The organism is Lelliottia nimipressuralis, assembly GCF_041464075.1.
Taxonomy (GTDB): domain Bacteria; phylum Pseudomonadota; class Gammaproteobacteria; order Enterobacterales; family Enterobacteriaceae; genus Enterobacter; species Enterobacter nimipressuralis.
Genome location: NZ_CP167172.1, coordinates 1,841,013 through 1,896,798 on the forward strand (window position 1 = coordinate 1,841,013; position 55,786 = coordinate 1,896,798).

At 52.1% G+C, this 55,786-nt stretch carries 61 protein-coding genes and 1 other annotated feature (2 of these 62 only partly in view); of the genes, 41 read left to right on the forward strand and 20 right to left on the reverse strand.

What is annotated here, in order from left to right; all coding sequences use genetic code 11:
• Together spy and ves are read left to right on the forward strand one after the other, a co-directional pair.
• Positions 1–469: the 3' portion of an ATP-independent periplasmic protein-refolding chaperone Spy gene (spy, locus tag ACB496_RS08585; protein WP_123429060.1), read on the forward strand. The gene continues 20 nt to the left of window position 1, outside the view; the window shows 469 of its 489 coding nt (coding positions 21–489); the start codon falls outside the window, past its left edge; the stop codon is at positions 467–469.
• A gap of 297 nt (positions 470–766) precedes the next feature.
• Positions 767–1,324: an environmental stress-induced protein Ves gene (ves, locus tag ACB496_RS08590; RefSeq protein ID WP_102103501.1), complete on the forward strand. Its 558-nt coding sequence runs from the start codon at positions 767–769 to the stop codon at positions 1,322–1,324.
• Here the strand turns inward: ves and cho are convergent.
• Positions 1,302–2,180 (reverse strand): excinuclease Cho, encoded by an 879-nt coding sequence (cho, locus tag ACB496_RS08595; protein WP_198520741.1) that lies wholly within the window; start codon positions 2,178–2,180, stop codon positions 1,302–1,304. The genes ves and cho overlap by 23 nt on opposite strands.
• Positions 2,181–2,341: 161 nt before the next feature.
• Positions 2,342–3,169 (reverse strand): ammonia-dependent NAD(+) synthetase, encoded by an 828-nt coding sequence (gene nadE, locus ACB496_RS08600; RefSeq protein ID WP_100780499.1) that lies wholly within the window; start codon positions 3,167–3,169, stop codon positions 2,342–2,344.
• Between the two features lie 231 nt (positions 3,170–3,400).
• Between nadE and osmE the strand changes: the two genes are divergently transcribed.
• The 7 genes from osmE to chbG all read left to right on the forward strand — a co-directional run bounded on the left by osmE (position 3,401) and on the right by chbG (position 9,237).
• Positions 3,401–3,745, forward strand: coding sequence for an osmotically-inducible lipoprotein OsmE (gene osmE, locus ACB496_RS08605; protein ID WP_100780498.1), 345 nt, complete (start codon positions 3,401–3,403; stop codon positions 3,743–3,745).
• Positions 3,746–4,004: 259 nt separating this feature from the next.
• Positions 4,005–4,325: a PTS N,N'-diacetylchitobiose transporter subunit IIB gene (gene chbB, locus ACB496_RS08610; protein ID WP_100780497.1), complete on the forward strand. Its 321-nt coding sequence runs from the start codon at positions 4,005–4,007 to the stop codon at positions 4,323–4,325.
• A 79-nt stretch (positions 4,326–4,404) separates the two neighbouring features.
• The gene (gene chbC, locus ACB496_RS08615; RefSeq protein ID WP_100780496.1) at positions 4,405–5,763 is read left to right on the forward strand and encodes a PTS N,N'-diacetylchitobiose transporter subunit IIC; all 1,359 of its coding nucleotides are present in this window, start codon (positions 4,405–4,407) and stop codon (positions 5,761–5,763) included.
• Between the two features lie 45 nt (positions 5,764–5,808).
• On the forward strand, positions 5,809–6,156 hold the full coding sequence (chbA, locus tag ACB496_RS08620; protein WP_100780495.1) for a PTS N,N'-diacetylchitobiose transporter subunit IIA: 348 nt from the start codon (positions 5,809–5,811) through the stop codon (positions 6,154–6,156).
• A gap of 24 nt (positions 6,157–6,180) precedes the next feature.
• Entirely contained in the window at positions 6,181–7,002 is an 822-nt protein-coding gene (gene chbR / locus ACB496_RS08625) for a transcriptional regulator ChbR (RefSeq protein ID WP_100780494.1), read from the forward strand.
• 115 nt (positions 7,003–7,117) lie between these two features.
• On the forward strand, positions 7,118–8,467 hold the full coding sequence (locus ACB496_RS08630) for a 6-phospho-beta-glucosidase (RefSeq protein WP_371974978.1): 1,350 nt from the start codon (positions 7,118–7,120) through the stop codon (positions 8,465–8,467).
• 11 nt (positions 8,468–8,478) lie between these two features.
• Positions 8,479–9,237, forward strand: coding sequence for a chitin disaccharide deacetylase (gene chbG / locus ACB496_RS08635; RefSeq protein ID WP_129034414.1), 759 nt, complete (start codon positions 8,479–8,481; stop codon positions 9,235–9,237).
• Between the two features lie 37 nt (positions 9,238–9,274).
• Here the strand turns inward: chbG and katE are convergent, their stop codons facing one another.
• Entirely contained in the window at positions 9,275–11,536 is a 2,262-nt protein-coding gene (gene katE / locus ACB496_RS08640) for a catalase HPII (protein WP_371974979.1), read from the reverse strand.
• A gap of 221 nt (positions 11,537–11,757) precedes the next feature.
• Here katE and cedA point away from each other — a divergent pair, with 221 nt between their 5' ends.
• Positions 11,758–11,994, forward strand: coding sequence for a cell division activator CedA (cedA, locus tag ACB496_RS08645; RefSeq protein WP_123429053.1), 237 nt, complete (start codon positions 11,758–11,760; stop codon positions 11,992–11,994).
• A gap of 57 nt (positions 11,995–12,051) precedes the next feature.
• Here the strand turns inward: cedA and ACB496_RS08650 are convergent, their stop codons facing one another.
• From ACB496_RS08650 to hxpB, 4 genes are all read right to left on the reverse strand, one after another.
• Entirely contained in the window at positions 12,052–13,443 is a 1,392-nt protein-coding gene (locus tag ACB496_RS08650; protein ID WP_314519925.1) for an L-cystine transporter, read from the reverse strand.
• Positions 13,444–13,570: 127 nt separating this feature from the next.
• Positions 13,571–14,161 carry a metal-dependent hydrolase gene (locus ACB496_RS08655; RefSeq protein ID WP_100780488.1) on the reverse strand — a complete coding sequence of 197 codons (591 nt, stop codon included), beginning with the start codon at positions 14,159–14,161 and terminating at the stop codon, positions 13,571–13,573.
• 94 nt (positions 14,162–14,255) lie between these two features.
• Positions 14,256–15,017 (reverse strand): 2-dehydro-3-deoxy-D-gluconate 5-dehydrogenase KduD, encoded by a 762-nt coding sequence (gene kduD, locus ACB496_RS08660; RefSeq protein WP_371974980.1) that lies wholly within the window; start codon positions 15,015–15,017, stop codon positions 14,256–14,258.
• Positions 15,018–15,164: 147 nt separating this feature from the next.
• Positions 15,165–15,833 (reverse strand): hexitol phosphatase HxpB, encoded by a 669-nt coding sequence (gene hxpB / locus ACB496_RS08665; RefSeq protein ID WP_102103507.1) that lies wholly within the window; start codon positions 15,831–15,833, stop codon positions 15,165–15,167.
• A 147-nt stretch (positions 15,834–15,980) separates the two neighbouring features.
• Between hxpB and ACB496_RS08670 the strand changes: the two genes are divergently transcribed.
• A complete protein-coding gene (locus ACB496_RS08670; RefSeq protein WP_371974981.1) occupies positions 15,981–16,517 on the forward strand; it encodes a YniB family protein in 537 nt (178 codons plus the stop codon).
• Positions 16,518–16,553: 36 nt separating this feature from the next.
• Here the strand turns inward: ACB496_RS08670 and ACB496_RS08675 are convergent, their stop codons facing one another.
• From ACB496_RS08675 to pfkB, 3 genes are all read right to left on the reverse strand, one after another.
• On the reverse strand, positions 16,554–17,414 hold the full coding sequence (locus tag ACB496_RS08675) for a fructosamine kinase family protein (RefSeq protein WP_107703791.1): 861 nt from the start codon (positions 17,412–17,414) through the stop codon (positions 16,554–16,556).
• A 105-nt stretch (positions 17,415–17,519) separates the two neighbouring features.
• Positions 17,520–17,810 (reverse strand): type V toxin-antitoxin system endoribonuclease antitoxin GhoS, encoded by a 291-nt coding sequence (gene ghoS / locus ACB496_RS08680; protein ID WP_100780483.1) that lies wholly within the window; start codon positions 17,808–17,810, stop codon positions 17,520–17,522.
• Positions 17,811–17,909: 99 nt separating this feature from the next.
• Positions 17,910–18,842, reverse strand: coding sequence for a 6-phosphofructokinase II (gene pfkB, locus ACB496_RS08685; protein ID WP_129034417.1), 933 nt, complete (start codon positions 18,840–18,842; stop codon positions 17,910–17,912).
• Positions 18,843–19,135: 293 nt separating this feature from the next.
• Here pfkB and ACB496_RS08690 point away from each other — a divergent pair, with 293 nt between their 5' ends.
• Both ACB496_RS08690 and ACB496_RS08695 read left to right on the forward strand, forming a co-directional pair.
• Positions 19,136–19,894, forward strand: coding sequence for a YdiY family protein (locus ACB496_RS08690; RefSeq protein WP_100780481.1), 759 nt, complete (start codon positions 19,136–19,138; stop codon positions 19,892–19,894).
• A 266-nt stretch (positions 19,895–20,160) separates the two neighbouring features.
• The gene (locus ACB496_RS08695) at positions 20,161–20,394 is read left to right on the forward strand and encodes a hypothetical protein (RefSeq protein ID WP_100780480.1); all 234 of its coding nucleotides are present in this window, start codon (positions 20,161–20,163) and stop codon (positions 20,392–20,394) included.
• Between the two features lie 197 nt (positions 20,395–20,591).
• On the opposite strand, the gene yniD is transcribed toward ACB496_RS08695, so the two are convergent.
• Positions 20,592–20,702 (reverse strand): small membrane protein YniD, encoded by a 111-nt coding sequence (gene yniD, locus ACB496_RS08700; protein WP_100780479.1) that lies wholly within the window; start codon positions 20,700–20,702, stop codon positions 20,592–20,594.
• A 68-nt stretch (positions 20,703–20,770) separates the two neighbouring features.
• The gene (gene yncL, locus ACB496_RS08705) at positions 20,771–20,863 is read right to left on the reverse strand and encodes a stress response membrane protein YncL (RefSeq protein ID WP_102103511.1); all 93 of its coding nucleotides are present in this window, start codon (positions 20,861–20,863) and stop codon (positions 20,771–20,773) included.
• A gap of 314 nt (positions 20,864–21,177) precedes the next feature.
• On the opposite strand from yncL, the gene thrS reads away from it, so the two are divergent.
• The 9 genes from thrS (at position 21,178) to btuC (ending at position 29,369) form a co-directional block, all read left to right on the forward strand.
• On the forward strand, positions 21,178–23,106 hold the full coding sequence (gene thrS / locus ACB496_RS08710) for a threonine--tRNA ligase (protein ID WP_100780477.1): 1,929 nt from the start codon (positions 21,178–21,180) through the stop codon (positions 23,104–23,106).
• Between the two features lie 3 nt (positions 23,107–23,109).
• Positions 23,110–23,652, forward strand: a complete 543-nt coding sequence (gene infC, locus ACB496_RS08715) for a translation initiation factor IF-3 (RefSeq protein ID WP_071818735.1) — start codon at positions 23,110–23,112, stop codon at positions 23,650–23,652.
• A 96-nt stretch (positions 23,653–23,748) separates the two neighbouring features.
• On the forward strand, positions 23,749–23,946 hold the full coding sequence (gene rpmI / locus ACB496_RS08720; protein ID WP_001124225.1) for a 50S ribosomal protein L35: 198 nt from the start codon (positions 23,749–23,751) through the stop codon (positions 23,944–23,946).
• Between the two features lie 54 nt (positions 23,947–24,000).
• Positions 24,001–24,357 (forward strand): 50S ribosomal protein L20, encoded by a 357-nt coding sequence (gene rplT, locus ACB496_RS08725; RefSeq protein WP_012017122.1) that lies wholly within the window; start codon positions 24,001–24,003, stop codon positions 24,355–24,357.
• A gap of 75 nt (positions 24,358–24,432) precedes the next feature.
• Positions 24,433–24,556 (forward strand) — a sequence feature (Phe leader region).
• Positions 24,438–24,482 (forward strand): pheST operon leader peptide PheM, encoded by a 45-nt coding sequence (pheM, locus tag ACB496_RS08730; protein ID WP_001386830.1) that lies wholly within the window; start codon positions 24,438–24,440, stop codon positions 24,480–24,482. (Overlaps the previous feature by 45 nt.)
• Positions 24,557–24,596: 40 nt before the next feature.
• Positions 24,597–25,580 carry a phenylalanine--tRNA ligase subunit alpha gene (gene pheS, locus ACB496_RS08735; protein WP_100780476.1) on the forward strand — a complete coding sequence of 328 codons (984 nt, stop codon included), beginning with the start codon at positions 24,597–24,599 and terminating at the stop codon, positions 25,578–25,580.
• A 15-nt stretch (positions 25,581–25,595) separates the two neighbouring features.
• Complete coding sequence (gene pheT, locus ACB496_RS08740) at positions 25,596–27,983, forward strand: phenylalanine--tRNA ligase subunit beta (protein ID WP_371974982.1); 2,388 nt, start codon at positions 25,596–25,598, stop codon at positions 27,981–27,983.
• A 4-nt stretch (positions 27,984–27,987) separates the two neighbouring features.
• Entirely contained in the window at positions 27,988–28,287 is a 300-nt protein-coding gene (ihfA, locus tag ACB496_RS08745) for an integration host factor subunit alpha (protein ID WP_003857805.1), read from the forward strand.
• A 101-nt stretch (positions 28,288–28,388) separates the two neighbouring features.
• Complete coding sequence (gene btuC, locus ACB496_RS08750) at positions 28,389–29,369, forward strand: vitamin B12 ABC transporter permease BtuC (protein ID WP_371974983.1); 981 nt, start codon at positions 28,389–28,391, stop codon at positions 29,367–29,369.
• A gap of 66 nt (positions 29,370–29,435) precedes the next feature.
• Here btuC and ACB496_RS08755 read toward each other — a convergent pair whose 3' ends face one another.
• The gene (locus ACB496_RS08755; protein WP_371974984.1) at positions 29,436–30,158 is read right to left on the reverse strand and encodes a site-specific integrase; all 723 of its coding nucleotides are present in this window, start codon (positions 30,156–30,158) and stop codon (positions 29,436–29,438) included.
• Between the two features lie 89 nt (positions 30,159–30,247).
• Here ACB496_RS08755 and ACB496_RS08760 point away from each other — a divergent pair, with 89 nt between their 5' ends.
• From ACB496_RS08760 to ACB496_RS08770, 3 genes are read left to right on the forward strand one after another with little or no spacing between them, the layout of a single operon-like run.
• Positions 30,248–30,421, forward strand: a complete 174-nt coding sequence (locus ACB496_RS08760; protein WP_371974985.1) for a hypothetical protein — start codon at positions 30,248–30,250, stop codon at positions 30,419–30,421.
• On the forward strand, positions 30,418–31,173 hold the full coding sequence (locus ACB496_RS08765; protein WP_371974986.1) for a phage minor tail protein L: 756 nt from the start codon (positions 30,418–30,420) through the stop codon (positions 31,171–31,173). The genes ACB496_RS08760 and ACB496_RS08765 overlap by 4 nt, the downstream gene beginning before the upstream one ends.
• 2 nt (positions 31,174–31,175) lie before the next feature.
• Positions 31,176–31,886 carry a C40 family peptidase gene (locus tag ACB496_RS08770; protein WP_371974987.1) on the forward strand — a complete coding sequence of 237 codons (711 nt, stop codon included), beginning with the start codon at positions 31,176–31,178 and terminating at the stop codon, positions 31,884–31,886.
• Between the two features lie 17 nt (positions 31,887–31,903).
• Here ACB496_RS08770 and ACB496_RS08775 read toward each other — a convergent pair whose 3' ends face one another.
• On the reverse strand, positions 31,904–32,092 hold the full coding sequence (locus ACB496_RS08775; protein ID WP_064326452.1) for a hypothetical protein: 189 nt from the start codon (positions 32,090–32,092) through the stop codon (positions 31,904–31,906).
• 117 nt (positions 32,093–32,209) lie between these two features.
• Here ACB496_RS08775 and ACB496_RS08780 point away from each other — a divergent pair, with 117 nt between their 5' ends.
• The 7 genes from ACB496_RS08780 (at position 32,210) to cui (ending at position 39,868) form a co-directional block, all read left to right on the forward strand.
• Positions 32,210–32,821, forward strand: coding sequence for a tail assembly protein (locus tag ACB496_RS08780; protein WP_371974988.1), 612 nt, complete (start codon positions 32,210–32,212; stop codon positions 32,819–32,821).
• A gap of 53 nt (positions 32,822–32,874) precedes the next feature.
• Positions 32,875–36,327: a host specificity protein J gene (locus ACB496_RS08785; protein WP_371974989.1), complete on the forward strand. Its 3,453-nt coding sequence runs from the start codon at positions 32,875–32,877 to the stop codon at positions 36,325–36,327.
• On the forward strand, positions 36,327–36,629 hold the full coding sequence (locus tag ACB496_RS08790; RefSeq protein ID WP_371974990.1) for a hypothetical protein: 303 nt from the start codon (positions 36,327–36,329) through the stop codon (positions 36,627–36,629). Before ACB496_RS08785 ends, ACB496_RS08790 begins: the two co-directional genes overlap by 1 nt.
• Positions 36,629–37,303 (forward strand): hypothetical protein, encoded by a 675-nt coding sequence (locus tag ACB496_RS08795; RefSeq protein WP_371974991.1) that lies wholly within the window; start codon positions 36,629–36,631, stop codon positions 37,301–37,303. The genes ACB496_RS08790 and ACB496_RS08795 overlap by 1 nt, the downstream gene beginning before the upstream one ends.
• 110 nt (positions 37,304–37,413) lie before the next feature.
• Complete coding sequence (locus tag ACB496_RS08800; protein ID WP_371974992.1) at positions 37,414–37,647, forward strand: cor protein; 234 nt, start codon at positions 37,414–37,416, stop codon at positions 37,645–37,647.
• A 58-nt stretch (positions 37,648–37,705) separates the two neighbouring features.
• Positions 37,706–39,001, forward strand: coding sequence for a phage tail protein (locus ACB496_RS08805; protein ID WP_371974993.1), 1,296 nt, complete (start codon positions 37,706–37,708; stop codon positions 38,999–39,001).
• Between the two features lie 507 nt (positions 39,002–39,508).
• The gene (gene cui / locus ACB496_RS08810; RefSeq protein ID WP_371975219.1) at positions 39,509–39,868 is read left to right on the forward strand and encodes a colicin immunity protein Cui; all 360 of its coding nucleotides are present in this window, start codon (positions 39,509–39,511) and stop codon (positions 39,866–39,868) included.
• Positions 39,869–39,895: 27 nt separating this feature from the next.
• Here cui and ACB496_RS08815 read toward each other — a convergent pair whose 3' ends face one another.
• A complete protein-coding gene (locus tag ACB496_RS08815) occupies positions 39,896–41,179 on the reverse strand; it encodes a colicin-like pore-forming protein (RefSeq protein WP_371974994.1) in 1,284 nt (427 codons plus the stop codon).
• Between the two features lie 570 nt (positions 41,180–41,749).
• Between ACB496_RS08815 and ACB496_RS08820 the strand changes: the two genes are divergently transcribed.
• The 4 genes from ACB496_RS08820 to ACB496_RS08835 all read left to right on the forward strand — a co-directional run bounded on the left by ACB496_RS08820 (position 41,750) and on the right by ACB496_RS08835 (position 47,705).
• Complete coding sequence (locus ACB496_RS08820; RefSeq protein ID WP_107703741.1) at positions 41,750–42,169, forward strand: translesion error-prone DNA polymerase V autoproteolytic subunit; 420 nt, start codon at positions 41,750–41,752, stop codon at positions 42,167–42,169.
• 2 nt (positions 42,170–42,171) lie between these two features.
• Positions 42,172–43,440, forward strand: coding sequence for a Y-family DNA polymerase (locus tag ACB496_RS08825; RefSeq protein ID WP_371974995.1), 1,269 nt, complete (start codon positions 42,172–42,174; stop codon positions 43,438–43,440).
• A gap of 276 nt (positions 43,441–43,716) precedes the next feature.
• Complete coding sequence (locus tag ACB496_RS08830; RefSeq protein WP_371974996.1) at positions 43,717–46,815, forward strand: hypothetical protein; 3,099 nt, start codon at positions 43,717–43,719, stop codon at positions 46,813–46,815.
• Between the two features lie 500 nt (positions 46,816–47,315).
• Positions 47,316–47,705 (forward strand): TonB family protein, encoded by a 390-nt coding sequence (locus ACB496_RS08835; protein ID WP_371974997.1) that lies wholly within the window; start codon positions 47,316–47,318, stop codon positions 47,703–47,705.
• 251 nt (positions 47,706–47,956) lie between these two features.
• On the opposite strand, the gene ACB496_RS08840 is transcribed toward ACB496_RS08835, so the two are convergent.
• On the reverse strand, positions 47,957–48,298 hold the full coding sequence (locus ACB496_RS08840; protein WP_371974998.1) for a hypothetical protein: 342 nt from the start codon (positions 48,296–48,298) through the stop codon (positions 47,957–47,959).
• Between the two features lie 137 nt (positions 48,299–48,435).
• Complete coding sequence (locus ACB496_RS08845; RefSeq protein ID WP_371974999.1) at positions 48,436–49,107, reverse strand: SOS response-associated peptidase; 672 nt, start codon at positions 49,105–49,107, stop codon at positions 48,436–48,438.
• Between the two features lie 294 nt (positions 49,108–49,401).
• Between ACB496_RS08845 and ACB496_RS08850 the strand changes: the two genes are divergently transcribed.
• From ACB496_RS08850 to selO, 5 genes are all read left to right on the forward strand, one after another.
• A complete protein-coding gene (locus tag ACB496_RS08850) occupies positions 49,402–49,953 on the forward strand; it encodes a glutathione peroxidase (RefSeq protein ID WP_107703737.1) in 552 nt (183 codons plus the stop codon).
• The gene (gene btuD / locus ACB496_RS08855; RefSeq protein ID WP_248860055.1) at positions 49,953–50,708 is read left to right on the forward strand and encodes a vitamin B12 ABC transporter ATP-binding protein BtuD; all 756 of its coding nucleotides are present in this window, start codon (positions 49,953–49,955) and stop codon (positions 50,706–50,708) included. The genes ACB496_RS08850 and btuD overlap by 1 nt, the downstream gene beginning before the upstream one ends.
• Positions 50,709–50,782: 74 nt before the next feature.
• Positions 50,783–51,247, forward strand: a complete 465-nt coding sequence (locus ACB496_RS08860; protein WP_100780471.1) for a C40 family peptidase — start codon at positions 50,783–50,785, stop codon at positions 51,245–51,247.
• 285 nt (positions 51,248–51,532) lie between these two features.
• Entirely contained in the window at positions 51,533–52,246 is a 714-nt protein-coding gene (locus tag ACB496_RS08865; RefSeq protein ID WP_100780470.1) for an EAL domain-containing protein, read from the forward strand.
• A gap of 61 nt (positions 52,247–52,307) precedes the next feature.
• A complete protein-coding gene (selO, locus tag ACB496_RS08870) occupies positions 52,308–53,750 on the forward strand; it encodes a protein adenylyltransferase SelO (RefSeq protein ID WP_371975000.1) in 1,443 nt (480 codons plus the stop codon).
• Here the strand turns inward: selO and ACB496_RS08875 are convergent.
• The 3 genes in view from ACB496_RS08875 to ACB496_RS08885 are tightly spaced (each overlapping or abutting the next) and all read right to left on the reverse strand, a layout consistent with a single transcriptional unit that may run on beyond the window.
• Positions 53,747–54,526, reverse strand: a complete 780-nt coding sequence (locus ACB496_RS08875) for a heme ABC transporter ATP-binding protein (RefSeq protein ID WP_100780468.1) — start codon at positions 54,524–54,526, stop codon at positions 53,747–53,749. The genes selO and ACB496_RS08875 overlap by 4 nt on opposite strands.
• On the reverse strand, positions 54,519–55,511 hold the full coding sequence (locus tag ACB496_RS08880) for an iron ABC transporter permease (RefSeq protein WP_107703732.1): 993 nt from the start codon (positions 55,509–55,511) through the stop codon (positions 54,519–54,521). The genes ACB496_RS08875 and ACB496_RS08880 overlap by 8 nt, the downstream gene beginning before the upstream one ends.
• On the reverse strand, positions 55,511–55,786 hold the 3' portion of the coding sequence (locus tag ACB496_RS08885) for a hemin ABC transporter substrate-binding protein (protein WP_107703731.1). Its footprint extends 546 nt past the window's final position; the window shows 276 of its 822 coding nt (coding positions 547–822); its start codon lies beyond the right edge, outside the window; it ends in the stop codon at positions 55,511–55,513. The genes ACB496_RS08880 and ACB496_RS08885 overlap by 1 nt, the downstream gene beginning before the upstream one ends.

The following is a 55,786-nucleotide window of genomic DNA, read 5'->3' on the forward strand; positions in this document are numbered from 1 at the left end:
GTTTGTTGCTTCTACCCTGGCTCTGGGCGCTACCAGCATGGCGTTCGCTGCGGATACCGCGACCACGACCGCAGCACCTGCTGAAGGCAAGATGATGCATCACAAAGGCAAGCCGGGTATGCATCACGACATGATGTTTAAAGACCTGAACCTGACGGATGCACAGAAACAGCAGGTGCGTGACATCATGAAAAGCCAGCGCGACCAGATGAAACGTCCACCGCTGGAAGAACGCCGCGCAATGCATGACATCATTGCCAGCGACAGCTTCGATAAAGCGAAAGCCGAAGCGCAGATCGACAAAATGGCCGAGCAGCACAAAGCCGGTATGCTGGCCCGCATGGAAACTCAGAATAAGATCTACAACATTCTGACCCCGGAACAGAAAAAGCAATTTAATGCCAATTTTGAGAAGCGTCTGACAGAACGTCCGGCGCCAGAAGGTAAAATGGCTCCGCCTGCTGAATAACAGCACAACATATTAAGACCGCCGGAAACCTGTTCACAAAAGCGCATTCGCTGTGGACAGGTCCGGCGGTTTTTTCTTTCACACCCTCTTGTCTCGCGCTGCCATCACGGTATGCTCCTGTAGTCGGTTCAGAGAATGCTTAACAGAGTCAGGGCGTTAGAGTTTTTTTCACCATGAGCCTAAGGCCCCTTTGCATTGCTGCCGATAATACGTCTGTGATTACCTAACGATAACAATCAAGACAGCGACGCTATTGATATTGTCGCTCTGGTGCGATTGCGCCTTTCAGGAGTGGTGATGGAGTTTTTTGATATCCGCAAAATGCCGGTGAATCTCTGGCGTAATGGCGCGGGTGAAACCCGTGAGATTTGTTGCTTTCCCACTGCGACCCGTGATTTTCACTGGCGCGCCAGTATTGCTTCTATTGCCAGCAACGGCGAATTCTCTCTCTTTCCCGGCGTCGATCGGGTGATTACCCTGATTGAGGGCGGCGAAGTGACCCTCGATGCGGGCCAGACCTTTTGCCATACCCTGAAGCGTCATCAGCCATTCAGTTTTGCGGGCGACCATCCGGTGAAGGCGAAGCTCACGGAAGGGCAGATGTCGATGGATTTCAATATCATGACGAAGCGCGATCGCTGCAAGGCCAACGTGCGGGTGGCGGATCGCACCTTTACCACCTTCGCCTCGCGCGGTGGCGTGGTATTCGTTCTGAGCGGGGCCTGGCAGTTGGGTGACAAATTCCTTACCGCCGATCAGGGCGCCAGCTGGCAGGATGGCATACACACCCTGCGCTTACTGGAATCAGAAGGAACGCTGCTGTTCAGTGAGATTACGTGGCTGCCGGGTCACTAAGTTCAATGATTTCATACTGCCCGGAGAGCAGCGGCTTACAGAGAATTTTGTAGCCGTCCTGATCAAAACCGGCAGGTGTGCGCAGCAGGGCCGCGGCGTCGTTTAACGTGTCGACGGCCCCCAGCCACAGCCAGTTGTGAATAATGTGGTAGTGGGTGATGGCGTTGCTGGTCTCTTTCAGCGCAATGGCGCCTTGCCACGGCCAGCAGGTCACGCTGATCGCCGCCAGCCCGGCCTTTAATCTCATCTGATGATCTTCCACACTCTCCTTGCCGCAGCATGCCCCGGCGCAGCGCTTCAGCGCGGAACGAAAACAGGCGCGCCCGCGCGTAAGCGACTCCAGACCTAATAACCCGTAGCAAAGTTTCTCTGCATCAGCGAGAGATTGCAGCGCCTGCAACGCCGCGCGGCGGTTGGCAAACAGGCCGTATAAATTCGGCGCGTGGGAGAAATCAATCTCACGGGCGTAAACCACCTGCGGTTTGCCGTCGGTGATTTGCAGCGAGCACAGCTGGCGGTTGCGGCGCAGACGTTTATTGAACAGCGGTTGCTGTTCTTTGATCAACCGGGCTTCGAGCAGCAGCGCGCCCAGCTCCCCGGCGGTTTGCGTCCAGGTGATGCGCCGCGACTGGCGCAGCATCGCGGCCTCGTCGGGCGTGCGTAAATGCGATAACACCCGGCTGCGGATATTGACGCTTTTACCGATATAGAGCGGCATCGCTTCGCTTTCGCCATGAAAGAAATAGACGCCAGGCTGTTTCGGCAGAGCCTCCAGCCAGGGGCGAAGATGTTCGGGATATTCGTAGATAGCCCCCGCTTCAAATTCAAGACGCGGGGCAGATTGACGCCTGCTCACAAAAGACTCCTGATACTGTTCAGACATACAGTGTAGCAAAGAGTGAGTGGTTAAAAAAGAGGCGGCTTCGTCTGGCGGGCTGTGTGCGTAGGGGTTGCAGTCATCGCAGGGATAAAAACAGCCGGGTAAGCGTAGCGCCACCCGGCAATGCGCTCTGGGAATCAGCGTTTCCAGAAGTCGTCGAAGATGGTAATCGGCGTGCGTCGCTTGTGCTCGGTTTTCAGATACCAGCCTTCAATAGTGCGGGCGATACTCTCATCGAGCGTTTTGCCTTCCAGATAATCGTCGATATTGTCGTACGTCACTCCCAGCGCCGCTTCATCCGGCAGGGAAGGGCGATCGTCTTCCAGATCGGCGGTCGGCGCTTTCTTATAGAGGTGCTCCGGGCAGCCCAGCGCGGCAAGAAGTTGCTTACCCTGGCGTTTATTGAGGCGGAAAATCGGGTTGATATCGGTACCGCCGTCGCCGTATTTGGTGAAGAAACCAGTAACCGCTTCCGCAGCATGATCGGTGCCGACCACCACGCCTTTGGTCATTCCGGCGATGCTGTACTGGGCTTTCATGCGCTCGCGGGCTTTTTCGTTGCCGCGAATGAAATCGCTCAGCTCAATGCCGGCCTCGCGCAACGCCTGTTCGCTGGCTAATACCGCGCCTTTGATGTTCACAGTGAGCACGCGATCGGGCTGGATAAAGGAGATTGCATCCTGGCAATCCTGCTCGTCGGCCTGAACGCCATAAGGCAGGCGCACGGCGATAAACTGCAGCGCGTCGTCACCCGTTTCCTGACGTAATTCTGAGATCGCCTGCTGGCACAGTTTGCCGGTCAGGGTAGAGTCCTGACCGCCGCTGATGCCAAGAACCAGTGACTTCAGGAACGGATACGTTTTCAGATAGGATTTCAAAAAATCGACGCTGCGGCGGATTTCTTGATGAGCATCTATCGCAGGCGTTACGCCAAGCGCATGAATAATCTCTTGTTGCAGAGCCATTACGCCCTCCATTAGCAAAAACGAAGCAGAATGAGTATCCGTTAAAACTAACCCTTTGGGCGTAAAACGACAAGGATCACAGTTTCGAGTGCGGCAAATTGCGACGATTTAGCAGGTTATCGTTGTTTTATTAGAATTTTCCGAAAAACATCCCGCTTCGCAGACAAAGTTGAAGAATCGAATTTTTTATCCCATGCTTAGATAACACGCTGATAAACAAGAGGACGGAAAATGAACAAGAATGTAGCGGGAATTTTAAGTGCAGCGGCGGTATTGACTATGCTGGCGGGCTGTACAGCTTACGATCGTACAACCGATCAGTTCACACAGCCGGTAGTTAAAGATGTGAAGAAAGGGATGAGCCGTGCGCAGGTAGCGCAGGTGGCTGGCAAACCTTCTTCCGAAGTCACTATGATCCACGCACGTGGGACCTGCCAGACTTATATTCTGGGTCAACGTGATGGTAAAGCAGAGACCTACTTTGTGGCTCTGGACGATACAGGACACGTGATCAACTCAGGTTATCAGACCTGTGCTGAGTACGACACTGACCCACAGGCACCTAAGGCGCAATAACCTGCTTGCCTGAACGATGTAACAAACCGGCCAATGTGCCGGTTTTTTTATGCCTGCAATAATCTTATTTCTTTGCGCGAATTATTTGCCTAAACTGTGAGGGCAGTCAAAACGACAGGTCAAGGAGAGACAATTGTGACTCGTGCTGAATTATCCGCTCCCTATGCCTTGCCGTATACTCCATTCAATGACAAACAAAAGTAACACTCATCAGCGGGCTGAAGGGCGATGGTGAGGGTCATACAAGAGGGAAGTTGCTATGGAAAAGAAACATATCTACCTGTTCTGCTCTGCGGGCATGTCAACGTCACTACTGGTTTCCAAGATGCGTGCGCAGGCAGAAAAGTATGAAGTTCCTGTCGTTATCGAAGCGTTTCCCGAAACGCTGGCAGGCGAAAAAGGTCAGGCCGCGGACGTGATTTTACTGGGCCCACAGATTGCGTATATGTTGCCAGAAATCCAGCGTTTATTACCGAACAAACCTGTAGAAGTGATCGATTCTGTGCTGTACGGCAAAATTGATGGTTTAGGTGTACTTAAAGCTGCAGTTGCCTCAATTAAAAAAGCTGCCGCTAATTAAAATTTAAATTTTTCCCGTCAAAGAGTTATTTCACACACTTACGCCGCAATATTTGTTGCGGCATTTAAGGGTAATTTCTATGAGTCAAGTTATTAGCTCTCTTGAAAAGGTACTCCTTCCTTTTGCTGTTAAAATAGGAAAGCAGCCCCACATTAATGCGATTAAAAATGGCTTTATTAAATTAATGCCGTTGACCCTGGCCGGTGCCATGTTCGTATTAATTAATAACGTCTTTTTAAGTTTTGGCGAAGGCTCGTTTTTCTATTCTATGGGGATTCGGTTAGACGCTTCCACCATTGAAACCCTGAATGGCTTTAAAGCCATCGGCGGCAACGTGTACAACGGTACGTTGGGCATTATGTCGCTGATGGCGCCTTTTTTCATTGGTTCAGCGTTAGCGGAAGAGCGTAAAGTCGACCCAATGGCAGCCGGTCTGCTGGCGGTGGCGGCCTTTATGACCGTGACACCTTACAGCGTTGGTGAAGCCTATGCCGTCGGTGCAAACTGGCTGGGCGGTCAGAATATTATTTCCGGGATGGTGATTGGCCTGATCGTGGCGGAAATGTTCACCTTCGTGATTCGTCGCAACTGGGTCATTACCCTGCCAGATAGCGTGCCGTCTTCCGTGTCGCGCTCTTTCTCGGCGTTAATCCCAGGCTTCCTGATCCTGTCCATTTTCGGTGTGCTCTCCTGGCTGCTGGCCAACCACGGCAGCAACTTCCACCAGATCATCATGGACTCTATCTCCACGCCGCTGGCATCAATGGGCAGCGTAGTGGGCTGGGCTTACGTTATCTTTAACTCCCTGCTGTGGTTCTTCGGTGTGCACGGCTCACTGGCTCTCACCGCGCTGGATAACGGCATCATGACCCCATGGGCACTGGAAAACATCGCACTATATAACCAGTACGGTTCCGTAGAAGCGGCGATTGCTGCCGGTAAAGAGTTCCACTTCTGGGCGAAACCGATGCTGGATTCCTACATCCTGCTGGGTGGTTCAGGGGCGACGCTCGGTCTGATTATCGCCATCTTCATCGGCTCACGCCGTGCGGATCATCGTCAGGTAGCGAAACTGGCACTGCCATCAGGTATCTTCCAGATTAACGAACCGATTCTGTTTGGTTTGCCAATCATCATGAACCCGGTGATGTTTATCCCGTTCGTGCTGATTCAGCCGATTCTGGCCGCCATTACGCTGGCTGCTTACTCGATGGGTATTATCCCGCCGGTAACGAACCTGGCACCGTGGACGATGCCAACCGGTCTTGGCGCCTTCTTCAACAGCAACGGCAGTATCGCCGCACTCTGCGTGGCACTGTTCAACCTGGGTGTATCGACGCTGGTTTACCTGCCATTCGTGGCGGTGTCGAACAAGGCTCAGGCGGTCATTGATGAGCAGGAAAGCGAAGAAGACATCGCTAACGCACTGAAATTCTAAGAGGTCCGGCGCGGGGAAACCCGCGCCTGTAAAAGGAGAGAAATGATGTTTGATTTGGATACTATCGTGGCAGACGAGGCCGTTGAGAACGATCTTGAAGAAGTAGTGATGGGGCTTATCATTAACTCCGGACAGGCACGCAGCCTGGCGTACGGCGCACTCAAACAAGCCAAGCAGGGCGATTTCGCCGCAGCGAAACGCATGATGGATCAGTCACGCACGGCGCTGAACGAAGCTCACCTGGTACAAACTAAGCTGATTGAAGGCGACCAGGGAGAAGGTAAAATGAAGGTGAGTCTGGTGCTGGTTCACGCCCAGGATCATTTGATGACCTCAATGCTGGCTCGCGAGCTGGTTGCTGAGCTCATTGAGCTTCACGAGAAGATGCAATAAGTCAGGCCGCCGGAGGTAAACACGATGGAAATTAAAACCGCACTTGAGCAGCAACTGTTTAACGGCAAGAATTTTCACGTGGTTATCTATAACAAAACGGAAAGCGTGAGCGGTCTGCATCAGCATGACTACTACGAGTTCACGATTGTTCTGACCGGGCGCTACTACCAGGAGATCAACGGCAAGCGCGTGCTGCTGGAGCGCGGCGACTTTGTCTTTCTGCCGATGGGGTCGTATCACCAGAGCTTTTATGAATTCGGGGCGACGCGCATTCTGAACGTCGGTGTGAGCAGACGTTTCTTCGAGAAACACTACTTACCCCTGGTGCCATTCTGCTTCGTGGCATCGCAGGTGTATCGCATTAAAAACGAGTTTATGACCTGGATCGAAACGGTTATCGCCTCGCTGAACTTCCGGGACAGCGAATTCGATGAGTTTATTGAAACGGTCACGTTTTATGTGATGAACCGCCTGCGCCACCATCGCGATGAGCAGCAGGTGATCGATGATATTCCGCAGTGGCTGCGGACTACCGTAGAGTTAATGCACGACAAACATCAGTTTGGCGATAATGCGCTGGAGAACATGATTGCCCTGTCGGGTAAATCGCAGGAATATCTCACCCGCGCTACCCAGCGTTATTACCAAAAAACACCGGTGCAAATCATTAACGGTATTCGTATTAATTTCGCCAAAAAGCAGCTGGAAATAACCAATTATTCGGTCACCGATATTGCTTATGAATCGGGTTACAGTAGCCCGAGCCTGTTTATTAAAACCTTTAAGAAATTCACTTCATTCACGCCTAACAGCTACCGTAAAAATTTAACGGTAATGAATAATTAATTGACTCACGGCGAAGTAACTCGCCAGGAATATTGACTTAAACGCTTGCCCAAAATAGCGGGAATGCCACGCTATACTTTGCAGGCGGTTAACCTGATACGCTAAGGGAGATATTATGCAAAAGAAATTGAAAGTCGTAACCATCGGCGGCGGCAGCAGTTATACCCCGGAATTGCTCGAAGGTTTTCTGAAACGTTATCATGAACTGCCGGTCAGCGAATTATGGCTGGTGGATGTGGAAGAAGGGCAGGAGAAGCTCGATATTATTTTCGAGCTGTGCCAGCGCATGGTGCAGAAAGCCGGTGTCCCGTTAACCGTACACAAAACGTTAGATCGTCGTCATGCACTGAAAGATGCCGACTTCGTGACCACCCAGCTGCGCGTTGGCCAGCTGAAAGCCCGTGAACTGGATGAGCGTATTCCGCTGAGCCACGGCTATCTGGGGCAGGAAACCAACGGTGCGGGCGGTCTGTTTAAAGGCCTGCGCACCATTCCGGTGATTTTTGACATCATCAAAGACGTGGAAGAGATCTGCCCGCAGGCGTGGGTGATCAACTTCACCAACCCGGCCGGGATGGTCACGGAAGCGGTTTATCGCCACACCGGATTCAAACGGTTCATCGGCGTGTGCAACATTCCGATTGGCATGAAAATGTTTATCCGCGATGTGCTGAAATTGACCGACAGCGACGATCTCTCCATCGATCTGTTCGGCCTGAACCACATGGTCTTTATCAAAGATGTGATCGTCAACGGAGAGTCACGTTTTGCCGAACTGCTTGACGGCGTGGCCTCGGGCCGACTGACCGCCGGCTCGGTGAAAAACATCTTCGATCTGCCATTCAGCGAAGGGCTGATTCGCTCCCTGAATTTGCTGCCGTGCTCGTATCTGCTCTACTACTTCAAGCAGAAAGAGATGCTGGCCATCGAAATGGGCGAGTATTATAAAGGCGGGGCTCGCGCGCAGGTCGTGCAGAAAGTCGAAAAACAGCTCTTTGATTTGTATAAAGATCCTAATCTTAACGTCAAACCGAAAGAGCTTGAGCAGCGCGGCGGGGCGTATTACTCCGATGCGGCCTGTGAAGTCATTAACGCCATCTACAATGACAAACAGGCTGAGCATTACGTGAACGTGCCGCACCACGGGCATATCGACAACATCCCGGCAGACTGGGCGGTTGAAATGACCTGTATTCTTGGGCGCGACGGGGCGAAACCGCACTCTCGCATCACCCATTTCGACGACAAAGTGATGGGCCTGATTCACACCATCAAAGGTTTCGAAATCGCAGCCAGCCATGCGGCGCTGAGCGGGGAATTTAATGACGTGTTGCTGGCCCTGAACCTGAGTCCGCTGGTCCACTCCGACCGCGACGCAGAATCCCTGGCCCGCGAAATGATTCTCGCCCATGAAAAATGGCTGCCAAACTTTGCCGCCACGGCTGAGAAGCTTAAACAACGCTGAGAGGAACAGAGATGGAAAATCTGTTGATCGTGAATGCCGATGATTTTGGACTCTCCAAAGGGCAAAACTACGGCATTATCGAAGCCTGTCGCCACGGGGTGGTCACATCGACCACCGCGCTGGTCAACGGCGAGGCGATTGAACATGCCGCAGCGTTAAGCCGCGATCTGCCGAAGCTGGGCGTAGGGATGCATTTCGTGCTGACGCTCGGGATGCCGCTCTCACCCATGCCGGGGCTAACGCGCGACGGGGTGCTGGGGAAATGGATTTGGGAGATGGCAGAGCAGGGGGCGCTGCCGCTCGACGAAATCGCCCGCGAACTGGATTGTCAGTTCAATCGCTTCGTCGATCTCTTTGGCCGCGAACCGACGCATCTCGACAGCCATCATCATGTGCATATGATCCCGGCGATTTTCCCTTTGGTAGCCGAATTTGCAGCGCGTAAGGGCGTGGCGATGCGTGTGGACCGTCAGGTGCTGGCCCTGCACGATTTGCCGCTCGGCCGTGCGCCGACTACCGAGGGTTTCAGCAGCGAGTTTTATGGCGATGCGATCAGCGAAGCGCTGCTGTTGCAGGTACTGGATGGCTCGGCTTCGCGCGGTGAACGTTCGCTGGAGATCATGGCGCATCCGGCGTTTGTCGATAATACGGTGCGCAAAAGCGCCTATTGCTGGCCGCGTCTGGCAGAACTGGACGTGCTGACGTCGCCCTCGCTGAAGTATGCGATTGCGGAACGTGGATATCGTTTAGGGACGTTTAGCGATTTGTAAGAATAGCCGGGTAGGCATCAGCCTACCCGGTGGTTTGTTATGCCGGAATCGCTGAAATTTTAGCGCTTCGTGACCACACCCGGTGCGCCGCCATCAGATCGAACAGCTGATCCATAAACGGTGCGCCGACTTTATCTCCTTCGACAATCCCTTCTTCACCTTTTTCTGCCACTTTCAGCAGCGATTTAAACTGACGCGCATCGCCCGCCAGCGCGACAGGTTTCAGGTGTTTATAGGCCTCCAGCAGATAGTAGGCCGCATCACCATTGGTGAGCAGGCTCTTAATATCGCCGCCCGGCACAATCACCGCATCCACGGTGAGGGACGGAGATCCGGCGAACGTCGCGGCGATGGGCAGGACAGAGCCATCGTCAGCCTTCACTTCGCCCATGCGGGAGTAGAGCAGTTTCGCGTGCACGCCTTTCGACTTCAGCGCTTTCAGGGTCGCCAGCACATCTTTGGCGATGGGTTTGTCGTTAAGCAGTACCGCCACCACGCGGCCCTTAATTGTTCCGCCCGGTACGGCATATAGACTCAGGGAGGCATCTTTTTTCAGGCCGTTAACCTCTTTCGGCGGCGCCGTATTGCGCTGCTCATCGGTGAGGGTTAGCCCTAAATTATCCGCCACGCCCTGGGCGAGCTTAATGTCGATATGCGCCAGGTGATCGACCACCCGTTCACGAATGTATTCACGCACCACTTTGCTTAACTCAAAGCTAAAGCTGCCGATGATATGTTCCTGCTCAACGGGCGTCTGACTGTTCCAGAACAGGCGAGGATGGGCGTAATACTCGGCAAACGACGGACTGCGCTCGCGGATTTTAGTCCCTTCCACGCGCTCCTGATAGGACTCGAAGCCACCGCGTTTTGGCCCTGGCGGGGTTTCGCGCGGCCAGTTGTCGTTGATCGAGTTCGGTTCATAGTTCGCCGGGTTGGTGTCGATATCCTGGCGGTGCATCCCGTCGCGCTGGAAGTTATGGTAAGGACAGGTCGGGCGGTTAATCGGAATTTCGTGGAAGTTAGGCCCACCGAGACGGCTGATTTGCGTATCGGTATAGGAGAACAAACGCCCCTGCAGCAGAGGATCGTTGGTGAAATCAAGCCCTGGGACGATATGCCCTGGATGGAACGCCACCTGTTCGTTTTCCGCAAAGAAGTTATCCGGATTGCGGTTGAGCACCATTTTGCCCACCAGCTGCACGGGCACCAATTCTTCGGGGATCAGTTTGGTAGGGTCGAGCAGATCAAAATCAAACTTGAACTCATCCTCTTCTGGAATTAGCTGTAACCCCAGTTCGTATTCCGGGAAATCGCCCGCTTCGATGGCTTCCCACAGTTCGCGACGATGGAAATCGGGGTCGCGCCCGGTCAGCTTTTGCGCTTCGTCCCACACCAGAGAGGCTTTACCCGCCACCGGCTTCCAGTGGAAACGCACGAACGTTGCTTTGCCTTCGGCGTTAATCAGACGGAAGGTGTGAATACCAAAGCCTTCCATGGTGCGATAGCTGCGGGGAATACCACGGTCGGACATCGCCCAGATCACGTTGTGCAGCGTTTCCGGCTGGAGCGAAACATAGTCCCAGAAGGTGTCGTGGGCACTTTGCCCCTGCGGAATAGCCCAGTGCGGCTCAGGTTTGACCGCGTGGACGAAGTCCGGGAACTTATGGGCATCCTGAATGAAGAACACCGGGGTATTGTTGCCGACAAGGTCAAAAATACCTTCTTCCGTATAGAATTTGGTGGCGAAACCACGGATATCGCGCACGGTGTCGGCTGAACCGGCGCCGCCCTGTACCGTGGAGAATCGCACGAAGACCGGGGTCACTTTATCCGGGTCGGAGAGGAAATCCGCTTTGGTAATATCGCTCAGGTTTTTATAAGGCTGGAAATAGCCATGGGCGGCAGAACCGCGGGCGTGAACGATACGTTCCGGGATTCGCTCGTGGTCAAAGTGGGTGATTTTCTCCCGCAGGATAAAATCTTCCAGTAGCGTCGGGCCACGGCTTCCTGCACGCAGGGAGTTCTGGTCATCGGCGATGCGCACGCCCTGATTGGTGGTGAGCGGGAAACTCTCGCCGCCTTTGCGATGCGGCTCCAGTGAATGCAGTTTTTCGTTGCCCGTATCCGGGGATTTGAGGCTACCCGGCGCGGTAGGTTGCTCTCCTGGGGCTGACGGCGACGGCGAAGGGCGATGGGAGCCATCTTCCGGGGCCAGCAAGTCCATACCGGGTTTTGATTCTTCGTCGCCGTGGATCGGTGACTGATGATGTTTATCGGTCTTGTCTTTTTGATGCGACATTGCACTCGTCTCCTGGGTTTCATTGCTGAAATACGGTCGTTGTGGTGAAAAGCCCCATTAACTATAGAACAATGTGACAAACAACCTGCCAGACTGAGACTTTTCGGGGAACTGGCACCGCGAGAGCAGTCATACCGCATCCAAAGCGCGACGCGTCAGGGGGGAATCGGCTATGATAAGAATTTCCTGCTTCCAGAATTTGCTTTAGTGAACCAGTGCTTATGAAACCATTTCGTCAACAAAACCGTCGTGTCATCAGCTACGTACCCCGCGTCGAACCTGCGCCGCCAGACCATGCCCTGAAAGTGGATGGTTTTCGCGACGTCTGGCAGCTGCGGGGAAAATACGTGGCCTTTGTCCTGATGGGGGAGCATTTTCGCCGTTCCCCGACGTTTACGGTTCCGGAATCGGCCCAGCGCTGGGCCATGCAAATCCGCCAGGATGGGGATATTGAGTAAACGCAGAGATAAAAAAAAACCGCCAGCGGCGGTTTTTTTATTGGGTGCGGTAAACGATTAACGATGCGCCAGTTCGGCGTTCTCTTCGCTATCGAGGACAGCTTTGTCGGTCTGCTTCAGCCACTGGCTGGTGAGCGTCCCGGCAGTCATAGAACCGTTGACGTTGAGCGCGGTACGGCCCATGTCGATCAGCGGTTCGACGGAGATCAGCAGCGCGACCAACGTCACCGGCAGGCCCATCGCAGGCAGCACGATCAGCGCGGCGAAGGTAGCACCACCGCCAACACCGGCCACACCGGCGGAGCTTACGGTGACAATACCGACCAGCGTCGCAATCCACATTGGGTCGAGCGGGTTAATCCCGACGGTAGGAGCAACCATGACGGCCAGCATTGCCGGGTACAGACCCGCACAGCCGTTCTGACCAATGGTTGCGCCAAATGAGGCGGAGAAGCTGGCGATTGATTCTGGTACACCCAGACGACGGGTCTGCGCTTCAACGTTCAGCGGAATAGACGCGGCGCTGGAGCGGCTGGTGAAGGCAAACGTCAGCACCGGCCACACTTTACGGAAGAATTTCAGTGGGCTAACACCGTTCACACCCAGCAGAATGCCGTGGACGACAAACATGATCATCAGGCCGAGGTAAGAAGCGACCACAAAGCTGCCCAGTTTGATGATGTCCTGCAGGTTAGAACCGGCAACCACTTTGGTCATCAGAGCCAGCACACCGTACGGCGTCAGCTGCATCACCAGACGCACCAGCTTCATCACCCAGCTCTGCAGGGTGTCGATGGCGGTCAGCACGCGCTGGCCTTTTGGCGCATCGTCTTTCAGCAGTTTCAGCGCGGCCACACCCAGGAAGGCAGCAAAAATCACGACGCTAATAATGGACGTCGGGTTTGCGCCTGTCAGGTCGGCAAACGGGTTTTTCGGCACGAAGGAGAGCAGCAGCTGAGGCACGCTCAGATCGGCCACTTTACCGGCGTAGTTGGTCTGAATAGCGGCCAGGCGCGCGGTTTCCGCGGTGCCCTGTACCAGCCCTTCTGCGGTCAGGCCAAACAGATTGGTGACCAGCACACCGACCAGCGCGGAGATAAGCGTGGTGAACAGCAGGGTGCCGATGGTCAGGAAGCTGATTTTACCCAGCTGAGAGGCGTTATGCAGACGGGCAACCGCGCTCAGAATAGAGGCGAAGACCAGCGGCATGACGATCATTTGCAGCAGCTGTACATAGCCGTTACCGACCACGTTAAACCACTGAATAGAATCTTTCAGAACCGGGTTATCAGAGCCGTAGATCGCCTGCAGTGCCAGACCAAATACCACACCCATTCCCAGACCGACGAGTACTTTTTTTGCCAGGCTCCACTGCTTGTGACGCGTCTGCGCCAGCAGCAATAGCAAGACAACGAACACCACAATGTTCGCGATAAGTGGAAAATTCATCCCCGTTCTCCTGATTTATAATCCGACCGGTATATTCCGATCATGTTGGCGCAAGATTATCAGAAGTGTGATGTGGCGCTTATATCCAAATGGAATGGATTATGACAAATGCAACTATTTTGTCTGTTTATTGTTCAATCTGGTGATGAATAAAGCGATTGAACTGAAATTGCAGGGAATTGATCATGTGTGACGACCAGCGAACTGCACCATTTTCGGGCAGGGTCTGAGGCATCCAGACGGAATAGGCGAAGAGCGCCATGCACAAGACGCGCTCCAGCTGGTTACCTTTTTGCGGGGCCAGAATCGGAAAACGGAAACGCCAGCGGCAGGGCCAGAGCAGCGGAACGCCGGCGGGGGTTAACATATCGGCCAGGATATGGCTTAGGTAGCCGAGCACCATCCCCTGAATCGCGTCGGCGGGAACAATCCAGCTTTCAGGGATCTTAAGATAGAAAAAGGTCAGCAGAATAAAGACTGCCAGCAGGCTGTGGGTGAACCCGCGGTGACCGAAAGCTCTGGCGATGGGTTTGGCGATCCATTTCAGGCGCTGGCCGAGAAACGACTTAGGATGATCAATATCCGGCAGTAAACAGGTGAGGACCGCAGAAGGAACAATATGCCACCAGTCGCCCTGAGCAAGAACAGGGGTAAGCTCAGCGTTTTTAGCAAACACTGCGCAGGCAATAGAAAAAAGGAGGTGGCCTTCCGCCGTCATGATAAAACCCACGAAACTGTCAATTCATACAGTATAGGGTTTTTGTACAGTAGGCGGAAGAGGTTACGGTGTAACTCTTTGTCACAAACTGGCGCTAGCGCGCCAGCCAGCCCCCATCGACGGCGAGCGTATAGCCATTGATATAGTCAGAGGCTTTTGAGGCAAGGAAAACCACCGGGCCTTGCAGGTCTTCAGGATTTCCCCAGCGCGCAGCAGGGATACGATCCAGAATCTCTCTGCTGCGCTGGTCGTCGTCACGTAACTCTTGGGTATTGTTGGTCGCCATGTACCCCGGTGCAATCGCATTGACATTGATCCCGTGCGCAGCCCACTCGTTTGCCAGCAGGCGCGTAATCCCTACTACACCGCTTTTCGAGGCGGTATAAGACGGGACGCGGATCCCGCCCTGGAAAGAGAGCATCGAGGCGATATTCACAATTTTGCCGCCTTCGCCCTGAGCAATAAACTGACGCGCGACCGCCTGAGAGAGGAAAAAGACCGATTTCAGGTTCAGGTTCATCACGTCATCCCAGTTTTTTTCGCTGAATGACAGGGCATCTTCCCGACGGATGGTTCCGGCGTTGTTGACCAGAATATCGACACGGCCCATTTCGGCGACCGCTTTTGTCACAATCGTTTCAATTGCGTCCTGCTGGCTTAGATCGGCCTGAATCGCCATAAAGCGACGGCCCAGGGCTTTGACTTTTTTTGCGGTCTCTTCGGGGATTTTACGGTTCACCCCCACGATGTCACATCCCGCCTGCGCCAGTCCCAGCGTCATTCCCTGGCCTAAACCGGTATCGCAGCCAGTGACGATGGCTACTTTTCCCGCCAGATTAAAGGCATCCAGTATCATATCAACCTCAGAGTGTAGGGTTATTGTCATTCTGAAGATAAGAATAGGAGCCGTTAGCAGGAATTACAAATAAAAATGAAATGATGTTTCAAAAATATTATGGTGGTCATGTTTTCGGGCAACAGGGCGTTGCCCGAACCAGAGGGATTACCCGCGCAGATGCTCTGCGGTCAAATCGGCAAGGGTGGCCAGTTTGACGTCCGCCAGCGCAAAGCGCGGATCGTGCTGGCCTTCTTCCGCTGGGACCACGATGGAGCGCATACGGGCTGCTTTCGAGGCAATCATGCCGTTAACGGAATCTTCCAGCGCCACGCACGCGAGTGTGTCGACGCCCAGTTTTGCAGCGCAGTCCATATAAACCTGCGGATGGGGCTTGCTGTAGGGCAGTTTTTCCGCCGAGGCCAGCGCGTCGAAGCTGTCGCGCAGGTCGAACATCTCCAGCACTTTTTCCAGCATGTGCAGCGGTGATGCGGACGCCAGGCCCACTTTCAGCCCCTGTGCTTTACACAATGCGACGGCTTCGCGCGCGCCCGGCAGCAGGGGGCGGCTCTCTTCAACGAGGGCAATGGCGCGGGTGATAATGCGGTCGGTGACGTCCTGACGGCTTGGGCCATTCCACGGCTGGTGGGCAAACCACAGTTCAACAACCATATCAATGCGCAGCCCCAGCGTATCCGGCAGCTCGTTACGGCGGCTAATATCCACGCCAATGCTGGCCATAACATCCAGTTCGGCACGATCCCAAAGTGGTTCGGAATCGATTAACAATCCATCCATATCGAAAATGGCAGCAACAATCTGGCGCGGGGTCGTCATAACGCTATCTCCATTCATACGTTTTCAGCATAAAGTCACTCTAAAGTTAAGCAGCAATTTAGCATAATTGGCCTTAAAGAACGGGCGAAATTCGTAAGCAGAAGGTAAACTTAGGCTATAAGTGAGCGTCTTACTGAAGGGGAACTGATGACGTATCAACAAGCTGGACGCATCGCGGTGCTAAAACGTATTGCCGGATGGGTAATTTTTATTCCGGCGGTGATTTCCACGCTAATCTCCGTGATGAAATTCATGTATGAGCACAGCGAAAAGCAGGCAGGTATCAATGCGGTTATGCTTGATTTTGCTCATGTTATGATTGAGATGATGCGTTTTAACACGCCATTTCTTAACTTCTTCTGGTACAACTCGCCGACGCCCGATTTTCACCAAAGCCTGAACATCGCGTTCTGGATAATCTTTGCGCTGATCTTTGTTGCGCTCGCCCTGCAGGCCTCTGGCGCGCGAATGAGCCGTCAGACGCGTTTTCTGCGAGAAGGGGTGGAAGATCAGCTGATTCTGGAGCAGGCGAAAGGCACTGAAGGGCTGACCCGCGAGCAGATTGAATCGCGAATTGTGGTTCCGCATCACACCATTTTGCTGCAGATTTTCCCGCTGTACGTACTGCCGGTGATTATCATCGTCTGCGGTTACTTCTTCTTTTCGTTACTCGGTTTTCTGTAACGCGCTGCGGGTGGCCCTGGCCACCCGTATACGCTGCTACGCCGCTAAAACACGCTCCAGCGCACGTTGCGCATTCACCAGATGTTCACCGCCAAACAGAATTGCACGGTTCAGCAGGGTATAGAGCTGATAAAGAGGCTGTCTTTCAAGGAAGCCTGACGGCAGGGGCGAAACGGACTGATAGCCGTCGTAGATTTGCGGAGGCTGTTCCGGATGCAGCGGCAGCATAGCCAGATCGCATTCGCGGTCGCCCCAGTAGCAGGCAGGATCAAAGATATAAGGCCCGTTCGGCCCCAGCGCACAGTTTTCTGACCACAAATCGCCATGTAACAGCGACGGTTGCGGCTGGTGAGAAGCCAGGCGCTGCTGGACATGCTCCACAATCGCATCAATATTGCCAAACTCGAGCCCTTTCTCCGCCGCAAGCTCCAGCTGCCAGCCGATGCGCTGCTCGGCAAAGAAGGTGGACCAGCGACGCTGCCAGGCGTTGGGCTGAGGGGTCGTCGACAGGTCGTTGTCAAAATCGAGACCAAACTGTGGCTGATCGCTCCACTGATGCAGGCGGGCAATCTGTTGACCTAATAAAAAGGCGTTGTGCGCGTCCAGCGGACGGGCAGGGAGATAATCCATCACCAGAAAGCTGTAATCGCGATCGCTGCCCAGCGCCCAGACCTGAGGCACGGAGACGGTTTTGCTGCGCGACAGTAATTCCAGCTGATCGGCTTCGGCGGTGAAGATGGGAAGCAATTCCCGTTCATCACATTTCACGAAGAAATCGCGTCCCGCGAAGCGCAGATGCCATGCAGCGTGGATCTCACCGCCTGGCAGTTCGTTACGCTGCTCGATCTCCCCGTCGCCCAGTTGCTCGTTTAAAAGATGACTGATAGCCTGCCACATGATGATTCTCCCATGTTGTCCGCCAGATCATAAAGTTAGCGCATAAACGCTGTTCAATAATACGAGCTAACGCACACCTGAGCCGTCAGGATCACTTTAGGGCATTTATTGTTCTCTTTTTTGCCACTCTTCCCAGGTTTTCACGTCAATGTCTGCTTGTTTACCGATCGCACTCTCAATCAGACCACTTGCCAGCGCTTTCACTTCATCAACGCTGAGAGGACTGATCAGCCCGAATGTATTCGTGCCCAGATCGTGAACGTTGCCTTCGTCATCCGTCAGCGTCAGGAGGAAGCCACCGCGCGTCAGGTGGTTATTGATCTCGTTGAGTTCGGTCAGCGAGTCTTCATGAAATTTGATGGTCACGACGTAGCGGGTGATGTCACCACTGCTCATATTTCACCTCTTTGTTATCTTGAAAGTTTTCTTAGCATAGCCGATCGCGCCAGTTTGGCGACCTAATGCGCTTCCCTCCGTTATGGAGGGAAGCCATTTTTAGCTCTGGGAAAGGTAATTCACGATTTTTTGCGTGTCTTCGAGGGAGCACAGGCGCGTGCCGTGATTAATGGTGGCCGCGCTACCGGCCGCGACGCCGTAGCGCGTCATCTCCAGCAGCGATGCGCCTTGCGCCAGTTTTAAGGTCATCGCACCGACCATACTGTCACCGGCACCCACGGTGCTCTGGCTTTTCATCGGCGGTGGAACGACCTGCACTGAACCGGTTTCATCGACGGCGAGGGCACCCTGCGGCCCCAATGAGACCACCACGCGATGCGCTTTCCCGCTGCGCACCAGCTCCTGGGCGGCGGAGCGAACATCATCGGGCTGCGTTAACGGGCGCTTGACCAGCGCGCTCAACTCTTTTTGGTTCGGTTTGATCAGTTCCAGACCGCCGGATTCCAGGGCGGCAGTGAGCGCATCGCCCGAACTGTCGACGATACAGCGCAGGCCTTTGTCTTTCGCCGCGCGAATCAGCTGGGTCAGTTTTTCACATTGCACGCCAGGGGGCAGGCTGCCGCTAATCACCAGCAGGGCACCGCTTTCAATGGCGAGCACTTTCTGTTCCAGCTGGCGGAATTCATCGTCATCCAGCATGGCGCCGGGCATGACGAAACGGTACTGCTCGCCGCTGGATTCGACGTGGACATGCAGGTTCTGGCGCGTCCAGTCTTTTGCGTCGACGGTATCGACGGCTACCTGTTCATCCGCCAGCAGCGCCACCAGATGTTCACCGGTGGCACCGCCCGCCGGGAAGATCGCTGTGGCCTGACCACCAAGATGAGTAATGGCGCGCGCCACATTAATACCCCCGCCGCCAGGCTCGAAGACTGGGGTGCTGCAGCGGAGTTTACCTTCAGGATAAATCTGCGGCGTGAGGGTAGCGCTGTCGAGCGAAGGGGAGAGCGTCAGTGTATAAATCTTGACCATTGTGACCTCCTTTTAGCATTGGCTCAGGTAAGCATGGCACAAAAGGCGAGAAGGGAAAGTAAATAACAGTATGATTTTAAATATAAATGTTTAGACGTTCTGTGCGTTTTTAATATGAATTAATTAACGATTTGAGATCGTTCTTATTCAAAAAATGAAATAAGAAATCATTGCTATGTTATATGAGCCTTTTTATAATTTGTTACCTTTCTATGGATGCCTTGTCATTGATCCTCAAGAAAGTTTCCGAGACCGTGATGGTCTCTTTTTTTGTTGTACGGACTCCCTTATAAATGAAGCTCTTGAAGACAGTACCTGCCGCATTGATGCTGGCGGGTGGCGTGTTTGCCTCGATGTACGCAGCCGCTGACGATACCGTTTTTACTGTCATGGATGACCCATCCACTGCGCAGAAACCGTTTGAAGGTAACCTTAACGCGGGCTATCTGGCGCAATCAGGTAACACCAAAAGCTCCTCCCTGACCGCAGACACCACGATGACCTGGTACGGCAATACCACCGCCTGGTCCCTGTGGGGTAACGCCAGTAACACCTCATCTAATGACGAGCGCTCCTCTGAGAAATATGCAGTGGGTGGCCGTAGCCGTTACAACATGACGGATTATGACTATCTTTTCGGCCAGGCAAGCTGGTTAACTGACCGCTACAATGGCTATCGTCAGCGTGACGTCTTCACTGCGGGTTATGGTCGTCAGTTCCTGAATGGCCCGGTCCACAGCTTCCGTTTTGAATTCGGTCCGGGTGTACGTTACGACGAGTACACTGACGGCGATACCAAAACGCAGCCGCTGGGTTATGCATCCGGCACCTATGCCTGGCAGTTCACCGATAACGCCAAATTTACCCAGGGTGTCTCCGTGTTTGGTGCTGATGATACGACACTGAACTCTGAAACCGCGCTGAACGTGGCGATCAACGAACACTTTGGTTTAAAAGTGGCGTACAACGTGACCTGGAACTCGGAGCCACCGGCATCCGCACCAGAACATACCGATCGCAGAACGACCGTTTCTTTAGGCTATAAAATGTAATATTCGCGGGCCGATATATTATCGGCCCGTATTTTTATTTTAACAAAGCGTGCTATTAAATATTGAACAGCGTTTTAAATTAATACCTCAGCGTTATTCTCCATAATTTCTTCATAATTCCCCTCAGCGATATACATTCAATTTATTTGACACGATTTGATAAATAAATTGACTAGGCAAAAGTGTGATCCAGATCTACACTGTGAATACAGGCATTAATTGCCTCACGTTGTACTGCATTAATTCAGATATAGAGAAGAATCATTATGAATAAAATCAAAAATGCTGCAGCAGCAATGGTGCTCTCCGCACTGTCATTTGGTGTATTTGCTGCTGATTCAGTAACTCAACCTGCCAGTGACACCACCAACCAAATCGGTATCACCCGCGCTTCTGATGTTGAAGCGGGTTCTAACATCGCGCCGGGCTCTCAGTCTACCGGTCAGTCAATGAATGACGCATTTGATGTGCACAAACTGGTTGCGGGTGAGTGGTCTTAATATTATTGGATCACACCAGCAGTGAAAAAACCGGATGATGATGTACCGGTTTTTCGCATTATGCGAACCTGAAAATGATTTTATGTCGGAAACAGCGCTTACAGGCGAATGGACAATATTGCTGTCATATTAATAAAAGCCGCACCATTGCATGTTACTCACTAGACGTCACTAACGTGAATTAATACCCCAGCACGCTACACGCCCCAGATCATTGCTGCCCAGCGTAATAAAAGCATCGCACCGCAGATGGCGATTAATACCACCACCATTTTCCAGTGTTTTTGTGCAAAGCGTTTTGTTGGCATAACCCGTTCCCTCGTCAGTTGATAACGTGAGTCTATCAAAAGCTGTTATGCAGTGTCAGCCTTGGGGGTCAAAACCAGTGAAACTTATCAGCCAGGATCATGACCAGCGCCGCTGCTGAAACAATATTCAGTACCACTACAGTTCTACTGGAAACATTCATGTAACGCCCCTTACGTTGTCAGGACCAGTTCAAGATTAGCTCAGCAAAATGGGATTGCGAGCGCTACCCCCTAAAACTCATACAAATGTATGAGAGACATCAATCTGGTCGCAGAGGGTGCATTCACCCTTTTTTTAGTGTTACCATCAGGGTGCAGAACGTAAATCAGCCTTTGTCTGATTCGTCACTGTTCCAGACTGCGAGCCAATTTGACGATTGTTGGTCAGATGGTTTCGCAATCTATTGATAAAATACGATTATTTTCTTTGTATATGCTCTTATGTGTGGGGCATCACTGCAAATAAGGATATAAAATGCCTGTAATTACTCTTCCTGATGGCAGCCAACGCCATTACGACCACGCCGTTAGCCCGATGGATGTTGCCCTGGACATTGGTCCTGGACTCGCAAAAGCGACCATCGCTGGCCGTGTTAATGGTGAACTGGTTGATGCCTCCGATCTGATTGAAAACGACGCTCAGCTCTCCATCATTACCGCGAAGAACGATGAAGGTCTTGAGATCATTCGTCACTCTTGTGCGCACCTGTTAGGCCATGCCATCAAACAGCTCTGGCCAAACACCAAAATGGCGATCGGCCCGGTGATCGACAACGGCTTCTATTATGACGTTGACCTTGACCACACCCTGACCCAGGAAGATATCGACGCGCTTGAAAAACGTATGCACGAGCTCGCCGAGACCAACTACGATGTCATCAAGAAAAAAGTCAGCTGGCACGAAGCGCGTGAAACCTTCGTGAAGCGTGGCGAGAACTATAAAGTTTCTATTCTTGATGAGAACATCGCGCATGATGACAAGCCTGGCTTGTATCATCACGAAGAATACGTCGACATGTGCCGTGGACCGCACGTGCCGAACATGCGTTTCTGTCATCACTTCAAACTGATGAAAACCGCTGGCGCTTACTGGCGCGGCGACAGCAACAACAAGATGTTGCAGCGTATTTATGGTACCGCGTGGGCAGATAAGAAAGCCCTGAGCGCCTACCTGCAGCGTCTGGAAGAGGCCGCAAAACGCGACCACCGTAAAATCGGTAAGCAGCTCGACCTGTATCATATGCAGGAAGAGGCGCCGGGTATGGTCTTCTGGCATAACGACGGCTGGACTATCTTCCGTGAACTGGAAACTTTCGTGCGCTCCAAGCTGAAAGAGTACCAGTATCAGGAAGTGAAAGGCCCGTTCATGATGGACCGTGTACTGTGGGAAAAAACAGGCCACTGGGACAACTACAAAGATGCGATGTTCACCACCTCTTCTGAGAACCGTGAATACTGCATCAAGCCAATGAACTGCCCGGGCCACGTTCAGATCTTCAACCAGGGTCTGAAATCCTACCGCGATCTGCCGCTGCGTATGGCGGAGTTCGGTAGCTGCCATCGTAATGAGCCATCAGGCGCACTGCATGGTCTGATGCGTGTTCGTGGCTTTACTCAGGATGATGCGCATATTTTCTGTACCGAAGATCAGGTGCGTGATGAAGTCAACGCCTGTATTCGTATGGTCTACGATATGTATAGCACCTTTGGCTTCGAGAAAATCGTCGTCAAACTCTCAACTCGTCCGGAAAAACGTATCGGTAGCGACGAGACCTGGGATCGTGCTGAGGCGGATCTGGCAGTTGCGCTGGAAGAGAACAATATCCCGTTTGAGTATCAGGTGGGTGAAGGCGCATTCTACGGTCCGAAAATTGAATTTACACTGTATGACTGCCTCGATCGCGCATGGCAGTGCGGAACAGTCCAGCTGGACTTCTCCTTGCCGCAGCGTTTAAGCGCCTCCTATGTGGGCGAAGACAACGAGCGTCAGGTGCCGGTAATGATTCACCGTGCAATTCTTGGGTCTATCGAACGCTTTATCGGCATTCTGACTGAAGAGTTTGCAGGCTTCTTCCCAACCTGGCTCGCGCCGGTGCAGGTCGTGGTCATGAATATCACCGATTCTCAGGCCGATTACGTTAAAGAATTGACGCAGAAACTGCAAAATGCGGGCATTCGCGTAAAAGCGGACTTGAGAAATGAGAAGATTGGCTTTAAAATCCGCGAGCACACTTTACGTCGGGTACCTTACATGTTGGTCTGTGGTGATAAAGAGGTGGAAGCAGGCAAAGTTGCCGTTCGCACCCGCCGTGGTAAAGACCTGGGTAGCCTGGACGTAAGTGAAGTGATTGAGAAGCTGCGACAAGAGATTCGCAGCCGCAGTCTTCAACAACTGGAGGAATAAGGTATTAAAGGCGGAAAACGAGTTCAAACGGCGCGCCCGAATCGTATCAACAGCGAAATTCGCGCGCAAGAAGTTCGCTTAACAGGTCTGGAAGGCGAGCAGCTTGGTATTGTGAGTCTGAGAGAAGCTCTGGAAAAAGCTGAAGAATCCGGAGTAGACTTGGTCGAAATCAGCCCTAACGCCGAGCCGCCAGTTTGTCGTATCATGGATTACGGCAAATTCCTCTATGAAAAGAGCAAGTCTTCTAAGGAACAGAAGAAAAAGCAAAAAGTTATTCAGGTTAAGGAAATTAAATTCCGACCTGGCACCGACGATGGCGATTACCAGGTAAAACTCCGCAGCCTGGTACGCTTTCTGGAAGAGGGTGATAAAGCTAAGATCACGCTGCGTTTCCGCGGTCGTGAGATGGCTCACCAGCAGATCGGTATGGAAGTGCTTAATCGCGTCCGTGACGATCTGAGTGAACTGGCAGTGGTCGAATCCTTCCCATCGAAGATCGAAGGCCGCCAGATGATCATGGTGCTCGCTCCTAAGAAGAAACAGTAAGGCCTTCAAGTAGCAATTCCTGTGGAGCCTACGGGCTTCGCAGGTTTTGTTCGCCTATGTTTCGTTTATTAACAATGCGAAGTGGAAGTTATTAAAATGCCAAAAATTAAGACCGTACGCGGTGCTGCTAAGCGCTTCAAAAAAACCGGTAAAGGTGGTTTTAAGCACAAGCACGCTAACCTGCGTCACATTCTGACTAAAAAAGCTACCAAGCGTAAACGTCACCTGCGTCCTAAAGCCATGGTTTCCAAAGGCGATCTGGGCCTGGTAATCGCGTGCCTGCCGTACGCATAAGTCGTAAACGTTTATTAACCTTTTTTAACTTAGAATAGATACAGGAGAGCACATATGGCTCGCGTAAAACGTGGTGTAGTTGCCCGTGCACGTCACAAGAAAATTTTGAAACAAGCTAAAGGCTACTACGGTGCGCGTTCTCGCGTATACCGCGTTGCCTTCCAGGCTGTTATCAAAGCTGGTCAGTATGCTTACCGTGACCGTCGTCAACGTAAGCGTCAGTTCCGTCAACTGTGGATTGCGCGTATCAACGCAGCAGCACGTCAGAACGGTATTTCTTACAGCAAATTCATCAACGGCCTGAAAAAAGCCTCTGTTGAAATCGACCGTAAGATCCTGGCTGACATCGCAGTATTCGACAAATTAGCGTTCACCGCTCTGGTCGAAAAAGCGAAAGCAGCACTGGCATAAGCCAGTTGAGAGAGGGGGCTTTGCTCCCTCTTTCATTTCCACCCCCTTCGGGATGAATGAACACACAAGGTAACGCAAGCATGAATGCTGCTATTTTCCGCTTCTTCTTTTACTTTAGCACCTGAATTCAGGGGGCTTGCGCGTGAAAGATGAAACGAAAAACAGCGCCAGAAAGCCTCCTGATGGAGGCTTTTTTTGTTTCTACCGCTTATGAATATCGCCACATAACGAGGAAAACCATGTCACATCTCGCAGAGCTGGTTGCCAGTGCAACGGCAGCCATTAATCAGGCCTCAGATGTTGCCGCATTAGACAATGTCCGCGTCGAATATCTGGGCAAGAAAGGGCATCTGACCCTGCAAATGACCACCCTGCGTGAATTGCCGCCAGAAGAGCGCCCGGCAGCGGGTGCGGTGATTAACGAAGCCAAAGAGCAGGTTCAACAGGCACTGAATGCGCGCAAATACGATTTAGAAAGCGCCGCGCTGAATGCCCGTCTGGCCGAAGAAACCATTGACGTCTCCCTGCCGGGTCGTCGCATTGAGAATGGCGGTCTGCACCCGGTCACGCGCACCATCGACCGCATTGAAAGTTTCTTCGGTGAGCTCGGCTTTACCGTGGCGACTGGCCCGGAAATCGAAGATGACTACCATAACTTCGATGCCCTGAACATTCCTGGCCATCATCCGGCACGCGCTGACCACGACACTTTCTGGTTTGATGCCACCCGTCTGCTGCGCACCCAGACCTCTGGCGTGCAGATCCGCACGATGAAAGAGCAAGAGCCGCCGATCCGCATCATCGCGCCGGGCCGCGTCTATCGTAACGATTACGACCAGACGCACACCCCGATGTTCCATCAGATGGAAGGCTTGATCGTTGATAAGAACATCAGCTTTACCAACCTGAAAGGCACGCTGCACGACTTCCTGCGTAACTTCTTTGAAGAAGATCTGCAGATTCGTTTCCGTCCGTCCTACTTCCCGTTCACCGAACCTTCAGCGGAAGTGGACGTGATGGGGAAAAACGGCAAATGGCTCGAAGTGCTTGGCTGCGGCATGGTGCATCCAAACGTCCTGCGTAACGTGGGTATCGATCCGGAAGTCTATTCCGGCTTCGCCTTCGGCATGGGCATGGAGCGTCTGACCATGCTGCGTTACGGCGTGACCGATTTGCGCGCATTCTTCGAAAACGATCTGCGTTTCCTCAAACAGTTTAAATAAGGGCAGGACAGAACAATGAAATTCAGTGAACTGTGGTTACGCGAATGGGTGAACACCACGCTCGACAGCGAAGCGCTCTCTAACCAAATCACCATGGCTGGCCTTGAAGTGGACGGCGTTGAGCCAGTTTCCGGTGCATTCAACGGCGTGGTTGTCGGTGAAGTGGTCGAGTGCGGCCAGCACCCGAACGCCGACAAACTGCGCGTGACAAAAGTGAACGTTGGCGGCGAGCGTCTGCTGGATATCGTCTGCGGCGCACCAAACTGCCGACAAGGTCTGAAAGTGGCTGTCGCCACTGTCGGCGCGGTTCTGCCGGGCGATTTCAAAATTAAAGCCGCCAAACTGCGCGGCGAGCCGTCAGAAGGCATGCTGTGCTCGTTCTCCGAGCTGGGTATTTCCGACGATCACAACGGCATTATCGAACTGCCTGTTGATGCGCCGATTGGCACTGACATCCGCGAATACCTGAAGCTGGATGACAACACCATCGAAATCAGCGTGACGCCAAACCGTGCCGATTGCTTAGGGATTATCGGCGTGGCGCGCGACGTTGCGGTGCTGAACCAGACCGAACTGAACGTGCCGGACATCGCACCCGTTGCGGCAACCATTACCGACACGCTGCCGATTCAGGTCGAAGCCGCTGACGCCTGTCCGCGCTACCTTGGCCGTGTGGTTAAAGGCATCAACGTCAAAGCGCCAACGCCACTGTGGATGAAAGAAAAACTGCGTCGCTGCGGAATTCGTTCTATCGATGCGGTGGTTGACGTGACCAACTACGTTCTGCTTGAACTCGGCCAGCCGATGCACGCATTCGATAAAGATCGTATCGAAGGCGGGATCGTCGTGCGTATGGCGAAAGAGGGTGAAACGCTGGTTCTGCTGGACGGCAGCGAAGCCAAACTGAATGCCGATACGCTGGTCATTGCCGACCACACCAAAGCGCTGGCCATGGGCGGCATCTTCGGTGGCGAGCACTCAGGCGTTAACGACGACACGCAAAATGTTCTGCTGGAGTGTGCATTCTTCAGCCCGCTGTCCATTACCGGCCGCGCGCGTCGCCACGGTCTGCATACGGACGCCTCTCACCGCTACGAGCGGGGTGTTGATCCGGCACTGCAGTACAAAGCGATGGAACGTGCCACTCGCCTGCTGATCGATATCTGCGGCGGCGAAGCAGGTCCAGTGATTGATGTGACCAATGAGTCTGCGCTGCCTCAGCGTGCGACTATCACGCTGCGTCGTAGCAAGCTGGATCGTTTGATTGGCCATCACATTGCGGATGCGCAGGTGAGCGATATCCTGCGCCGTCTGGGCTGTGAGGTTACCGAAGGCCAGGACCAGTGGCAGGCCGTTGCACCAAGCTGGCGTTTCGATATGGAAATCGAAGAAGACCTGGTGGAAGAAGTGGCTCGTATTTACGGCTACAACAACATCCCTGACGAGCCTGTACAGGCCGGCCTGATGATGGGCACCCATCGCGAAGCCAACCTGTCCCTGAAGCGTGTGAAAACCATGCTGAATGACAAAGGCTATCAGGAAGTGATCACCTACAGCTTCGTGGATCCGAAACTGCAGCAGCTGATCCACCCAGGTCAGGAAGCCCTGATCCTGCCAAGCCCGATCTCCAGCGAAATGTCCGCGATGCGCCTCTCCCTGTGGACCGGTCTGCTTGGCACCATCGTTTATAACCAGAATCGTCAACAGAGCCGCGTGCGCATCTTCGAAACCGGTCTGCGCTTTGTGCCTGATACCCAGGCAAATCTCGGTATCCGTCAGGATCTGATGCTGGCGGGTGCTATCTGCGGCAACCGCTATGATGAGCACTGGGATCTGACCAAAAACAGCGTTGATTACTACGATGTGAAAGGCGATCTGGAGTCAGTTCTCGAACTGACCGGTAAACTTTCTGAAATTGAGTTCCGCGCAGAAGCCATTCCAGCCCTGCATCCGGGCCAGAGCGCTGCCATTTATTTACACGGTGAACGCGTTGGTTTCGTTGGTGTTGTTCATCCTGAGCTGGAACGCAAACTGGACTTGAATGGCCGCACCATGGTGTTTGAGCTGGAGTGGAACAAGGTCGCAGACCGCGTGGTTCCTCAGGCTCAGGACGTTTCGCGCTTCCCGGCGAACCGCCGCGATATCGCCGTTGTGGTCGCTGAAAATGTGCCCGCAGCAGATATTTTGGCCGAATGTAAGAAAGTTGGCGTAAATCAGGTAGTTGGCGTAAACTTATTTGACGTGTACCGCGGCAAGGGCGTAGCAGAAGGTTCTAAGAGCCTCGCTATTAGCCTTATCCTTCAGGATACCAGCCGTACACTCGAAGAAGAGGAGATTGCCGCTACCGTTGCCAGATGTGTAGAGGCATTAAAAGAGCGATTCCAGGCATCATTGAGGGATTGAACCTATGGCGCTTACAAAAGCTGAAATGTCAGAATATCTGTTTGATAAGCTTGGGCTTAGCAAACGGGATGCCAAAGAGCTGGTAGAGCTATTTTTCGAAGAGATCCGTCGTGCTCTGGAAAATGGTGAGCAGGTAAAACTCTCCGGTTTTGGCAATTTTGATTTGCGAGACAAAAACCAACGTCCGGGTCGTAACCCGAAGACGGGGGAAGATATTCCCATTACAGCCCGCCGCGTGGTGACCTTCAGACCCGGCCAGAAGTTAAAAAGCCGTGTCGAAAACGCAACGCCCAAAGCAGAGTAATATGAACTAACCCAAAAAGGCCGCAATCGCGGCCTTTTTTCTTTGCGCGAAGGCATACCCACCGTAAAATCAATACCATCACTCACACGAAAACCGAACCCATGCTCGATTTTGCCCGTCAACAACACCGTTCCGATCTGCGCTGGCTGCTGGCACTGATGACAATTCTGCTCGCCATTTTTGCCGTGAGTCTGTGTGCCGGAGAGCAGTGGATCGGGCCAGAAAACTGGTTGAGCGATCAGGGCAAACTGTTTGTCTGGCAAATTCGCCTGCCGCGTACGGTAGCCGTCGTGCTGGTCGGTGCGGCGCTGGCGCTGTGTGGCACCATCATGCAGGCATTATTTGAAAACCCACTGGCGGAACCGGGGCTGCTCGGCGTCTCCAATGGCGCAGGCGTCGGCCTTATCGCCGCGACGATGCTGGGCAGTGGAAGTCTTTCTGGCTGGGGTGTGAGCCTTAGCGCCATCGCCGGTGCGCTGCTTATCACCGTGATTTTACTGCGCTTCGCCAGACGGCATTTATCGACCAGCCGTCTGCTGCTGGCCGGCGTCGCGCTGGGGATTATCTGCAGCGCCTTGATGACCTGGGCGGTCTATTTCTCCACCTCATTCGACCTGCGCCAGCTGATGTACTGGATGATGGGCGGTTTTGGCGGCGTGGACTGGCGACAAGGCTGGCTGATGGCGCTACTGATTCCGGCGATCCTGTGGGCCGCTTTCCAGGCGAAACCGCTAAACATGCTGGCGCTGGGTGAGATCTCTGCCCGCCAACTGGGCCTGTCGATCGGCCTGTGGCGCAATGTGCTGGTGGTCGCTATCGGCTGGATGGTTGGCGTCAGCGTCGCGCTGGCCGGGGCCATAGGTTTTATTGGCCTGGTGATTCCCCATATGCTGCGCCTCGGCGGGATTACCGATCACCGTACTTTATTGCCTGCCGCCGCCATTGCAGGCGCGGCAACGCTGCTGATTGCCGATATTATTGCCCGCCTGGCCATGAGTGCCGCCGAGCTGCCGATTGGGGTCGTGACCGCAACACTGGGCGCGCCCGTATTTATCTGGCTACTATTAAAGGCGAGTCGCTGAAGTCTTTGTAATAATGGAATATTATTCAAATTGGCATAACGTCAGGGGCACAGTGGGGGCACTCAGTTAAATTTTCCCGTTTAACATGTCTATCTGATCATCGTTCATCCGCACGATCCATTTTGAATATACGGTGTAAACCATGCGAGCATTTTTATGCCCCATCTGGCTGGCAATGAACGATGGATTTGCACCAGCTGATAGTAACCAGCAGGCATATGTATGCCGGGTGTGGTAGGGACTACGATACCTTACGCCTGATTTTCTCATGGCGCCCGGCCATGTCAGGTTAATCGTGCTCTGAGAATAATGCCTGCTCATTTCCCCTTCATCATGGTTGGGCACGAAGCAGAATCTCAGGCTTTGCTTTTCAATTTTCCCACGTTCGCGGTGGTAAAAGTCGATCTCTGCGGGCACCTTTTTGCCAGTAAGCTCGAATTGCCTCGTTAACGCTTCCAGAGCAGGTTTTAGCAGCTTTACTGTCCTCACACCGGCGTTTGTCTTCGGTTGACCAAACTTCTTTGTGAGCGTCATTGTACGCTTAACATGGACCTCGCCATTTTTCAGATCGACATCCTCCCAGGCCAGACCGGTCAATTCACCATGACGTAAGCCGGAATAGACGGCAAACGTCCAAAGGTTTAAATGCTGACCCTGCCAGTGCTTAGATAGCTCCTGAAATTCTTCTTTCAGCAATGGGTCTGGGTCAAGTTCGGATGTCTTCAGACTCTTTATATTCTCAAATGGCTTGTGCTGGATGTAGTTACTCTGGTGAGCGAAGCTGAGCATTCTGCATAATTGCCCCATGAAGGCGTTAACAGTTCTGACGGTGCGTTGCCCATCGGATCTGGCCTACCCTCACGGGTAAAAAAGCAGAGATGCTTACCGCTCTGAATTTCTGCCGTTCGCACATCACAAAATCGTTTATCTGGACATCACCAATTGGCGAGGCAGGACTTTACCGCGTTGAGGCAGATTCAGTGAAAGCGCAGCCCCTCTCCAGCAAAGTAATGACCATAACCGCTACTTTCAACCAGGCATACGCTCCATGATCACAGAAGATTACCAGCGACTCGAACCGGGCAATAAGATTCGCCTCATTGAGGTTGATGGCTCCACTTTTGGTGTCGATGACGTACTGCGTTTTCATGCCTACAACTTGCCCCATGCAGCTGATGAAATTGCCGCTGCTGGTGGGGATGAAACGAAACTTGCAGCAAAGAGTATCTGGTGGCAGGGAAAAGAATATGCCGCCTGGCCATACCAGCTCGAAGGGCTTGAAGCATCAACCAACGGCAGCGGGGCGCAACCAACCCTTACAGTGGCCAACATCGACAGTTTGATCACTGCACTCTGTCTTGCGTACGACGATATGTTGCAGGCCAAAGTGACTATTCACGACACCTTCGCGCATTATCTGGATGCCAAAAACTTTCCTGAAGGTAATGCGACTGCTGATCCACACCAGGTCAGAAAGCGCGTTTTCTACATCGATGGTAAGAACAACGAACTGGCGGGGGAGAGCGTCGAGTTTATTCTCACTAGCCCTATGGATCTTCAGGGATTAATGATACCGACGCGTCAACTCCACTCGCTATGCACATGGTGTATTCGCAACCAGTATCGCTCAGGTGAGGGGTGCGATTACGCCGGCACCAGTTACTTCGACCTGAACAATAATCCGGTAGACGATCCGTCGCTTGATGTCTGCAATGGCACGCTTACCGCATGCAGGTTGCGGTTTGGTGAGAATGAAGAATTGCCCTTCGGTGGTTTTCCGGGCACTTCCCTTATCAGGAGCTAATCATGCGTCAGAAAACGATAAACGCCATCATGGCTCATGCTGCTGCAGAGTACCCACGCGAGAGCTGCGGAGTAGTCGCTCAGAAAAGCAGGGTGGAGCGCTATTTCCCGTGTCGTAACTTATCGACTGAGCCGATGGAGCAATTTCATCTTTCACCTGAGGATTACGCTGCAGCTGAAGATTGGGGAACGGTGATTGCCATAGTTCATAGCCATCCTGACGCTACGACTCAACCAAGCGAGTTGGATAAAGCACAGTGTGATGTGACCCTTTTGCCCTGGCATATCGTGAGTTGGCCTGAAGGAGATCTGTGTACCATTCAACCGCGTGGTGAGTTGCCGCTAGTGGGGCGTCCGTTTGTTCTGGGCGTGTACGACTGTTGGGGGCTTGTGATGAGCTATTTTGACCAAATCCATGGTATCGAGTTGACCGACTATCGTGTGGATTATCCGTGGTGGGAGAACAGTTATTCGGACAATTTCTATCAGGAATGCTGGTATGAATGTGGTTTCCGCGAATTTGCTGGTCCCCCGCAGGCTGGCGATATGGTGATCATGCAGGTACAGGCCAATAAGTGGAATCATGCCGGCATCTTGCTTGAAGGGAATATGCTACTTCATCATCTGTACGGCCATCTCAGCCAGCGTGTGCCTTATGGAGGTTATTGGCGTGACCGTACTATGAAAATTCTAAGGTATAGCGCTATTTTGTAGTCTGCGAAGACGACTTTTTACTTGTTAGGAAGGTTAGGCCATTTCATAAACGCGAATACCCACAGCATTATGAAATGCAAACCAGGCATCGACAAGAAGATAGCCATAGCCCAGCCAAAACCGGCTTTCTGAGCCATCCGGAAGCAAGGGAAGAAAGTAAAAAGCCAGATAATGAATACTAATCCGGCCAGTGGGTTCGTTTCCATTCTAAAGTTCCTTGTGCTTTACCCATTCAGATATGTTTTTTTGATGGTATGTAAATAGCTGATTTCGAATTATTAAACAACATTAAGCTATTAGCCGCCATTTTTTATGGACCTATTATGTCTATTTTAACAATAGAACCAATACGAACCATTAGACTTTATGGAGTGCTCGGCGCTACATTTGGCCGTGAATACAAGCTCTCAGTCGCATCACCCAAAGAGGCCATCCGTGCACTCTGCGTGATTGTTCCCGGCTTCGAGCGCTTTCTGAATACCAGTAAGCAGCGGGGCCTGACTTACGCTGTTTTCAGTGGGAAACGCAACCTAATTTCTGACGAGCTCGATATGGATAAAGGCTGCGATGATATCCGTATCGCGCCAGTAATCATTGGTAGCAAAAAAGCTGGCGCATTTCAGACGATACTCGGAGCGGTATTGGTCGTCGTCGGCGTTGCGATTGGTTACTTTTCTGCTGGCACGCTATCAGCGGCAGGTTATGGGGTAGCGAAGTTCGGTGCTGCGATGATGATCGGCGGCGTAGTACAAATGATGTCGCCGCAGACGGCGGGTCTTGCTAGTAAGCAGTCAGCAGATAACCAAGCTAGCTACGCATTTGGCGGTGTGACCAACACCACAGCACAGGGTAATCCGGTACCACTTCTCTATGGTAAGCGACGCATTGGAGGTGCCATTGTATCTGCCGGCATCTACGTTGAAGATCAGCAGTAACGCCACTCTTTTCAATCTGGCCACCTTCGGGTGGCTTTTTTTATGGGCGCAATATGGTTACAGCAACTGTGATTAAAGGCCGAAAAGGCGGCAGCTCCAGCTCACGAACCCCGACCGAACAACCGGACGATCTTCAGTCTGTAGCAAAGGCGAAAATCCTCATCGCGCTTGGAGAGGGAGAGTTCGCTGGTCACCTCACTGGGAAGGATATTTATCTGGATGGTACTGCGCTCGAGAACGCCGACGGATCGCAGAACTTCAGTGGCGTTACGTGGGAGTTCCGCCCGGGAACGCAGGCTCAGAAATACATCCAGGGTATTCCCGGAACCGAAAATGAAATTAGCGTGGGGGCTGAGGTTTCTAGTGCAACCGCCTGGACGCGTACATTCACTAATACCCAGTTGTCGGCTGTGCGCTTGCGTCTGAAATGGCCCTCACTTTTTAAGCAAGAGGACGACGGCGATCTCGTTGGCTATTCCATCAATTATGCTATCGATCTGCAGACCGACGGTGGCACATGGCAGACCGTGCTCAATACCAGCGTTACGGGGAAAACGACCTCCGGTTACGAGCGCAGCCACCGTATCGATTTACCGCAGGCGGGCAGCACCTGGACGCTTCGTCTGCGCAAGATAACCGCTGACGCAAATAGCGCGAAAGTCGGCGATGTAATGACGCTTCAAAGCTTTACTGAGGTGATTGACGCCAAACTGCGTTACCCGAATACGGCGTTGCTCTATATCGAGTTTGACTCAAGCCAGTTCAACGGCTCCATCCCTCAGATTTCCTGCGAACCTCGCGGACGCGTAATCCGTGTTCCCGATACCTACGATCCCGAGACTCGAACCTACAGCGGAACATGGACGGGCACCTTTAAGTGGGCGTGGACGGAAAATCCTGCATGGATTTTTTACGATCTGGTGGTCACTGACCGCTTCGGCTTAGGCAATCGTCTCACTGCGGCCAATATCGACAAATGGTCGCTTTACCAGGTTGCGCAGTACTGCGATCAGCAGGTACCAGACGGCAAGGGCGGGAATGGTACCGAGCCGCGATATACCTGCAACGTCTACATTCAGGACAGAAACGACGCCTACACCGTGCTACGAGATTTTGCGGCCATATTCCGCGGTATGACTTATTGGGGTGATGACCAGATTGTCTGCCTCGCGGATATGCCGCGTGATGTCGATTTCAGTTACACCCACGCCAATGTTGTTGACGGTAAATTCACCTACTCCAGCAGCACGACCAAGAGCAGGTACACAAACGCGCTGGTCTCATGGTCCGATCCGGATAATGCCTACGCTGATGCTATGGAGCCGGTTTTTGAACAGGCACTGGTGGCGCGCTATGGCTTCAACCAGCTCGAACTCACGGCCATAGGTTGCACCAGACAATCGGAGGCGAACCGAAAAGGGCGCTGGGGCATTCTCACCAATAACAAAGACCGTGTGGTGACCTTTAATGTCGGGTTGGACGGCAATATTCCACAACCTGGATATGTCATCGCTGTGGCGGACAGGAACCTTTCCGGACGTGATTTGGGCGGTAGAGTCGCCAGTGCAAATGGCCGGGTTATCACTCTTGATCGAGCTCCTGGTGCCGCGGCAGGAGACAGGCTAATCGTTAACCTGCCTTCCGGTGTTGCTCAGTCACGCACTATCCAGGCGATTTCAGATAAAGCGGTCACTGTCACCACGCCGTATAGCGAAACACCAAACGCTGAAGCTGTCTGGTTGTTAGAGAGTGATGAACTTTACTCGCAGCAATACCGTGTAGTTAGTGTGACGGACAACGATGATGGGACATTTACCATCGCCGGAGCTAATCACGATCCGGATAAATACGCCCGCATTGATACAGGGGCGATCATCGACCAGCGTCCGATAAGTGTTATTCCTCCGGGCAATCAGGCGCCGCCAGAAAACATCGTGATCAACTCCTTCTCGATGGTTCAGCAGAATATCAGCGTTGAAACAATGCGCGTCAGTTGGGACCAGGCGCAGAATGCTATCGCCTATGAAGCGCATTGGCGCCGCAACGACGGGAACTGGGTGAACGTGCCGCGCAGCTCCACCACGTCTTTTGACGTACCGGGCATTTACGCCGGGCGCTACCTGGTGCGCGTGCGCGCCATCAATGCTGCGGAAATTTCATCAGGCTGGGGATATTCAGAAGAGAAAACACTGACGGGCAAGGTAGGAAACCCGCCGAAGCCAGTTGGCTTCATTGCTTCTGAAAACGTGGTATTCGGTGTCGAGCTGAACTGGGGATTCCCGGCAAATACCGACGATACGCTGAAGACGGAAATCCAGTACAGCCTGACCGGGGCCGAAGATGATGCGATGCTGCTTGCTGATGTGCCTTACCCGCAGCGCAAATATCAACAGATGGGCCTCAAGGCGGGACAGATTTTCTGGTACCGGGCGCAGCTGGTGGACCGAACCGGCAACGAATCGGGGTTCACAGACTGGGTTCGGGGCCAGGCCAGCATCGATGTTTCCGACATCACTGATGCCATCCTGGAGGATATCAAAGAATCGGACACGTTTAAGTACCTGATCGAGAACGCCGTCGACAGCAACGAAAAAATTGCTGGCATGGCCGAGGACATCAAACAGAATGCCGACAACATTGAGCAGCAGGCGCTGGCCATTCAGGAAAACGCTGATGGTCTGGCTCAGGCAGCTGTGAAGATCGACGAGATTTCTGTATCGATGGATGGCATGACGGGAGGGGTGAAGAACTCCGCTATCGCCATAATCCAGAACGGGCTGGCGCAGGTCACTTCGCGTCGATCTCAAACCGTGACCAATGCCGGAAACAGCGCCAGCATCGACCGCATTGACACAACGATTGCGGATACCAGTTCGGCGGTTGCACGTGCACTTGTTACGTTGGATGCATCTGCTGGTGGCAATATTTCCAACGCAACCGATCTCACCGAAACCCTGGCTGACTTCACTCAGGCATCTGCAACAAAAATCAATTCTCTGACCGTAACGGTGAATGGACAGACTGCTGCTATCACGCAAACCGCTAATGCGGTGGCTGACATTAACGGCAACATCAGTGCGATGTATAACATCAAAGTTGGCGTGGCCGCTAACGGGCAGTATTACGCTGCAGGGATGGGGATCGGCGTAGAGAACACTCCTTCTGGTATGCAGTCGCAGGTTATCTTCCTGGCAGATCGTTTCGCTGTAACCACGCAGGCTGGCAGCACTGTGTCATTGCCCTTTGTGATCCAGAACGGCCAGACTTTTATCCGAGATACATTCATCCAGGACGGGACCATATCTAACGCTAAGATTGGTAATTACATCCAGTCAAATAACTACGTGGCGGGTTCCGCTGGCTGGAAACTTGATAAGGGTGGCACCTGGGAAAACTACGGCAGCGACGGTCAGGGGGCAAGAAAATCGACCAACGTCACTGACAGTATCAGGGACTCGAATGGCGTTCTCCGCGTGCAAATCGGCAAACTCACAGGGGTGTTTTGATGTCATGGGGTATACAAACATGGGATGCGTCGGGTAAACCCAATAACTACGGTATCAAGCCAGTTTCCGTTGTTGGGCGTATACAACTGGCTGCCGGGCAAACATCCGGCAGTTGGTCTTTTACGATTCCCTCCGGAATGAAAGTCGGCTTTGTTCTTTCACTCGATGAAGGAGGGAGCAGCGTAGGTCGGCGCATTGTAGCATCGGGGAACACTATTACCGTAACAGCTGCCTCTGCTGTAGGTATGGGGAATTATCCGGCATCAAAGTGTGAGGTGGTCATTTTCATGGAGAAATCATAATGGCCGAATTTGGCGCAATGATATTAATGGATAACGGGAATCCCTTTGTAACGCCACAATCAACGCCTTTTTGTCTTTACGGAAAGTACACCTTTAATTCATCCGCTAATGGCAGTTCTCAGCAGGTTGCACAGAATATTGCATTGAACGCAAGTTATCCTGCGATGGTATTTATTAAAACCACCAATACAGCACAGCCCACGCCTGTTATGTCTTACAGGAATGGCGGTAATATATATGTTGGCGGGGTTAACCCCTATAACCAGAGTTTCACCCTGACAGTATATGTATTTGCCGTATTCCCACAGACATTACCGAAATGGGGTCTGGCTATCTGGGACGCCACCGGAAAACTTGTGCTGACAAATGAGTCTCGCGTTTTATCAGACCTGCAGACAGTTGGCACGCCCGGCGCAAACGGCGGTATCAATGTTGATCAGACACTGAGCGGTTCATGGGGTGTCGCTCCTGCTCAGTTGGGTCAGACCATAATCGTAAATAACTCCACCCAACCTCCTACCATTTACACAATCAATGCATATTCGTCATGCAGGTTCGATGGAACAAATACGAGGGTAAACGCAGGCGGGACTTCAACGGGGACAGGGGCGCCGGGAGGCGGTACAAATACCGGGATTTCATTAACAGCGATAAATACAGCGGCCTATGACTGATTGATCGTTTTGAGCGATCAATAACAGATAATTGATCTATCTAATCAATTATACCCGCCTCTTTCATGTTGGTATTGTCTAAGTTCATGAATACCTTGGGATACCATCACATGAATAAGCTACTCATCTGCCTGGCTGGGGCTGTCATGCTGTCTGGCTGCGCTGGCGTACTTGAGAAACAGGAGCCAGTTTGCAGCGGCACAGCCATCGTAGGCGGTCAGGAAAATACGGTTCAAATTTACGGCGTTCGCAAACAAAACAACCATACGCAGTACCGAGCCGGATACCCTTTCAACTGGCGCTGGGTAAGTGCGAACACATTCACTGACACTACCTGCAAATAACCAACCATTTTGAATAACAACCTCGCTCTGGCGGGGTTTTTTATTGCCTGGAGAAAATATGCTTTATAACACTGGCACCATCGCTATTAACGGAAATACCGCCACCGGCACAGGCACGAACTGGACGGCTCCCGCCAGCCAGGTCCGCGCTGGCCAGACGATTATCGTCATATCTAACCCGGTCCAAATGTTCCAGATTTCAGCAGTAAACAGCTCCACGTCCATGACGGTAACGCCTGCTGCTTCCCCGGCGCTGAGCGGCCAGAAGTACGGCATTCTGGTATCAGACAATATCTCTGTCGATGGCCTGGCGCAGGCGATGTCTCAGCTCATCAAAGACTACGACGAGAATATCGGTGCGTGGGAGACTTTTGCCACAACCACGGCAAACCAGAGCATCACTGTCACCATCAACGGCAAGGCAGTAAGCATTCCAGCGATCGGCAAGTTACTGCAGAAAGGAAGCAATGGTGCGCTGGGGATTGCTGACGGCGGTACCGGCGCAACGACCAAAGAAGACGCTCGCACAAACCTCGGTTTGGGAAGTAGTGCGACGAGGAACGCTTATAGCAGTTCTGGAGACATTCTTTCTATGGGCGATTTTGGTCTTGGTTCAGCTCGAGGCGATACAGCTTCTATCCCTGATTTGGCAAATGGAAATAGTGCTGATTTAAAAACTGGTTTTTACGCATCGAATGGTGATTTTGTTGGCGCTCCGGGGGGCATCGGTAATGGCCAGTTCGTGGGAGTCATTGCGTATAACTGCACCAATAACAATCTTTTTAAGTTTCAGATTGCCGGGTCCTACTCTGCTTCAGGGAGGATGTTCTTTCGCTCTATGAACAATGGTGGGTATAACGCCTGGCGGGAACTCTATCACACAGAAAATACCACCAAAGCTAGTGATGGCACACTGAAAGCCGCATCTCCTGTGATTAAAGTGTTTTCAGATGGCACATACCAGACCAACGACGAATCAGAGGGATGCTCCGTAACCCGTCTGTCTATAGGTGAATATCTGGTAGAAGGGTGTGAGGGGCTAAACTCTGATGCTGCCTGGGGCGGCATCGATGGCGGTTTTGACATCCCTACCGACCGCAACAAGCAGCCGCTCATCTGGCTGGATTACGAAGTCAGCGCCGATGGTTCTGTGTTGATAAAAACCTATCATCGTACTCACCCCGGCGCGCCAGCGTTCGCCAGTAACGAGCTGCAGAGTGTCAGCAATGGCGATCCCGTTGATATTCCTCATGACCAGTTTTTGTCCGTCCGCGTCGAGATGCCTGCCGATTCTTTATACAACCAAAGAATGAGAGCGGCTGTGCTCACCATGACTAACGACGAAGGTGAATAAAGGTCAGTTTGGGAGACAGCGCCACCATGAAGTGATCCTTGCATTGATGGAGAAAGTAGAACTTCTTAATACTCAACTTTTAAAACAGAAGGGGGAAGGGTAATCGTTTTTTTTGGTGTAATACGTCAGCGGTCAGGATAGTAACGTTTTTTTGCTTCACATATGTACCGCTATCGCATAAGTCAGGTGTCCCGGACGCCATCAATACGGCAAGTAATGTTAGGCCGCAGTAAACATAAGTTATACTGAAATTTCAGAGGTCTTCATTGTCTGTACTATGCTGTATGATAACAAAAGTTCATCAATTTCAGGAGTTCAATAGCTATGGGAGGCGCAGGGTTGAGTACTTTAGATGGTAGTTCAGATAAACATTTAGCAACTAAATACATGTTTTGGATATTAATATTCTCGTTAATACCTTTTCCGGTTGTGTTTTATGCTAATTTGATGTCACCAGATTCAGTTGTTCTGAATTTTATAGCAAATAAAACTGAAGCGTTGCCAGGGATGACTTCTATCGGAAGCCCTCTCCTCAGTGAGATTATGAGTTCTTATTGTAAGTTAGCACCTGTGTTCAGTTTTATTTTCTTTATGCTTACATATGATAAGCTGAGAATAAATACATCGCTCGGTAAAGCAAAGACATTTCAAGTTCTTGTGTTATTTTTAGCTTTCTATATTGTGGTATCATATTTTCTGCTTTTCTATGATGTGGAACTGACCGAGTCAAAGAGATTTTTGCACATGATGTCTCAAACCGAGACGTTATTGACTTTACTATATTGTATAGTGTTTTCTGCAATCTATATTTTAACCTGCTACTTGCTCAGCTTTATTTATGCGGCAATTTTGATTTTCAAAAGGTAAAAAACAGGCGCTAATGCGCCTGTTTAATTAGTGAGCTGATTTTATAAGTTCATTATTAATTGCTGTTGCCACATTTTCATCAATTAACGATGCAATAATGCCAACGCTAATAATACCTACAACCGCAACAGCCGAAACAGGAAGTCCAACTGTAGCGGCTATAAATGGTGCAGTATAGGCAACAACACCGAGTCCTACCGCTGTAGCCAAACTACTTAGAGCCCATGATTCAATCTCCAGAACCAGGGGGCCCCAGTTATTGGTTTCAAAACCAATTCGGGTTTTATCAATAACTTTGCCAGCTAACATTACGGTGTCTGCACCTTTAAACGCTTTGCTCAGGTTGCTAAGGTTGCCAGCCATCGTCTGAGCGTTAGCCTGTTTGAGAGCGTTGATGATCGCTGATTTATCAGCTGAACTCATTTTCAAACCTGGGTTGGAGGCAATTTTATTCAGCGATGCTGTTGCGTCATTGAAGCTACGTATTTTCTTGCCCTGAAAACTTTTCAAATCTGCTGCAATTTTATTTGCATGCGTTTTGAATTGTGCGCTCGCATGCGCACTAATTTTTTCACCTGTACCAGCGATGATTTCACTTGTTTTTTGCAAAACTTCTGCTTCATCTCTTTTGGCTTGTTCTGCTGCTGCAGCCAGTTTTTTATCTTCATCAAGCAGCTTTTGAAGATTGGTCAGAAGGTTACCTCTGGCCGCTTTAGGGATTTTCCCTGTTTTAAGCGTCTCCTTATATAAATTGGTCAGAGCTTTACGCGAAGGGTTATCATGATAATATTTATTAACACGTTCAGAAAGAGTCGGAGGAGCATTGTTTTTATTATCTTCATTAACTGCGGTGTCAATCAGACCACCCAGAACTGAACCTGGTAAGTCTTTACTATTAGAATTCGAACCGCTAAGTTTATGCCCTGTGGTAATTTTCCCAGAAGTATAAGGTACGCCGTCGTTTGTCGTAATTGAAATTAAACCAGTCAGACCCAAAGTGCTAGCCTGGTATGCATTAATCCCGTCAATCGACACTGTTATAGTACCGTCAACACTGAGTCCCGTTACTGTCACTTTAGCGTTTGGGTTCATCAAGAGAGCACCTTTTCTAAGGGCTACTATTTTTTTTCTTACAGCTGGATCGTTGAATACCGCTGCTACTTGTGCATTTTGCGCAGGGGTTCCTGAATTACTTCCATGGTCTTTTGAACCCGAATTTCCGGCACCACCGGTGCCATTGCCATGACCACTATTATTGCTGCCGGTATTTTTACCGGGAGTACCATCTACATTTAAAGTATCTTCGCTCATAAAATCCCTCTTAATATTGAATACAATGCGTTACAAATAAAAAGCTGTATATGTATACAGTATTGCGAGAGTATCCTTTGAATCTTTTACTGTCAATAGAGCGTTAAGTTATTTTGAGAAAATAGTGACATAGTTCTAGAAAAAATAATTAATAGTGACATCCGTGGATTAGGGAGAATTTCAATCCCTAATAATTAGGAGTTGCAGAGATAATATTTTTTTAAAGTGTCTTGCCTAACAAAAACTATAATTTCAATGCCAGCATTTGGAAAAAGATGCCACCGCCATACTTAGTACAGTTCAGATGGAAGGTGCAAGATAAAAATCGGCACCAGTACTGTTTCATCAACAAAGCGAAGACAACAGTCATACCGTGAATCTGATAACACATTCAAGTAAGACCCATACATCATCACTTTTTTGGAAAAATTTACACAAGAGATATTCTCAAAGTCGATAACCACTTACAGACGTGGTGATGAAGCTTTGAACAGATGGAGTCACTCATCTCTCTTGATCAATGCCTTGAACAAAACTACTGTATATAAAAACAGTATCGACGCGTGCATTATGAAGTTGTACAGACCAGCAGAGTTACGTGAGGTCATTGCTATTCCGCTTTTCAGCGACTTAGTGCAATGTGGATTTCCCAGCCCGGCAGCGGATTACGTCGAGCAACGTATCGATCTCAATGAATTGATGATCCAACACCCGAGTTCAACCTACTTCCTGAAGGCTGCCGGGGACTCGATGATCGATGCGGGAATTGGTGATGGTGATCTGCTGGTGGTGGATAGCTCCATCACAGCAGATCATGGAGATATTGTGATCGCCGCAGTGGAAGGGGAGTTCACTGTAAAACGCCTGCAGCTTCGACCGACTGTCCAACTCAACCCAATGAACAGCGCTTACAGCCCGATCATTGTGGGCAGTGAAGATACCCTGGACGTTTTTGGCGTCGTGACTTTCATCGTTAAATCTGCGAGCTGAATATGTTTGCTCTCTGTGATGTGAATTCGTTCTATGCATCATGCGAGACGGTATTCAGGCCAGACCTGAGAGGGCGCCCGGTTGTCGTTCTCTCGAACAATGATGGATGCGTAATCGCGCGCAGCGCCGAGGCCAAAGCCGCTGGAATTACCATGGGCGAGCCATTCTTCAAGCAAAAGGAGCTTTTCCGGCGCACTGGCGTTGTATGCTTCAGCAGCAACTATGAGCTGTATGCTGATATGTCGAACCGGGTAATGACGACGCTCGAGGAAATGAGCCCTCGCGTCGAAATTTACAGTATCGACGAAGCTTTTTGCGACCTGACTGGTGTTCGCAACTGCCGGGACCTGACGGAGTTCGGCAAGGAGATCCGAGCTACGGTTCTGAAGCGTACGCATTTGACTGTCGGGGTTGGTATCGCGCAGACGAAAACCCTCGCTAAGCTGGCAAATCACGCTGCGAAGAAATGGCAGCGCCAGACAGGCGGGGTGGTTGATTTATCTAATATCGATCGCCAGCGTCGGTTGTTGGCTATCGTGCCTGTAGAGGACGTGTGGGGCGTCGGTAGGCGCATAAGCAAAAAGCTTAACGCTATGGGCATCAAAACGGCTCTGGACCTCTCAGAACAAAGCACCTGGATTATTCGTAAACACTTTAATGTCGTGCTCGAGCGAACGGTCAGGGAGCTGCGCGGCGAACCCTGTCTCGATCTTGATGAGTATGCCCCAGCGAAGCAGGAGATTGTTTGCAGCAGGTCGTTCGGTGAACGCGTTACTGAGTATGAACAGATGCGCCAGGCTATCTGCAGCTATGCCGCCCGTGGTGCTGAAAAACTTCGGGGTGAACATCAGTACTGCCGCTTTATCTCTGCGTTCGTGAAGACCTCTCCCTTTGCGCTTAACGAGCCGTATTATGGTAACAGTGCATCTATAAAGCTTCTCACACCAACTCAGGATTCCCGCGACATTATCAACGCCGCGGTAAAATGCCTGGACAAAATCTGGAAGGATGGCCACCGATATCAGAAAGCGGGGATCATGCTTGGAGACTTTTTTAGCCAAGGTGTGGCCCAACTCAATTTATTTGACGAGAACGCACCGCGGGCCGGTGGCGACAGGTTAATGGAGGTGCTGGATCGGTTGAACGCTAAAGGCGGGAAGGGCACGCTTTACTTTGCTGGGCAGGGCATACAGCAGCAGTGGCAGATGAAGCGTGAAATGCTCTCGCCGAGGTACACGACGAGATACGCTGATCTTATTAGGGTTCGATGAGAATCAAAGCATATATTTGTCCGCTTCGTGCCAGAAGCGGACGAGGTGCACCATCTGTTCAAATGGCTAAATTCAATTAGTAACAACCCGCCTTCAAACAGTATTTCTCAGTGAGTGGCCTCGCCTCCAATTTTGCGATATCGTTCTTTTCTCTGATACACTTTCATCAACAAATGTGCCTCCATTCCGAAAGCACAAAAGCACACCATAAAAGCCGCACAACACGGGTGAAGGGCACTGTAGCAAACGAACACACTTTGTACTGACAGGAATAATATGCTTAAAAGGATTCTGGGCAGCGCACGTTACAGAACGGATAGGGCGATCAGAGATACCCTTCGCACCCATGACGCATTTCGGGAAGCCCGCTGGGGCCACCTGGAAAAAGTCATACTCTTTTGTTCGACGCATTATATAAAATCTATCGGACTTTTATTTTCAGGGTTTGCAGCGCTTTTCACCTTACTTTATTTTTTAAAACCCTCTATCAAGCCACTGGCGGAGCAATACGCCCCAGCATGGAAAACGCTTTTTGACTGGCAAACAAGCTTGCTGGGTGGTCAGCTCACCATTATTGGTATTGTTTACCCGCTAGTTGTGGGATTGGTCAGCGTCATTTTTCAGAAAAAATCGACACGAAAGATTGTTCAGGCTGCCTATCAGCGCTATTCAGGATTCATGTTTGCGGGGCTCAGCGGCCTGTCCCTGTCAGCCTTCATTCTGGCTGGCAGCCTTATCCGCCCATTTAGCAGTAATTACAGCTACGCCATCCTGTGTGGGATTGCCATTCTCTGGATGCTGCTTAACATCGGACTCTCCATCTGGTTTTTCATACAAAGCATCAGTGTGCTCCATGATGCCCGCCGGGAGCGGATGGTGTTTCGGTACCTGGTTTCTGATGCCTTTATCCCCGCTATCCGGGATATCATTCTTCAGGGTTTTCTTCGCCAACCAGTTCGTTACCGCATGCTGAATATCGGGGCATTTCAGGCCATCAGGTTGCACGATAATGATTCTGAACACGGTTATCAGACCATAACCAAAAAGCACGAGGCCTCATCTGACCTCCTTGATATCTGGTATCGTCCTTTAACACTGATCCTGAAGCATCTGGATACCCGACTGGCTGACAAAAAACAGCATGTCAGTCTTGCGTTCTCCCCCCGATACGTTGCAGTTTCCGGCAACGACAGGCAACCTATTTTCAAAATTAAAGACGGAGACATCGGGGATGTATATCTGATGCTCCTGAGAGCCTGTTTTAAGGTCGGAGAAAGAAAATCCCTCCCGGTCAACCAAGAAGCACTGGTCAAGGGGATAAGCGGTGATATTTATGATGCCCTGAGTGAGGGGGATATTAATGCTTTTGAAGAAGCAGTACATAACATGTGCCGCGCCTTCTCCGGTATGCTCAATGTTTTTCAGTACTCTTCGCCGCAGGGGATCCATAACCTGCTGCTGATAAAAGACGGGGTCTATGACGACAGTTTTGTCGAAAAATTTTACACAGAACTCTATTTACTCTTCAGACAAGCGATGCTGAAAACTGAGGTCAGTGACCGTTTTTTTGCCCGGTGTATGCGCATTCCCCAGATGATCTACGGGATGAGAGACAGGGTAACCTTACGGGAAAATCAACTGGGACTCATGTATACCGGCTATGCCTGGGAAACGCTGATGGACTGGGGACACACAAATCACCTCAAAATGACGCTCAGCCAGCGTCAAGTTTATGAAGGATTAGTCACGAAGTTCGTTGAACTATGGGAAGGCTGGCTCGATGTGATCGCGAATAGAAATACTCGTTTTCCCGATGACCGTATCTTTCATGATGCCCTGCGAAAACATCTCCTGACCCTGCCACACATTGTCGTTTCCGCAATCCGCTCCGGTGACACGTTTGCGGCAGATTGGGCACTGGATCTGCTCCACCGGTGGGCCCATAAGCTGCGTCTGGACGATGACATTGATGTTGCGAAGTACTTCTTCTCCACACCAGCGTCTATCCCCTCAAAGGCGCTCACTGGTCAGGCGTACCGTAATGGCCTAGTCGATATCCGGTTGTGTACGGCGGCATTTCTCATCCACCAGGCAGCGGAAGAACCCAAGCTCCACGTTGAAAGCGCTGTCCATTCCCTATTAGCAGGTTCTCTGACTGAAAAAACAGGGGTCTTTGACAACTGCTTCCCGGCCATTACCTCCGGGCAGCAAATCATTGATATTTACCTGCGCACCTATTTATGGGGAGGACGCCATTTTGGGTCAGAGCCTGGCTGGCTTGAGGGACTAATCGGGGAACTTTCGGCAGCGAATGGGAAGCCGATGATTAGCGGCCGTGTATATATGGGGAATCGGATCACTGATGTAGGTGATCTCGTCACCGCTTTCGTTCAACTGGGAATCATGATGTCGAGCTCGGCTTTCCAAGTCTCACAAACGGTTAAACAATCTCTCGAAGGGGATATGTTTGATTACCGCGAAAAAGAGAAAGTTGCCTATGTTCTGAACGCCATGCGTGAACATACTGATCAACAAACTCAGTTTGCGCTCCCCCATCATGACGATTTCAGAGCCTGCAAGGACCGGTTTCAACAGACGCTTGCTGCATATTGCGATGCTGTGGTGCAGAGCAAGCGTCAGGATATTGAGAAAGCCGAAATTGATGAGGATCGTCTTGTCATTCTTGGTCATAACGTCTCGATTTTGTTCCGAGAAAAACTCAAAACACACTTTCTGACGACACTGTTTAGCAGTACACAGTTCTGTAATAAAACTGACGACTTCGAAGAGAAGACAGTCATCTCAATCTCAGATAAAGAATATTATGCCAGAGGGATAAAAACCTCACCAATACATAATGAAGACAGCTATTGGGCTGATAACGCACTGCAAATAATTTGGAACGACGTTCTTTCAACGCAGTTGCGTCGCGACGCGGAATGCACTATGCAGGTAGCCCATTTTGCAGATATCCTCACTTTCGTATGTGAAAGTGATACTGTCGACAATGGCAGTAAACTGGTAGTTTCTGGTAGAGCGTTCTTCGATGAGTATCAGGCTTGGTACTATGAGAATTCAGCGGCGGTAGATGCCATGTTGAGCTTTGATAAGTCTGACAATAAATACCTGAAAACGAGTAAAGGCCTCTGTCGGCTGATTTTCGCTCCTTGGCTAGATCTGCATTGCGCTATTCTGACGGACGACACCTATTTTGACCATCTTTCGATAGCGGAGAGTACCAAGGGGGATATCATCACCCTGAGTGGCAGGCCGGTGCCGGAAAACCCTTACCTCATTAAGTTACATATGACTTATTCGATCCAAGAACGTTATCACGGCAACATCCGCATGCGCTTTCAGCGAAACGAAAACTGAGCGAGCCACCTTAAGGCCATACAGGAAATGAAAAAATCAAGGGATGAAATAGGCTTGAACTGATCCTCGTTGATTATTACGCCCCAATGTTAGTCTTGCATCCCGGCGGTCATGACAAATGCGAACTTCCGCTCCTCGCTCATTGCAGACCTTCGGCTCCAGCAGATCGTCCGCTTCGTGCCTGAGGGGGATGTTTAATTGATATATAGCTTGTTGCAACAAACGTGATCTTCATTGCAAGTGTGGAATGGCGACATTCTTTTTTTGCCTGGTATTACTCCTCGCATTTGCAGCTTACTACTGAATACAATCGTAAATCTGCGCCGCCTGGGTCACAGCATCTGCGTGCAGATACTGTTGCAGTTGTTGGTGCATCCTTGTATTTGTTGGCGATGACCATGCACAATTTTAATAACCTGAATTGTTATCGAGTCGTTTATGATACGTTTGTATTCATTTTGCTGGAGTCGCTTCTGGTGGCTACTTAATCAAGGGAAAGAATGAAACGTTTAACGATGGCTATAACGCTGGCTATGCTGGCACCCGGATGTGCTTACAATCAGACACAGTCGGGTCAGGAACATGTGACAGGAGACATAAAGGCAGCTAAATCATCCACCTGGGACCTGCCCTATTATCCTGTAAAAGCACAGGCTGGCCGGATTGAGGGGGTTGTAAGGGCTTCATACACTGTGGATACAAAAGGGTGTGCGGAAAATATCAAAATCATATCAGCGCAGCCAGCTGATGTGTTTGAAAGAGAAACGATCCGTGCAATGAATAAGTGGTGTGGCATGGAACCCACTTCATTGCCGAAAATAATCACTATCACATTCCGGCTGAACGGTGGCGCAAGTATGGAAGAACTACCGCTGACGGTAGATAAATAAGTAAGTGAGCTTGAATCTGAGATTGAAGACCATATGCCCAATATTGCGTCTTATGGCAGGTAAAACCTACACAGCTCAGATACTGTGCTTAAGTTACCCTGGTCACCCATACAGCAAAGCTGAGTGGATTTCAGCACGATAATGTTAATGATTCGGCATATAACTGAGGGTGTAAGAGTGGAACTTCTGCTTTTCGCTTTGAGCGGACCTTCTGCTGTGTGAGTTCTTCCGCTCCAAGCCAACATCGGACTTTAAGTGTTAGTTGACGGATCGTATTCCCACTGTGATTCGTTACTGTAAATCGTACCATCATCATCCATTACCAAGGCATTAAGGTGCTTTGCAATCTCCAGCATCTTTCTGTAAAGGTATGTGTCTGGCCATTTGGTATAGATATTACCTGCGCTCCAATCAAGCCATGGCTCTCCGTGCAAAGAGGGACCAGACCACAAGGCGTGGTAATCACCGTTTATTATATATCTGCTTAATTCATTATCACTGTTAATGTAATCGAGCCATTCCTCAGCCGTGATCTGTTCATCGTCATTATCTGCCCAAAATTCAGCTCTCGTTATGTGAAATTCAACACCCATAGCACCACCTATACGCCGAAATAGTTCTCACAAACTAACATACTTGTTAGTAAAGCGAGGTCACTATCGTACCGATAGACTTGAAAGGTATGTTCGCTTGTCGCTGACAGCATACGAGAGCAGGTTGTTTTTGTGCATCATATCTCAGCCGAGATTAATTCCGGCCCCTGATTTCTCGGATTTCCCACGGCTCGAGTGACAGCGTGCCAGATAAACTTATCTGCTGGCACGGCACCGTCGACAATGATTTCCTCCGCTTCCTTGCCGCCAACATCCTGCTTCATCCATTCTCTGGCCGCGTCTGGCGTCAGAACCAATGGCCGACGATCGTGAATATCGACAAGTCGCTTATCAGCCGCAGACGTCACAATCAGAAAACCCTCCGCCTCATCGCCGCGTTCGAACGGTGTGCTGCCGATTGCTGCCATAAAAATCGGCTGACCGTCGGCCCGGTGAATGAAGTAGGGCTGTTTCTTGTCGCCTTCCTTCTTCCATTCAAACCACCCATCAGCAAAGCAAATCGCCCGGCCATGCTGCCAGAGTGGTTTAAACATTCTGCTGGTGGCAGCCGTCTCCACGCGCGCGTTTATCAGTGGAGGTTTATCCCACCACCCGGGCGCGTAACCCCAGAACACTGGATCGAGATGCAGCAGCTCATCACGTTCGCTCAGCAACAAAACTTTAGTGCCTGGCGCCACGTTATACCGGCCGATCGGTTCCGGGTCATAAGCGATATCGCGATCGGCTTCGTCTGCCAGGTATGCCAGATATTCTTCGCGAGTTTGAGCTTGTGCAAAGCGTCCACACATAGAAACCTCCAGCCAGATTTCAGACTGAAAGTATAGGGCAGGGACAAAGACTGCTAAGCTAATGCAAAGAATTTTGGGGGCAAATTTGGGGGCAAAATGTGATGCGGGGGCATCAAAAGGGGCAAGATGCTTTCCGTTATTCTCTGATATTGTCCGTTGCAGAAGAAGCTAATCTATTGGATTGTATGTAAAATTATGATTCACAAAAGATTAGTTGAGCTAGGCTCTTATCTGGCTACTATTAAAGGCCGGACGTTAGATCCGCCCAACCGTAAGACAATCTAAGGGGACGCTATGCAGTACGATATTTTGAATACCGAAGTCACAACCATTGATGGCGAGAACACCACGCTTGAAAGTTACAAAGGTAAGGTTCTGCTGGTGGTCAACGTCGCCTCGAAATGTGGTCTGACGCCGCAGTACGAACAGCTGGAGAACATCCAGAAAGCCTGGGAAAAAGACGGATTTGTGGTCCTCGGATTCCCCTGCAACCAGTTCCTGGGTCAGGAGCCGGGCAGCGAAGACGAGATCAAAACCTTTTGCAGCACCACTTATGGCGTGACATTCCCGATGTTCAGCAAAATCGACGTCAACGGCGAAAACCGCCATCCGCTGTATGAAAAACTGATCGCCGCAGCGCCTGCTGCCGTTGCGCCGGAAGGCAGCGGTTTCTACGAGCGGATGGCGAGCAAAGGACGCGCGCCGCTCTATCCAGACGATATCTTGTGGAACTTCGAAAAATTCCTGATTGGCCGTGATGGTCAGGTGGTGCAGCGCTTCGCACCGGATATGACGCCGGAAGATCCGATCGTCATGGAGTCCATTAAACTGGCGCTGGCGAAGTAATGACTCAGCTGATGCAGCTCGCGGGCGTCGCGGAGAAGGGAAGACTGGAACCGGTCAGCGCGGAAATCCGTGCGGGTGAGATCGTGCACCTCGTGGGGCCAAACGGTGCAGGGAAAAGCACATTGCTCGCGCGGATGGCCGGGTTGACGTCAGGCGAGGGCGATATCGTTTTACACGGACATTCTCTTCATGAATGGTCGCCTGTGTCGCTGGCGCACCGGCGCAGTTATCTGGTGCAACAGCAAACGCCGCCCTTCGCCATGCCTGTCTGGCACTATCTGGCGCTGCATCAGCATGATAAATCCTCGTCATCACTTCTGGATGACCTCACCGGGGCACTTGGGCTGACTGATAAGCTTACGCGCAACGTCAACCAGCTTTCTGGCGGGGAGTGGCAGCGCGTGCGGCTTGCGGCGGTGATTCTGCAAATCCATCCGGCGGGAAACCCGCACGGTAGTCTGCTGCTGCTGGATGAGCCGATGAGCAGTCTGGACGTCGCCCAGCAGGCGGCGCTGGATAAGCAGCTCAGCCTGCTGTCTGGCAGGGGTATTGCCGTGGTGATGAGCAGCCATGACCTGAACCATACGCTGCGTCACGCCCATCGCGTGTGGCTTTTGGCGCGCGGAAAACTGCTCGCCAGCGGCCCGCGTGACACCGTGCTCACACCGCCCAATCTGGCGACGGCATACGGGATGCCTTTCCGGCGGCTGGACATCGAAGGGCACAGAATGTTGATTTCTACCGTCCAGGAATAAGCGTTTCTTGCAAGGTTGTGTAATCACAGGCTAAATTACGGAAAGGACAAAAAAAGCAGAGGATTCGTCTGGAAATGCGATTCTGGTTTCTGATCGTGGGCATGTTATTACTTGCAGGATGCAGTAGCCATCGTGCGCCACCCCCTAATCCGCGGTTATCGGATTCAATAACCGTGATAGCCAACCTGAACGATCAGTTGCAAAACTGGCGCGGGACACCCTATCGCTATGGCGGCATGAGCCGGGGCGGGGTGGATTGCTCTGGCTTTGTGCTGATGACATTCCGCGATAAATTCGATCTGCAACTCCCGCGCGATACCCGCACGCAGGCCAAAATTGGCACTGAAATAGACAAAGACGATCTGCTTCCCGGTGACCTGGTATTCTTTAAAACGGGTTCGGGAGAAAGTGGCTTACATGTTGGCATTTATGATACCGACAACCAGTTTATTCACGCCTCGACCAGTCGCGGTGTGATGAGGTCTTCCTTAGATAATGTTTACTGGCGGAAAAACTTCTGGCAGGCGCGCCGTATATAGCCGCACTCTCTTCTTTCTTAAGCGCGATTTTGGTTAAGTCGCGCTGTTTTCTGACTCATTGCTGTTTTGATACATTACGTAACATTAATTAATTCTGTAAGTCCCTGAATTCGTGAATACTGGATATTATTTGATATCCAGGATAAGATTATTTTTAGATTGAGGGAAAAATCTTAAAATATAAAAGGAAAGAATGAAATTAACTCTATTAAAATCAATAAAGTTGAATTGTTTTAGCCGTTGCTCCAGGATGCAAGATATCGTCGTTAACGCGGGGCAGGCTCTATGATTGTCACCCTGAATAATCCTTATCAATCTGAACTGTTATTACTCCCGGCGCGCAATATCGCAGGGGAGCTACAGGGTTTAGAGATCCTGGCTAACTTTGTTAGCGTGGGGTCTGACGTCCGCATCCCTACTGAGCTGGTGAAGCCGCATCTCACTGCAGAAGACGAGTTAACGCTGTTTAAAGAGAAACTCGACCTGCTGGATTCCTGCAAACTTTTTTTTGTGCAGCATCAGCTTATTGCATGGATAAATATTACGCCGGTCATTAGTGAGTATCTTTTAACGGACAGAAATGCCGGGGCAATATTAGATCGTTATCCTTTTCTTGAGTTCACGGTTAATGAGAATTATCCCGGTTTAAATAACGGCAAAGATGATCTCATGCTGGCGAGAATGGCGATCCATTTTCCGATGGTGCTGGCCGACTACGGTGCCGGTGCCGCGTCGAATAAAGCCATTTTTGACGGGCTGTTTACCCGTGTTGCGCTGGATAAAGGGTTTATCCAGCAGCGTGTCGCGGAGTTTTCCTTCGAGCCATTTATGCGCGCGATCCTTGCACAAATCTCGCCGTACTGCCTGTCGGTGATGATCGCGGGAGTGGATGATGAAGAGGTTCTGCGACGGGTGATGCCTTTCCGTTTTAGTGCCATGCAAGGGAATTTGTGGTCCGCAGTCCCCGCGAGTCAGGTCACCACGCTCGTTCAACGATAACCCTGCCATTCGCCCGTGTTTAAGCACGGGTAAACCCTCTACACTAGAGGCAGGAGGACTTATGACCCTGTCTTTTACTGCTCACTGGCACGATGAACTGCCAGATTTCTACACCGCACTTAATCCAACGCCGCTGACCAACGCCCGGCTCATCTGGCACAACGACAGCCTTGCCAGCGCGTTAGGCATTCCGCCATCGCTATTCCAGCCCGCGACCGGCGCTGGCGTCTGGGGCGGCGAAGCGCTGCTTCCGGGCATGCAGCCTTTGGCACAGGTCTACAGCGGTCATCAGTTTGGCGTCTGGGCCGGTCAGCTCGGCGACGGTCGCGGCATTCTGCTGGGTGAACAGCAGCTTGCGAACGGCCAGACCGTCGACTGGCACCTGAAAGGGGCCGGACTGACGCCTTATTCCCGCATGGGCGACGGGCGCGCGGTGCTGCGCTCGACGATCCGTGAAAGCCTCGCCTCAGAAGCGATGCATGCGCTTGGTATCCCCACCACGCGCGCCTTATCCATCGTGACCAGCGATACGCAGATTGCCCGCGAAACCTACGAGCCGGGCGCGATGCTGATGCGCATCGCGCAAAGCCACGTCCGTTTCGGCCATTTCGAGCACTTTTACTATCGCCGCGAGCAGGAAAAAGTCCGCCAGCTGGCAGATTTTGTCATTCGTCATCACTGGCCGCACTGGCAGGATGACGCGGACAAATACATCCTGTGGTTCCGTGATGTCGTGGCGCGCACCGCGTCGCTGATGGCCTGCTGGCAAACCGTCGGCTTTGCCCATGGCGTGATGAACACCGATAACATGTCGATCCTGGGCCTGACCATGGATTACGGCCCGTACGGTTTCCTTGATGACTATCAGCCAGATTTTATCTGCAATCACTCGGACCATCAGGGGCGCTACAGCTTTGAAAATCAGCCTGCGGTAGGCCTGTGGAATCTGCAGCGCCTCGCCCAGTCTCTGTCGCCGTTTATTGATGTGGAAGCCCTGAACGATGCGCTGGATCTCTATCAGGAGGTTCTGATGCAGGAATACGGAAAGCTGATGCGCCGCAAGCTGGGGCTGACGACGCAGGAGAAGGGCGATAACGATATTCTGAATGCCCTGTTTGCGCTGATGGCCCGAGAGGGGAGCGACTACACCCGTACTTTCCGTATGCTGAGTCAGACGGAACAGCAAAGTGCCGCCTCGCCGCTGCGCGATGAGTTTATCGACAGAGCGGCTTTTGACAGCTGGCTTGTCACATACCGTGAGCGCTTGCAGCGCGAGGAAATTCAGGACGACGACCGTCAGGCGCAGATGAAAGCCGTTAATCCGGCGATGGTTCTGCGCAACTGGCTGGCGCAGCGGGCGATTGAGCAAGCAGAGCAGGGGGATTACGCAGAGCTGCACCGTCTGCACGATGCCCTACGCACGCCGTTTGCGGATCGCAGCGATGATTATGTCAGCCGCCCACCGGACTGGGGCAAGCGGCTGGAAGTGAGTTGTTCAAGCTAAGGCGCGAGAAACACCTGCGGGGCCGCATTCACCGGATGCTGGCCCACGTGCACCTGCGCCCCGTACCAGCGCGCCAGATCCCCGGCGCGTAACACGCTTTCCGGCGACCCCTGCGACACAATCTCTCCTTCGTGCAATAACACAATCCGGTCGGCCCACAGGGCGGCCAGATTGAGATCGTGCAGCACCACGCAGACGTGCAGATCGCCCTGCGCGGTTAAGGATTTCATCAGGCGCAGCAAATGCTGCTGGTGATAAAGGTCCAGCGCCGAAGTCGGTTCATCGAGAAACAGCCAGCCGCGCGGCGCGCCGTCGCACCATAACTGCGCTAGCGCGCGGGCAAGTTGCACCCGCTGCTGCTCACCGCCCGACAGAGAGGCGTAGCGCCTTCCCGCCAGCGGCAGACAGCCGGTTATCTGCATCACCTGATGGATCACTGCGCCTTCCGGCTGCGGCGTCCAGGGCGCACGTCCCATGCCGATGACCGCTTCAACCGGCCAGTCGAAGCCCAGCTGGGTCTGCTGGCGCATCACCGCGCGATGGCGGGACAGCGTCTGCGTACTCCAGGCCTCCAGCGATCTCCCGTTCAGCACGCACTCTCCCGACGCGGGTTTCAGAAAGCCGGTCAGCAGACGCAGCAGCGTCGATTTCCCTGCGCCATTAGGGCCGATCAGCGCCACCAGTTCACCCGGCTCCAGCGAGAGCGACACCTCACGAATCACGGTCTTTTCTGCTGTGCGGTAAGTCAGTGCCCGCGCGCTAAATTGTTCAGCCATGCTGTCCTCCGCGACGAAATATGAGCCACAGGAACCAGGGGGCGCCAAGGAGACTGGTCAGCAGGCCGACCGGCATCTCCGCAGGGGCGACGGCCGTCCGGGCGAGAGTGTCGGCGATCAGCAGTAAAAATGCGCCCGCCAGCACCGAACCGGGGATCACCGCGCGATGATCCGATCCCAGCCACATGCGCATCAGATGCGGAACCACCAGACCGATAAAGCCGATCACGCCGCTGACGGCGACCGCAGAGGCGACCAGCAACGCGCTACACAGCAGCAAAATACGCTGTACCACGCGGACGTCCACCCCCAGGTAGTGCGCCTCTTCGTCGCCCAGCTGCAGCAAATTCAGCGCACCCGCTAACCGCCAGATAATCAGCACCGTCGGGATCATCAGCGAGGTGACGGCCAGCAGCGTCGACCACTGCGCCGACCCCAGACTGCCCATCCCCCACAGGGACAACTGGCGGAGCTGCGCATCATTGCTGACCCACGACAACACGCCAACCGCCGCACCGCACAGGGCGTTGATGGCAATGCCTACCAGCAGCAGGCGCGAAAGGGAACTGTCACGCTGCTGGCTGAGCAGAAAAATGACCAGTGTCGCCGCCAGCGCGCCAAGGAACGCCGCCAGCATCGGGGCGTAAAGCATCAGCAGCGCTGGCAGCGTGACGGGTAATACCACCCACAGCGCCACGGCGCAGGCCGCACCGCTGCTGATACCCAGCAGACCGGGGTCGGCGAGCGGGTTACGAAACAGCCCCTGCATCACACAGCCCGCCAGCGCCAGCGATCCGCCAATCACCAGCGCCAGCAGCACGCGGGGGAGGCGAATGGTGAACCAGATCTGGCGCAGCGCGTCGTCGGAGCCGTTCCACAGCAGGGTGACCGGCAGGCGCAACGCGCCAAAACCGGTCGCCAGCAGCGTCATCAGGGCCAGCGTCAACGCCAGCCCCCACAGGGAGAGGGTGATCCGGCGAGGCATCAGGGGAGTTGCTCCGCTTTGTCGCGCAGCTGCTGAATCGCCTGTGGGGTGCGCACGCTAAACCCGAGCAGCGCCATGTCGTCAATCTGTAACACCTGCTTATTTTTGCCCGCCGGGGTTTGCGCCAGGCCTGGCAGTTTCCACAGATTGTCTTCGCCACCCATCGCGCTCACGCCGTCCTGCGAAATCACTACCAGATCCGGCTGGCTGGCAATCACACCCTCCTGCGAAAGGGGCTGATAGCGCGCAAAACCCTGCATCGCATTCTTTAACCC

Bases quoted from the DNA above. Each gene is read 5' to 3' on its own strand.
- ves (WP_102103501.1), top strand. From the start codon at position 767: ATGGAGTTTTTTGATATCCGCAAAATGCCGGTGAATCTCTGGCGTAAT.
- nadE (WP_100780499.1), bottom strand. From the start codon at position 3,169: ATGGCTCTGCAACAAGAGATTATTCATGCGCTTGGCGTAACGCCTGCG.
- osmE (WP_100780498.1), top strand. From the start codon at position 3,401: ATGAACAAGAATGTAGCGGGAATTTTAAGTGCAGCGGCGGTATTGACT.
- chbB (WP_100780497.1), top strand. From the start codon at position 4,005: ATGGAAAAGAAACATATCTACCTGTTCTGCTCTGCGGGCATGTCAACG.
- chbC (WP_100780496.1), top strand. From the start codon at position 4,405: ATGAGTCAAGTTATTAGCTCTCTTGAAAAGGTACTCCTTCCTTTTGCT.
- chbA (WP_100780495.1), top strand. From the start codon at position 5,809: ATGTTTGATTTGGATACTATCGTGGCAGACGAGGCCGTTGAGAACGAT.
- chbR (WP_100780494.1), top strand. From the start codon at position 6,181: ATGGAAATTAAAACCGCACTTGAGCAGCAACTGTTTAACGGCAAGAAT.
- ACB496_RS08630 (WP_371974978.1), top strand. From the start codon at position 7,118: ATGCAAAAGAAATTGAAAGTCGTAACCATCGGCGGCGGCAGCAGTTAT.
- chbG (WP_129034414.1), top strand. From the start codon at position 8,479: ATGGAAAATCTGTTGATCGTGAATGCCGATGATTTTGGACTCTCCAAA.
- katE (WP_371974979.1), bottom strand. From the start codon at position 11,536: ATGTCGCATCAAAAAGACAAGACCGATAAACATCATCAGTCACCGATC.
- cedA (WP_123429053.1), top strand. From the start codon at position 11,758: ATGAAACCATTTCGTCAACAAAACCGTCGTGTCATCAGCTACGTACCC.
- ACB496_RS08650 (WP_314519925.1), bottom strand. From the start codon at position 13,443: ATGAATTTTCCACTTATCGCGAACATTGTGGTGTTCGTTGTCTTGCTA.
- ACB496_RS08655 (WP_100780488.1), bottom strand. From the start codon at position 14,161: ATGACGGCGGAAGGCCACCTCCTTTTTTCTATTGCCTGCGCAGTGTTT.
- kduD (WP_371974980.1), bottom strand. From the start codon at position 15,017: ATGATACTGGATGCCTTTAATCTGGCGGGAAAAGTAGCCATCGTCACT.
- hxpB (WP_102103507.1), bottom strand. From the start codon at position 15,833: ATGACGACCCCGCGCCAGATTGTTGCTGCCATTTTCGATATGGATGGA.
- ACB496_RS08670 (WP_371974981.1), top strand. From the start codon at position 15,981: ATGACGTATCAACAAGCTGGACGCATCGCGGTGCTAAAACGTATTGCC.
- ACB496_RS08675 (WP_107703791.1), bottom strand. From the start codon at position 17,414: ATGTGGCAGGCTATCAGTCATCTTTTAAACGAGCAACTGGGCGACGGG.
- ghoS (WP_100780483.1), bottom strand. From the start codon at position 17,810: ATGAGCAGTGGTGACATCACCCGCTACGTCGTGACCATCAAATTTCAT.
- pfkB (WP_129034417.1), bottom strand. From the start codon at position 18,842: ATGGTCAAGATTTATACACTGACGCTCTCCCCTTCGCTCGACAGCGCT.
- ACB496_RS08690 (WP_100780481.1), top strand. From the start codon at position 19,136: ATGAAGCTCTTGAAGACAGTACCTGCCGCATTGATGCTGGCGGGTGGC.
- ACB496_RS08695 (WP_100780480.1), top strand. From the start codon at position 20,161: ATGAATAAAATCAAAAATGCTGCAGCAGCAATGGTGCTCTCCGCACTG.
- yniD (WP_100780479.1), bottom strand. From the start codon at position 20,702: ATGCCAACAAAACGCTTTGCACAAAAACACTGGAAAATGGTGGTGGTA.
- yncL (WP_102103511.1), bottom strand. From the start codon at position 20,863: ATGAATGTTTCCAGTAGAACTGTAGTGGTACTGAATATTGTTTCAGCA.
- thrS (WP_100780477.1), top strand. From the start codon at position 21,178: ATGCCTGTAATTACTCTTCCTGATGGCAGCCAACGCCATTACGACCAC.
- rpmI (WP_001124225.1), top strand. From the start codon at position 23,749: ATGCCAAAAATTAAGACCGTACGCGGTGCTGCTAAGCGCTTCAAAAAA.
- rplT (WP_012017122.1), top strand. From the start codon at position 24,001: ATGGCTCGCGTAAAACGTGGTGTAGTTGCCCGTGCACGTCACAAGAAA.
- pheS (WP_100780476.1), top strand. From the start codon at position 24,597: ATGTCACATCTCGCAGAGCTGGTTGCCAGTGCAACGGCAGCCATTAAT.
- pheT (WP_371974982.1), top strand. From the start codon at position 25,596: ATGAAATTCAGTGAACTGTGGTTACGCGAATGGGTGAACACCACGCTC.
- ihfA (WP_003857805.1), top strand. From the start codon at position 27,988: ATGGCGCTTACAAAAGCTGAAATGTCAGAATATCTGTTTGATAAGCTT.
- btuC (WP_371974983.1), top strand. From the start codon at position 28,389: ATGCTCGATTTTGCCCGTCAACAACACCGTTCCGATCTGCGCTGGCTG.
- ACB496_RS08755 (WP_371974984.1), bottom strand. From the start codon at position 30,158: ATGCTCAGCTTCGCTCACCAGAGTAACTACATCCAGCACAAGCCATTT.
- ACB496_RS08760 (WP_371974985.1), top strand. From the start codon at position 30,248: ATGCTTACCGCTCTGAATTTCTGCCGTTCGCACATCACAAAATCGTTT.
- ACB496_RS08765 (WP_371974986.1), top strand. From the start codon at position 30,418: ATGATCACAGAAGATTACCAGCGACTCGAACCGGGCAATAAGATTCGC.
- ACB496_RS08770 (WP_371974987.1), top strand. From the start codon at position 31,176: ATGCGTCAGAAAACGATAAACGCCATCATGGCTCATGCTGCTGCAGAG.
- ACB496_RS08775 (WP_064326452.1), bottom strand. From the start codon at position 32,092: ATGGAAACGAACCCACTGGCCGGATTAGTATTCATTATCTGGCTTTTT.
- ACB496_RS08780 (WP_371974988.1), top strand. From the start codon at position 32,210: ATGTCTATTTTAACAATAGAACCAATACGAACCATTAGACTTTATGGA.
- ACB496_RS08785 (WP_371974989.1), top strand. From the start codon at position 32,875: ATGGTTACAGCAACTGTGATTAAAGGCCGAAAAGGCGGCAGCTCCAGC.
- ACB496_RS08790 (WP_371974990.1), top strand. From the start codon at position 36,327: ATGTCATGGGGTATACAAACATGGGATGCGTCGGGTAAACCCAATAAC.
- ACB496_RS08795 (WP_371974991.1), top strand. From the start codon at position 36,629: ATGGCCGAATTTGGCGCAATGATATTAATGGATAACGGGAATCCCTTT.
- ACB496_RS08800 (WP_371974992.1), top strand. From the start codon at position 37,414: ATGAATAAGCTACTCATCTGCCTGGCTGGGGCTGTCATGCTGTCTGGC.
- ACB496_RS08805 (WP_371974993.1), top strand. From the start codon at position 37,706: ATGCTTTATAACACTGGCACCATCGCTATTAACGGAAATACCGCCACC.
- cui (WP_371975219.1), top strand. From the start codon at position 39,509: ATGACTTCTATCGGAAGCCCTCTCCTCAGTGAGATTATGAGTTCTTAT.
- ACB496_RS08815 (WP_371974994.1), bottom strand. From the start codon at position 41,179: ATGAGCGAAGATACTTTAAATGTAGATGGTACTCCCGGTAAAAATACC.
- ACB496_RS08820 (WP_107703741.1), top strand. From the start codon at position 41,750: ATGAAGTTGTACAGACCAGCAGAGTTACGTGAGGTCATTGCTATTCCG.
- ACB496_RS08825 (WP_371974995.1), top strand. From the start codon at position 42,172: ATGTTTGCTCTCTGTGATGTGAATTCGTTCTATGCATCATGCGAGACG.
- ACB496_RS08830 (WP_371974996.1), top strand. From the start codon at position 43,717: ATGCTTAAAAGGATTCTGGGCAGCGCACGTTACAGAACGGATAGGGCG.
- ACB496_RS08835 (WP_371974997.1), top strand. From the start codon at position 47,316: ATGAAACGTTTAACGATGGCTATAACGCTGGCTATGCTGGCACCCGGA.
- ACB496_RS08840 (WP_371974998.1), bottom strand. From the start codon at position 48,298: ATGGGTGTTGAATTTCACATAACGAGAGCTGAATTTTGGGCAGATAAT.
- ACB496_RS08845 (WP_371974999.1), bottom strand. From the start codon at position 49,107: ATGTGTGGACGCTTTGCACAAGCTCAAACTCGCGAAGAATATCTGGCA.
- ACB496_RS08850 (WP_107703737.1), top strand. From the start codon at position 49,402: ATGCAGTACGATATTTTGAATACCGAAGTCACAACCATTGATGGCGAG.
- btuD (WP_248860055.1), top strand. From the start codon at position 49,953: ATGACTCAGCTGATGCAGCTCGCGGGCGTCGCGGAGAAGGGAAGACTG.
- ACB496_RS08860 (WP_100780471.1), top strand. From the start codon at position 50,783: ATGCGATTCTGGTTTCTGATCGTGGGCATGTTATTACTTGCAGGATGC.
- ACB496_RS08865 (WP_100780470.1), top strand. From the start codon at position 51,533: ATGATTGTCACCCTGAATAATCCTTATCAATCTGAACTGTTATTACTC.
- selO (WP_371975000.1), top strand. From the start codon at position 52,308: ATGACCCTGTCTTTTACTGCTCACTGGCACGATGAACTGCCAGATTTC.
- ACB496_RS08875 (WP_100780468.1), bottom strand. From the start codon at position 54,526: ATGGCTGAACAATTTAGCGCGCGGGCACTGACTTACCGCACAGCAGAA.
- ACB496_RS08880 (WP_107703732.1), bottom strand. From the start codon at position 55,511: ATGCCTCGCCGGATCACCCTCTCCCTGTGGGGGCTGGCGTTGACGCTG.